Annotated in this window: 48 protein-coding genes and 1 tRNA gene; 44 read left to right on the top strand and 5 right to left on the bottom strand. The window is 27.4% G+C overall.

The annotated features are described in order from the left end of the window. Window positions 1-199: 199 nt before the first annotated feature. Complete coding sequence (locus Q1J78_RS04405) at window positions 200-1,273, bottom strand: FAD:protein FMN transferase (protein WP_300278401.1); 1,074 nt, start codon at window positions 1,271-1,273, stop codon at window positions 200-202. Window positions 1,274-1,392: 119 nt separating this feature from the next. Between Q1J78_RS04405 and Q1J78_RS04400 the strand changes: the two genes are divergently transcribed. The 4 genes from Q1J78_RS04400 (at window position 1,393) to Q1J78_RS04385 (ending at window position 3,620) form a co-directional block, all read left to right on the top strand. Continuing rightward, window positions 1,393-1,764 (top strand): NusG domain II-containing protein, encoded by a 372-nt coding sequence (locus Q1J78_RS04400; protein WP_300278398.1) that lies wholly within the window; start codon window positions 1,393-1,395, stop codon window positions 1,762-1,764. An 80-nt stretch (window positions 1,765-1,844) separates the two neighbouring features. Further along, a complete protein-coding gene (locus tag Q1J78_RS04395; RefSeq protein WP_300278395.1) occupies window positions 1,845-2,588 on the top strand; it encodes a uracil-DNA glycosylase in 744 nt (247 codons plus the stop codon). 82 nt (window positions 2,589-2,670) lie between these two features. Beyond that, window positions 2,671-2,767 (top strand) — tRNA-Sec (locus tag Q1J78_RS04390). Between the two features lie 148 nt (window positions 2,768-2,915). After that, window positions 2,916-3,620 carry a tRNA threonylcarbamoyladenosine dehydratase gene (locus tag Q1J78_RS04385; protein WP_300278392.1) on the top strand — a complete coding sequence of 235 codons (705 nt, stop codon included), beginning with the start codon at window positions 2,916-2,918 and terminating at the stop codon, window positions 3,618-3,620. 125 nt (window positions 3,621-3,745) lie between these two features. On the opposite strand, the gene Q1J78_RS04380 is transcribed toward Q1J78_RS04385, so the two are convergent. Next, window positions 3,746-4,591 (bottom strand): ComEC/Rec2 family competence protein, encoded by an 846-nt coding sequence (locus Q1J78_RS04380; protein WP_300278389.1) that lies wholly within the window; start codon window positions 4,589-4,591, stop codon window positions 3,746-3,748. Window positions 4,592-4,785: 194 nt separating this feature from the next. Here Q1J78_RS04380 and Q1J78_RS04375 point away from each other — a divergent pair, with 194 nt between their 5' ends. Beyond that, a complete protein-coding gene (locus tag Q1J78_RS04375; RefSeq protein ID WP_300278407.1) occupies window positions 4,786-5,685 on the top strand; it encodes a DUF2156 domain-containing protein in 900 nt (299 codons plus the stop codon). 10 nt (window positions 5,686-5,695) lie between these two features. Next, a complete protein-coding gene (locus Q1J78_RS04370; protein ID WP_300278386.1) occupies window positions 5,696-6,868 on the top strand; it encodes a GNAT family N-acetyltransferase in 1,173 nt (390 codons plus the stop codon). A gap of 136 nt (window positions 6,869-7,004) precedes the next feature. Here Q1J78_RS04370 and Q1J78_RS04365 read toward each other — a convergent pair whose 3' ends face one another. Then, a complete protein-coding gene (locus tag Q1J78_RS04365; protein WP_300278383.1) occupies window positions 7,005-7,550 on the bottom strand; it encodes a biotin transporter BioY in 546 nt (181 codons plus the stop codon). Window positions 7,551-7,953: 403 nt separating this feature from the next. Between Q1J78_RS04365 and Q1J78_RS04360 the strand changes: the two genes are divergently transcribed. Continuing rightward, a complete protein-coding gene (locus tag Q1J78_RS04360) occupies window positions 7,954-9,108 on the top strand; it encodes a ComEC/Rec2 family competence protein (RefSeq protein ID WP_300281887.1) in 1,155 nt (384 codons plus the stop codon). Beyond that, window positions 9,068-10,099, top strand: coding sequence for a DNA polymerase III subunit delta (gene holA, locus Q1J78_RS04355; protein WP_301118250.1), 1,032 nt, complete (start codon window positions 9,068-9,070; stop codon window positions 10,097-10,099). The genes Q1J78_RS04360 and holA overlap by 41 nt, the downstream gene beginning before the upstream one ends. A gap of 330 nt (window positions 10,100-10,429) precedes the next feature. On the opposite strand, the gene rpsT is transcribed toward holA, so the two are convergent. Next, the gene (rpsT, locus tag Q1J78_RS04350) at window positions 10,430-10,696 is read right to left on the bottom strand and encodes a 30S ribosomal protein S20 (RefSeq protein ID WP_300278375.1); all 267 of its coding nucleotides are present in this window, start codon (window positions 10,694-10,696) and stop codon (window positions 10,430-10,432) included. Between the two features lie 389 nt (window positions 10,697-11,085). On the opposite strand from rpsT, the gene lepA reads away from it, so the two are divergent. The 13 genes from lepA (at window position 11,086) to Q1J78_RS04285 (ending at window position 25,895) form a co-directional block, all read left to right on the top strand. Then, complete coding sequence (gene lepA / locus Q1J78_RS04345; protein WP_300278372.1) at window positions 11,086-12,891, top strand: translation elongation factor 4; 1,806 nt, start codon at window positions 11,086-11,088, stop codon at window positions 12,889-12,891. A 140-nt stretch (window positions 12,892-13,031) separates the two neighbouring features. Then, on the top strand, window positions 13,032-14,330 hold the full coding sequence (locus Q1J78_RS04340) for a CCA tRNA nucleotidyltransferase (protein ID WP_300278369.1): 1,299 nt from the start codon (window positions 13,032-13,034) through the stop codon (window positions 14,328-14,330). Window positions 14,331-14,445: 115 nt separating this feature from the next. Beyond that, window positions 14,446-15,318 carry a nitroreductase family protein gene (locus Q1J78_RS04335; RefSeq protein ID WP_300278366.1) on the top strand — a complete coding sequence of 291 codons (873 nt, stop codon included), beginning with the start codon at window positions 14,446-14,448 and terminating at the stop codon, window positions 15,316-15,318. Window positions 15,319-15,406: 88 nt separating this feature from the next. Then, window positions 15,407-16,537, top strand: coding sequence for a radical SAM family heme chaperone HemW (hemW, locus tag Q1J78_RS04330; protein WP_300278363.1), 1,131 nt, complete (start codon window positions 15,407-15,409; stop codon window positions 16,535-16,537). Between the two features lie 239 nt (window positions 16,538-16,776). Further along, window positions 16,777-17,796 carry a heat-inducible transcriptional repressor HrcA gene (hrcA, locus tag Q1J78_RS04325; RefSeq protein WP_300278360.1) on the top strand — a complete coding sequence of 340 codons (1,020 nt, stop codon included), beginning with the start codon at window positions 16,777-16,779 and terminating at the stop codon, window positions 17,794-17,796. A 29-nt stretch (window positions 17,797-17,825) separates the two neighbouring features. Then, window positions 17,826-18,404, top strand: coding sequence for a nucleotide exchange factor GrpE (gene grpE / locus Q1J78_RS04320; RefSeq protein WP_442952115.1), 579 nt, complete (start codon window positions 17,826-17,828; stop codon window positions 18,402-18,404). 73 nt (window positions 18,405-18,477) lie between these two features. Continuing rightward, window positions 18,478-20,316 carry a molecular chaperone DnaK gene (gene dnaK, locus Q1J78_RS04315; protein WP_300278354.1) on the top strand — a complete coding sequence of 613 codons (1,839 nt, stop codon included), beginning with the start codon at window positions 18,478-18,480 and terminating at the stop codon, window positions 20,314-20,316. A 204-nt stretch (window positions 20,317-20,520) separates the two neighbouring features. After that, on the top strand, window positions 20,521-21,684 hold the full coding sequence (gene dnaJ, locus Q1J78_RS04310; RefSeq protein WP_300278351.1) for a molecular chaperone DnaJ: 1,164 nt from the start codon (window positions 20,521-20,523) through the stop codon (window positions 21,682-21,684). A 170-nt stretch (window positions 21,685-21,854) separates the two neighbouring features. Then, window positions 21,855-22,271, top strand: a complete 417-nt coding sequence (locus Q1J78_RS04305) for a hypothetical protein (RefSeq protein ID WP_300278348.1) — start codon at window positions 21,855-21,857, stop codon at window positions 22,269-22,271. A gap of 105 nt (window positions 22,272-22,376) precedes the next feature. Further along, on the top strand, window positions 22,377-23,324 hold the full coding sequence (gene prmA / locus Q1J78_RS04300; protein WP_300278345.1) for a 50S ribosomal protein L11 methyltransferase: 948 nt from the start codon (window positions 22,377-22,379) through the stop codon (window positions 23,322-23,324). A 48-nt stretch (window positions 23,325-23,372) separates the two neighbouring features. After that, window positions 23,373-24,125: a 16S rRNA (uracil(1498)-N(3))-methyltransferase gene (locus Q1J78_RS04295; RefSeq protein WP_300278404.1), complete on the top strand. Its 753-nt coding sequence runs from the start codon at window positions 23,373-23,375 to the stop codon at window positions 24,123-24,125. Next, window positions 24,126-25,424: a tRNA (N(6)-L-threonylcarbamoyladenosine(37)-C(2))-methylthiotransferase MtaB gene (gene mtaB, locus Q1J78_RS04290; RefSeq protein WP_300278342.1), complete on the top strand. Its 1,299-nt coding sequence runs from the start codon at window positions 24,126-24,128 to the stop codon at window positions 25,422-25,424. It begins immediately after the preceding gene. Window positions 25,425-25,550: 126 nt separating this feature from the next. After that, window positions 25,551-25,895: a histidine triad nucleotide-binding protein gene (locus Q1J78_RS04285; protein ID WP_300278339.1), complete on the top strand. Its 345-nt coding sequence runs from the start codon at window positions 25,551-25,553 to the stop codon at window positions 25,893-25,895. Window positions 25,896-25,944: 49 nt separating this feature from the next. On the opposite strand, the gene Q1J78_RS04280 is transcribed toward Q1J78_RS04285, so the two are convergent. After that, window positions 25,945-26,646, bottom strand: a complete 702-nt coding sequence (locus Q1J78_RS04280) for a TraX family protein (protein ID WP_300278336.1) — start codon at window positions 26,644-26,646, stop codon at window positions 25,945-25,947. Window positions 26,647-26,901: 255 nt separating this feature from the next. Here Q1J78_RS04280 and rpsU point away from each other — a divergent pair, with 255 nt between their 5' ends. The 23 genes from rpsU (at window position 26,902) to Q1J78_RS04165 (ending at window position 51,886) form a co-directional block, all read left to right on the top strand. Further along, window positions 26,902-27,081, top strand: coding sequence for a 30S ribosomal protein S21 (gene rpsU / locus Q1J78_RS04275; RefSeq protein ID WP_002844447.1), 180 nt, complete (start codon window positions 26,902-26,904; stop codon window positions 27,079-27,081). Between the two features lie 30 nt (window positions 27,082-27,111). Further along, window positions 27,112-27,555, top strand: coding sequence for a GatB/YqeY domain-containing protein (locus tag Q1J78_RS04270; protein WP_300278332.1), 444 nt, complete (start codon window positions 27,112-27,114; stop codon window positions 27,553-27,555). 274 nt (window positions 27,556-27,829) lie between these two features. After that, window positions 27,830-29,113: an MFS transporter gene (locus tag Q1J78_RS04265; protein WP_300278329.1), complete on the top strand. Its 1,284-nt coding sequence runs from the start codon at window positions 27,830-27,832 to the stop codon at window positions 29,111-29,113. Between the two features lie 78 nt (window positions 29,114-29,191). Beyond that, window positions 29,192-29,851, top strand: coding sequence for a TetR/AcrR family transcriptional regulator (locus tag Q1J78_RS04260; RefSeq protein ID WP_300278326.1), 660 nt, complete (start codon window positions 29,192-29,194; stop codon window positions 29,849-29,851). 27 nt (window positions 29,852-29,878) lie between these two features. After that, window positions 29,879-31,285: an APC family permease gene (locus Q1J78_RS04255; RefSeq protein ID WP_300278324.1), complete on the top strand. Its 1,407-nt coding sequence runs from the start codon at window positions 29,879-29,881 to the stop codon at window positions 31,283-31,285. Window positions 31,286-31,319: 34 nt separating this feature from the next. Beyond that, window positions 31,320-33,359 carry a CocE/NonD family hydrolase gene (locus Q1J78_RS04250; protein WP_300278321.1) on the top strand — a complete coding sequence of 680 codons (2,040 nt, stop codon included), beginning with the start codon at window positions 31,320-31,322 and terminating at the stop codon, window positions 33,357-33,359. A gap of 221 nt (window positions 33,360-33,580) precedes the next feature. Further along, window positions 33,581-34,129 carry a ribosome hibernation-promoting factor, HPF/YfiA family gene (hpf, locus tag Q1J78_RS04245; protein WP_300278318.1) on the top strand — a complete coding sequence of 183 codons (549 nt, stop codon included), beginning with the start codon at window positions 33,581-33,583 and terminating at the stop codon, window positions 34,127-34,129. A 99-nt stretch (window positions 34,130-34,228) separates the two neighbouring features. Next, a complete protein-coding gene (locus Q1J78_RS04240) occupies window positions 34,229-35,065 on the top strand; it encodes a flavin reductase (protein ID WP_300278315.1) in 837 nt (278 codons plus the stop codon). A 215-nt stretch (window positions 35,066-35,280) separates the two neighbouring features. Further along, a complete protein-coding gene (locus Q1J78_RS04235) occupies window positions 35,281-36,282 on the top strand; it encodes a PhoH family protein (protein ID WP_300278312.1) in 1,002 nt (333 codons plus the stop codon). A gap of 15 nt (window positions 36,283-36,297) precedes the next feature. Then, a complete protein-coding gene (gene ybeY, locus Q1J78_RS04230) occupies window positions 36,298-36,759 on the top strand; it encodes an rRNA maturation RNase YbeY (protein ID WP_300278310.1) in 462 nt (153 codons plus the stop codon). Window positions 36,760-36,784: 25 nt separating this feature from the next. Continuing rightward, complete coding sequence (locus Q1J78_RS04225; protein WP_300278307.1) at window positions 36,785-37,516, top strand: diacylglycerol kinase; 732 nt, start codon at window positions 36,785-36,787, stop codon at window positions 37,514-37,516. Window positions 37,517-37,537: 21 nt separating this feature from the next. Further along, complete coding sequence (gene era / locus Q1J78_RS04220) at window positions 37,538-38,434, top strand: GTPase Era (protein WP_300278305.1); 897 nt, start codon at window positions 37,538-37,540, stop codon at window positions 38,432-38,434. A gap of 40 nt (window positions 38,435-38,474) precedes the next feature. Beyond that, window positions 38,475-39,860, top strand: coding sequence for a magnesium transporter (mgtE, locus tag Q1J78_RS04215; protein ID WP_300278303.1), 1,386 nt, complete (start codon window positions 38,475-38,477; stop codon window positions 39,858-39,860). A gap of 170 nt (window positions 39,861-40,030) precedes the next feature. Continuing rightward, window positions 40,031-40,783: a DNA repair protein RecO gene (gene recO / locus Q1J78_RS04210; protein WP_300278300.1), complete on the top strand. Its 753-nt coding sequence runs from the start codon at window positions 40,031-40,033 to the stop codon at window positions 40,781-40,783. Window positions 40,784-40,799: 16 nt separating this feature from the next. Further along, window positions 40,800-41,426 carry a DUF4342 domain-containing protein gene (locus Q1J78_RS04205; RefSeq protein ID WP_300278297.1) on the top strand — a complete coding sequence of 209 codons (627 nt, stop codon included), beginning with the start codon at window positions 40,800-40,802 and terminating at the stop codon, window positions 41,424-41,426. 141 nt (window positions 41,427-41,567) lie between these two features. Continuing rightward, window positions 41,568-42,449 carry a glycine--tRNA ligase subunit alpha gene (gene glyQ / locus Q1J78_RS04200; protein WP_300278294.1) on the top strand — a complete coding sequence of 294 codons (882 nt, stop codon included), beginning with the start codon at window positions 41,568-41,570 and terminating at the stop codon, window positions 42,447-42,449. After that, window positions 42,449-44,518, top strand: coding sequence for a glycine--tRNA ligase subunit beta (gene glyS, locus Q1J78_RS04195; protein WP_300278291.1), 2,070 nt, complete (start codon window positions 42,449-42,451; stop codon window positions 44,516-44,518). Before glyQ ends, glyS begins: the two co-directional genes overlap by 1 nt. Before the next feature lie 383 nt (window positions 44,519-44,901). Then, a complete protein-coding gene (ccpN, locus tag Q1J78_RS04190) occupies window positions 44,902-45,540 on the top strand; it encodes a transcriptional regulator CcpN (RefSeq protein WP_300278288.1) in 639 nt (212 codons plus the stop codon). A gap of 5 nt (window positions 45,541-45,545) precedes the next feature. Continuing rightward, window positions 45,546-46,388, top strand: coding sequence for a pyruvate, water dikinase regulatory protein (locus tag Q1J78_RS04185; RefSeq protein WP_300278285.1), 843 nt, complete (start codon window positions 45,546-45,548; stop codon window positions 46,386-46,388). 113 nt (window positions 46,389-46,501) lie between these two features. Beyond that, the gene (gene ppdK, locus Q1J78_RS04180; RefSeq protein WP_300278282.1) at window positions 46,502-49,129 is read left to right on the top strand and encodes a pyruvate, phosphate dikinase; all 2,628 of its coding nucleotides are present in this window, start codon (window positions 46,502-46,504) and stop codon (window positions 49,127-49,129) included. A gap of 236 nt (window positions 49,130-49,365) precedes the next feature. After that, on the top strand, window positions 49,366-49,917 hold the full coding sequence (locus tag Q1J78_RS04175) for a hypothetical protein (RefSeq protein ID WP_300278279.1): 552 nt from the start codon (window positions 49,366-49,368) through the stop codon (window positions 49,915-49,917). Between the two features lie 130 nt (window positions 49,918-50,047). Further along, window positions 50,048-50,692 (top strand): vWA domain-containing protein, encoded by a 645-nt coding sequence (locus tag Q1J78_RS04170; RefSeq protein ID WP_300278276.1) that lies wholly within the window; start codon window positions 50,048-50,050, stop codon window positions 50,690-50,692. Between the two features lie 210 nt (window positions 50,693-50,902). Then, window positions 50,903-51,886 (top strand): diaminopimelate dehydrogenase, encoded by a 984-nt coding sequence (locus Q1J78_RS04165; protein ID WP_300278273.1) that lies wholly within the window; start codon window positions 50,903-50,905, stop codon window positions 51,884-51,886. Window positions 51,887-51,946 lie beyond the last annotated feature (60 nt).

Genomic DNA, 51,946 nt, shown 5'->3' with positions numbered 1-51,946 from the left:
TAAATAATGAACATAAAAAAGACTGCCATGAGGATGGCAGTCTTTTTATGTGTGATGATATTATTTAATTAAAGTTAAGTAAGCCTATTGGCAAACCGATAAAATATAACATAATCAGATTATATCTGATAATTGTAAAAACGTAAAGAGTAAAATTAAAAAGATTATGTAAAATTCTATAAAATATAAAATTCAGTAACTATTTAATCAAAGTAAAATCATTATTTAAAAGTTTAAAATTATTATCGAATCCTTTAGTCAAATAAATTTTTTTATCTTTAGTTACAAAAATTGCATCAACATCATCAATACTTTCTATAAGTTTTTTACCTTCTTCAAGTCCAAGTGCAAATGCAGAAGTTGAAAGTGCATCGCAATTTATAGATTTATTGGATACAATTGTAACGCTAAGAAGATTATTATCAAAAGGATATCCATTAGAAGGACTTAAAATATGATGATATTTTTTACCATCTTTTTCAACAAATCTTTCATAGACACCAGAGGTAACAATAGATTTATTGTTTACTTTTATACTAGCAAAAGAATCATTTGCATTTTCAAAAGGATTTTTTATACCAATTGTAAAATTTCCTATTGTTTTAATATTTCCACCTAAGTTAATAATAGCTCTATCAACATCTGAAAGTCTTAAATATGATGAAACAGTATCAGCAGCATATCCTTTAGCTATTGCACCTAAATCTATTTTCATATTTTTATTTTTTAAAAATACAGTATATTTTGTATCAGTAGATTCTTTTATTCCGTCATTATTTGTATCTGATTTTATTATTTCTTTTTTCATTTCTATATTTTTGTAATCTACAAGAGAAAGTAAATTATCTATTTCTGATTTTTCAGGAACTCTAGCATCTTTTTTTCCGATTGACCAGAGATTACTTATAGGTCCAATTGTCACATCAAAATTCCCACCAGAAAGTTTTGAATAGTATATAGCATCTTTTATAACTTCATATGTTTCTTCAGAAACTATAGTAGGTTTTATACCAGCATTTTTATTTATTTTAGAAACATCACTTCCTGGAATTTCTGTGCTCATCAAATTGTCTATATTTTGTACAACTTTATCGCATCCAGATAGAATTTTTTCTGCATCTTTTTGATTTTTACCATATATAGTAACAGTATTTACTGTACCGAGATAGTAATTAGTTTTTGAAAATTCTGAGTCCTTATTAGGTCTAAAAATAAGAAAACCTCCAACTAATAAAACAATTAATACGATTATATATGAAGTATATTTTTTCATTCCATATCTCCTTTATTTAAATTTATAGTAGTATATAAAAAATTATGATATGATTAATTATAGCATATATAAAAGCAAAATATTAATGTGAGTAAATATTTTTAAAGAAAGGAAGTAATATGAAAAAGAAAGATTTTATTTTGATAGCGATTGTTGTAATTGTTATTATAGGATTTTTAGGATATACAAAGTTTAAAGATATGAATCAAGAAGTTTCAGTTGTACAAGTTTATAAAGATAATAAATTATATAAAGAAGTCCCTCTTGATTCTGAAGAAGAGTTTACAATAAAAGATGGAAATCACATAAATAAAGTAAGGGTACATGATAGAGGTGTTGAAGTGATTGAAGCAAATTGTCCTGATAAAGTATGTGTTAAAACAGGATTTATAACAAAACCTAGTCAAAATATAGTTTGTATACCTAATAAAGTAAGTATAAAAATAGTTGATAAAAATACTGATGATAAAATAGACGCTATGGTTGAATAATATATAATAAAAAATTTAAAATATAGAAATAGTTAAAAATTTTATGTTTTGAATATTAAATAAAGATAAGGAGAAGTTTTATGAATATATATAATGAAGATAATTTTACAAAAGAATCTTGGAAAGATTTGATAAATACAGATTGGAAGGAGCTTTTATCAGATGAGTTTGATAAAACTTATTTTGTAAAGTTAAATGAATTTTTAAAAGAAGAATATAGAGAACATGAAGTTTTTCCAGAAAGAGAGAAGATATTTGAGGCTTTAAATCATACATCATTTAAAGATACGAAGATTCTTTTACTAGGCCAAGATCCATATCATAATGATGGTCAAGCACATGGACTTGCTTTTTCAGTAAAACCTGATATTAAAATACCACCTTCTTTAAAAAATATATATAAAGAATTAAATTCAGAATATGGATGTTTTATACCTGATAATGGATATCTTATAGATTGGGCAGATCAAGGTGTGCTACTTTTAAATACATCTTTAACAGTAAGAGCACATGAGGCGAATTCTCATAGTAAAAAAGGATGGGAAAAATTTACAGATAGGATAATAGAAATTTTGAATAATAGAGAAGACCCAGTGATATTTATACTGTGGGGAAATAATGCTAAAAAGAAAATAAAACTTATAGATACAGAAAAACATTATATATTAGAGGGAGTACATCCGAGTCCTCTTTCAGCTAGCAGAGGTTTCTTTGGATGCAATCACTTTAAAAAAGCAAATGATATTTTAGAAAATATAGGAAAAGCTAAGATAAACTGGCAAATAAAAAATTTAAAAAATGAAGAACAAATAGAGTTATTTTAAAATTTAAAAAATATAAATATTTTCTAAAAAGTACTTGCAAAATTTAGTTATACATGATATATTATTACTGTTGAAAAAACACGGGAGTGGATGGGTGCTGGTGTGCCCTCTAGTCTTCAAAACTAGTATGAGGGGTTAAGAGCCTCTTAGGTGGGTTCAATTCCCACGCACTCCCGCCAATACAGTATATAATGGAACCTAATTAAAGGTTCCTTTTTTTATACATTTAATAAATTTTTATATTTTATAAAATTTAAGTTAATTTGAGAGCTAAGAATTTGATAAAATAGCATAAATTGATTATATAAATAATTTAGGAGGGAAATTATGCAAGATTGGCAAAAAAGAACAGCTCTAATAGTTGGAGAAGATGGTATAGAAAAGTTAAAAAAATCAAGTGTTATAATATTTGGAGTTGGAGGAGTAGGAGGTTTTGCAGCTGAAGCTATAGCAAGAGCAGGAGTTGGAAATATCACAATAGTCGATTTTGATGATATAGATATAACTAATATAAATAGACAAGTTATAGCACTTCATTCAACTGTCGGAAAATTAAAAGTAGATGCATTTAAAGAAAGACTAAAAGATATAAATCCAGAGATAAATGTAACAGCTATTCCAAAAATGTACACAGTTGAAAATGGAGAGAGTTTACTTGAAGGAGATTATGATTATGTAGTAGATGCAATAGATATGATAACATCTAAAATACATATTATAGAAACTTGCAATAAAAAAGGAATAAATATCATAAGTTCAATGGGTATGGGAAATAAGTTAGATCCAACAAAAATAGAACTTACAGATATATATAAAACAAGTATGTGTCCATTAGCTAGAGTTATGAGAAGAGAACTTAAAAGTAGAGGGATAAAAAAATTAAAGGTTGTATATTCTACAGAAAAAGCTATTGAACCAAAAGAAAAAATAATGAATGGTAAAAAGGTTACAGCAGGTAGTATATCATTTGTTCCATCAGTTGGTGGACTTATAATTGCATCAGCTGTTATAAATGATATTTTAAATAAATAATAAAAATAGGGCTATCAATATTCTAAAATAAAGATAGCCCGTATTTATTATAAAAATATTATTTTTATATTTTTTTATAATAAGATAATATTCATATATTAACGTTACATTAAAATTATTGATGATTACTCTATTATATATTTTCTTTTAGTAAAAAGACCGTCCTTATCACAATAAAAAACTAAAGATCCATTTTTATCAGTTCTATATACTATACAATTATTTTCGCGAAATGTTTCTAAAACACTTCTATGAGGATGACCATAGTCATTATGATATCCACAAGATATTGCAACTGCATTAGGTTTTAATCTTTCAATAAATTCTTTTGTAGATGAGGAAGAACTACCATGATGTCCAGCTTTTAAAAAATCTATATTTGATATATCGTAAGAGGATAAAATATCAGCTTCATTCTCTTTTTCAGCATCACCTGTAAATAAAAAGGTATGTCCATCATAAGTCAATAGAAATACTATAGAATTTAAATTATTTTTATCAGCAACAATAGTAGCTGGTTGTAAAACATCTATTTTTGTATGAGAATCTATTTTCAAAGAATCACCTTTCGACAAAAATTCTATTTTAACATTATTATTTCTGCAACTGTCTATTAAATTATAATATGACTCAGAGTTAGCTTTACAATTAGGCATAAAAAAATTTACTATCTTAAATTTATCTACAATATAATCCATACCGCCAATATGATCTGTATCTGGATGTGTTGCTATTAAAATATCTATACGATGAACACCATTTCTTTTTAAATATGAATAAACAGTATGCTCAGCTTCTTCATCACCAGCATCAACTAATATATTTTTATTAGAAATAGTTTTTATAAGAATACTATCTCCTTGCCCAACATCAATTACATGTACAGAAAAAAGTTTTTCTTTTGAACAAGCAGATGTTGATAATAAGATTAGAATAATTATAAAAAATTTTTTTAGTATATTTTTTCTCATTTTAATCACCTCTGTTAAAATAACTGTTTCAAAATATAATTTTAGGGTAAAATAAAAACATAAAATAATCTTATATTTTAATAATTTACATTTTGATAAATTTGTAGACAAAATATAAAAATAAAATCTTTAAACTAAAAATAAATGTGATATAGATATAGATAAAAATACAGGGAGGATATGTTATGAGTAAGATAGAATTTAAAAATTTAGATATAGAATCATTAGAAAGGTTACAGCCATTTTTTGATATGACAGATTATGACGCTTGTGATTATTGTTTTGCAACAATGTTTATGTGGCGGGATACTTATAAAACGAAATATCATATAGAGGATGACTTCGCTATAGTATTTGGTGAATATGAGGGGGAAATATTCTCAGTACTACCATTAGCAGCAAAAGAAAATGTGAAAAAAGCTATAGATTTTGCTATGGATTATTTTGAAGAAATAGAAAGTAAAGTCTTTTTAAGAGGTATAAATAAAGATATAGTTGATTATGTTCATAATATCTATGGAGATAAATTTGAATATATAGAAGAAAGAGATTTATTTGATTATATATATGATGCAGAATCATTAAGAACATTAGCAGGTAGAAAAAATCAAAAGAAAAGAAATCATATAAATTATTTCTTAAAAGAATATGAAGGTAGATATGAAAGTAGATTATTAGATAGCGATGACTTTGACGATTGCATGAAATTAGTAAAAAAATGGGCTATAAAAAAAGAAGACTCTGATGTGGAAGTTGATGATGGTGAAACTATAGCTATAAAGAAAATATTTGATAACTATGATAAATTAAAAGATAGAGTGAAAGTATTTGGAATATACATAGACAATGAATTACAAGCTTTTAGTATAGGAGAAAGATTAAAACAGAATATGGCTCTTATACATATTGAAAAAGCAAATCCAGATATAAGAGGTCTTTATCCATATATAAATCAAAAATTTTTAGTTGAAGAATTTTCTGATGTAGAATTTGTAAATAGAGAAGAAGACTTAGGAATAGAAGGTCTTAGAAAAGCAAAACTTTCTTATCATCCTATTAAATTTGCTGAAAAATATACAGTTAGAGAAAAATAGGGAGGGTATTATGAATACAAGAATAGCAACAGATAAAGATTATAACCAAATTAGAAAAATTTGGACATATTGCTTTAATGAAGGAAAAGATATAGAAGATTGTTATTTTGAAAATAAATATAGTTATCTAAATACAATTGTATCTGAAATTGAAGGAGAAGTTGTTTCTTCTATTCATTTAAATCAGCATACTATAAAATTAAATGACAAAGAAGAAAAAGTATCATATGTTGTAGGAGTATCGACATTACCAGAAGCTAGAGGTAAAGGTATCATGAAGAATATGATGAGTTTTGCTCTTGAAGAAATGTATAATAGAAATCAAAATGTTGCTATTCTTATGCCCATTGACTTTAGATTATATAGAAAATTTGGGTTTGAAAATTGCTATGATATGATTGAACAAAAAATAAATATAAATGATTTATCTAATTTTAGATTAAATAGAAATTTTAAAAAAGCAAAAATTTCAGATATAGAAACACTTATAGATATATATAGTAAATCAAACAAGAGATTAAATGGTTATGCTTTAAGAGATGAAAAAAGATATAAAAATTTATTCAAAGAAGTAGAGGCAGATAATTCACAAATATATATTTCTTATGATGATAATATGGCTAATGATGGATATTTAGTATATTCAATAAGTGATAATAAAATTTTTGTTAGAGAAATTTACTTTACTAATACAGAGTCATTAAAATCAATGTTAGCTTTTTTATACAATCATAATACACAGTGTGAAAAAGTAATTATAATGGAAGATATAAGAAATATATTAAATTCTATTTTATCAAATCCAAAAACATCTGAGAGTGTATTAAAACCATTTATGATGGGAAGAATTATAAATATGTATAATTGTTTAAAAAATATAGATATTTATAATAAAGATTTTTCTGGTATTATTATATCGATAAAAGATGAGTATATAATCAATAATACAGGAAACTATCATTTAGAATTTAAATCAGGTAAATATGAATTAAATAAAAGTGAGTATGATCCTAAAAAGTCTGATATAGATCTTAATATAAATCAAATGTCTCAATTAATTTTTGGTTATAAAGATATAGAAGATATATTAGAAATAGAAAATAAAGAAATAAAAGAAACAGAACTATATACTTTAAAAAATCTATTTATAAAGAAAAAAAATCATATAAATGAATATGATTAATATCATAATAAGGTATAAATACTTATTGAAAAGTATGATAATACATTAATAATTAACAACTATACATAAAATTAAAAAAAATAAAATATAAAAAGATACTACTTATTTTAGTAGTATCTTTTTATATTTTAAGCTATTACTTGTTATCTATTTTTAAGGTTTTAGATACTTTTTCTCCAATAAAATAGGCAAAAAATATTTTTATAAGGTCTGGTATTACAAAAGGTATTACACACATTTTGAGTGCAGAAGTGAAATTTATAGAACCATTAGGTCCAATAAATACTTTAACAAACCAAAGAGTTCCAAAAATATAACATAGTATTAAGCCGAATATAGATAGTAGAAAGAAACCTAATTTATTTTTATAAAATAAATTTTCAAAAATCCATATCACTAAAGATGTCAAAATGAATCCGACAATATATCCACCTGTAGGTCCTGCTAATGCAGCAAATCCGCTCTTAAAACCAGCAAATACGGGTAGACCTAAAATACCAAGAAAAATATAAATAAGTATTGAAAGAGTTCCTAATTTACCACCTAAAATTTTTAAAGTTAGAAAGATTCCAAAAGTTTGTAATGTAAATGGTATTGCCATTGGAATAGATATCCAAGAACAAATAATAATTATTACAGAACAAAGAGAAACATAAATTAATTCTTTAGATTTAATATTCATAATTTTACCTCTTTTCTTTTAATATATTTTTAAGGATATATTAAAAATACATTAATGTCAACCTAAAAACAAAAATGTAAACTTAAATACCGATTTGAAATAACTTTTAGTGTATTGTAAAAAATATAAATATTAACTTAAGACTTAAGATAAGAGTTAGGAATATTTTAGAAAATATATGGATAATATAAATTTATATAAATATTTTATATGAAAGTTAAGAGGTGAGTTTATATTGCTTGAAATAAAAAAAAGAAATTTTATAGAGAAAGTTAACATATTTTTCTTGAGAAGGCCAACAATTTTTTTATTTTTAATTATAGCTACAATAAGTATTTTGTATACAAATAAAGGAATAAAAGATTGTTTTAAAGAAGAAAATATCAATATTACAGGAGTTGTAATGTATAAAAAGGAAAAGGATAGATATAATCAATATAGAGTAGGAAAAAGTATAGTCAACGATTATTCAAAAAATTCAAATATAAAGACAGGGGATATTATAAAAGTTGTTGGTAAAAATAAACCATTATCAAATATGAAATTTGAAGATTTTTATTATGGAAGATATTTAAAAAGTACAGGAATTGAAAATTACTGTAATATGTATAAATATAAAAAAATAGGGATAAATAAAAAATACGAATTAATAGGAAATATAAGAAGATATATAAGAGAGACAAATAGATACTTATATAAAGATAAATCAGATTTTTTAAATTCTATGCTAATAGGAGAAAAAGAGCTTATAAAAGATGAAGATAAAAGAATGTTTTCTAGGACAGGAATTAGTCATATAATAGCTATTTCAGGGTTGCATGTTAGTATTTTATGTGCATTTATAGGTTTTCTAGGAAGAAGGATAAATATAACATTTAATATGATTATTTTAAATTTAGTACTCTATCTATATATATACATTGCAGGAGGAAGTCCATCTATAATAAGAGCTGTTTTATCATCAGTATTTTCTAACATAGCGTTTTTTATAGACAGAAGAAAGGATGGAGTAACAACACTTATGATAATAGCTTCTGCAATGATTATTTACAATCCATTTATTTTATATAATATCAGTTTTCAACTGAGTTTTTTAGCTACATTTTCAATTGTATATTTTTATCCAATAATAAATAAAAAAATTAAATTATCAATAGTATCAATTACAATTGCTGCAAATATAATGACTATGCCAATAATAATATATAATTTTAAAGGAATATCACTTTTATCTTTAATAAGTAATATAATGGTTGTTCCATTCATCTCGCTTGTAATATACTTAGATATAATTAGTTTAGTTATATTTAATCTATTTCCATTTATATCAGTATTAATTTCTCTTTTTAATTCTAGTATTATATCGTATATACATTTTATATTAGAAAAAATTGATGAAATATGGTTTTCATATATAAGATTTACTCAATTAGACTTTAGTTTTCTTATAATTTATTATATAATAATTAGTCTAGGTATAATTTATTATGAAATAAAAGTCGTAGAGGAGCAACGAAATGAATTACAAGGATATTATCGGGGGAATGAAAGAAAATAATTTTGAAAGGGTATATCTTCTATATGGAAAAGAATACTATCTTTTAGAAAATTTAATAAGTACTTTAAAATCGGGTTTAAATGAGAGTATGCTAGATTTTAACTTTGATATTATAGATGGAAAAGAAGTACAATTAGATCAACTTCTTAGTTCTATTGAAACATTTCCTTTTATGGATGATAGAAAAGTTGTAATAGTTAAAGATTTTGAGATTTTAACAGGGAATAAGAAAAATTTTAGTGATACAGATGAGAAATATTTAATTGAAAAACTTGATAATATACCAGAATCTACTGTACTAGCATTTGTTGTTTATGGCGATGTAGATAAAAGAAAATCTATTTACAAAAAAATTAATAAAGTTGGAAAAGTATGTGAATGTAAAAAATTAGAAGGAATGGATTTATTTTCTTGGGTAAAAAGAGGTTTTCTAAAATTAAATGTTGAAATTGAAAATGCTACAATTGCTTATTTTATAGAACAATTAGGATATAAAGAAAAAAATAGTGAAATGACATTATCAGATGTTAAAAATGAAATATTTAAAATAGCATCATATACTGGAGAAAATAATCTTGTAACAAATGATATAATAGAAAGATTATCCCCAAGAAAAATAGAAAATAATGTTTTTAAAATGGTAGATAATATTGGAATGAAAAGAGCAGATATAGCGCTTAAGATATTCAAAGATATGATACTTGATGGAGAATCTCCATTAAAAATAATGGCGTTAATCGCTAGACAGTTTAGAATTATTTTGAAAGTGAAAGATATGCAAAATGAAAATATGAAATTTAAAGAAATTGCGTCATCTTTAGGACTACAAGAGTTTGTTGTGAAGAATGCATCAAGACAAGGAGCTAATTTTTCAGAAGATATTTTAACGGAAATTATAAACTATATATTAGAGAGTGAATTTAAAATAAAAAATGGGCTTATAGGAGATGAAATAGCAATAGAAGTTCTTATAAGTAAATATTGTAAATAAAAAGATTGTAGATGAAATTATAATAAAAATTTAATAAAACAATACAATAAAAGGTTTTTATAGATTTTCTATAAAAACCTTTTATTGTATTTAGAAAAAGTAGCATCATAGAACGTTTAAAAACGTTCGTGCGATAGAACCATTCCTTTTTATATTTAGAAAAATTAAAGCAAATTGAAGAATTTAAATCTAATATAAAAACAGAATTTAATTTACTTATTAAATAAATTAAAAAATATTAAAATAAATAAAATAAAAAGCCCTTTTATAAAATAAAAGGGCTTTTACTCCCTAGCGAACGGGAGTATATATATATAATTAAAGCGGCAATTAAGCGTTCATACCGTTTAATTTCTGAGCTAATTTAGCTACTTTTCTAGATGCAGCGTTTTTATGTAAAGTTCCTTTAGAAGCTACCTGATATATTCTTTTCTGTGCGTACTGGAATCTAGCTTTAGCTTCTTCAACGTTTCCTGCTGCAACTGCTTCATCAAATCTTCTTATAGCAGTTTTTATCTGAGATTTTCTAACTCTGTTTAAAGCAGTTTTCTTTTCTATAACACTTATTCTTTTTTTAGCTGATTTTATGTTTGCCATTCTTTTCACCTCCTACAATAACTTTATTAAATAATCACTCATCGTCAACATATTAGATTTTAACAGAATTATAATTAAAAATCAAGGATAATATTTATTTATTTTAATAATATTTTTTTGACTTGAAAATTAAATTATATTTATCTGCAAAATTATAGCTAGTTATAAATTATACTATCATAATATAAAAAAAGCAATTATTATTTTTGAGAAAAAGAATTAAATAAACGTATAATTATTCAAAGATACAATTAGTTTTTATTTACAGAAGTTAGTATATAAAGTAAAATAAAAGGTATGATATAAAAGTATAATTATGTCTTTTTGTACATACTTGAAGATATATTTACTTTTAAAATGGAGATTGCGAATAAAAAGGAGGAATTTAATTGTCAAGTAGACAGAGTAGAACAAGAAATTTTAGTATAATTGCACATATAGACCACGGAAAATCTACTTTAGCCGATAGATTAATACAGACTACAGGTCTTGTAAGTGAAAGAGATATGAAATCTCAACTTCTTGATAATATGGATCTTGAAAGAGAAAGAGGAATAACTATCAAGCTACAAAATGTTAGACTTAAATATATAGCAAAAGATGGAGAAGAATACTATTTAAATTTAATAGATACTCCAGGACATGTCGATTTTAACTATGAAGTATCTAGAAGTTTGGCAGCTTGTGAAGGTGCACTTTTAGTTGTAGATGCAGCACAAGGAGTTGAAGCACAGACTTTAGCAAATGTTTATTTAGCATTAGATCAGGATTTAGAAATACTTCCAGTAATTAATAAAATAGATTTACCTAGTGCTAGACCAGATGAAGTTAAAGCAGAGATAGAAGATTATATAGGTTTAGACGCATCTGATGCACCTCTTATATCTGCTAAAAATGGAATAAATATAGAAGATGTACTAGAAGGTATAGTAAATCATGTACCAGCACCTAAAGGAGATGCTGAAGCTCCATTAAAAGCACTTATATTTGACTCTTATTATGATGCATATAAAGGAGTAATAGCATATGTAAGAGTATTTGAAGGTACAGTTAAAAAAGGTATGACAATCGAAATGATGAATACTAAGAAGAAATTTGAAGTAACAGAAGTAGGAGTAATGGCTCCAAATCCAGCAGAATTACCAGAATTATCAGCAGGAGATGTTGGATATATTGCAGCGAGTATAAAAGATATAAGAAGTTGTCGTGTTGGGGATACTATAACAGATGCAAATAATATGACAGAAGAAGCTCTTCCAGGATATAAAAAAGCTACACCAATGGTTTATTGTGGAATATATCCAGGAGAAGGTGAAAAATATGAAAATGTAAGAGATGCTCTTGAAAAATTACAAGTAAATGATGCAGCATTAGAATTTGAAGCGGAAACATCAGCAGCTTTAGGATTTGGATTTAGATGTGGTTTCTTAGGTCTTTTACATATGGAGATAATGCAAGAAAGATTAGAAAGAGAGTTTGATCTTAACATAGTAACAACTGCACCATCTGTTATATATAGAGTTACAAAAACTGATGGAGAGGTTGTAATGATACAAAACCCAGCAAATCTTCCAGAACCTGCAGAAATTCAAATGATAGAAGAACCTATTGTAAAAGGTGATATAATAGTTCCAAAAGATTTTGTAGGAGCTGTTATGGAGCTTTGTCAAGAAAGAAGAGGAACTATGCACAATATGGAATATATTGATGATAGAAGGGTTATGCTTCATTATGATTTACCTCTAAATGAAGTTATATATGATTTCTTTGATGCTTTAAAATCTAGAACAAGAGGATATGGTTCTTTAGATTATGAAATGAAAGGATATGTACCTTCTAAGCTAGTTAAGCTTGATATTCTTATAAATAAAGAACAAGTTGATGCACTTAGTTTTATAATACATGAAACAAAAGCCTTTGTAAGAGGAAAAGCTATGTGTGAAAAATTAAAAAATGAAATACCAAGACATCAATTTGCAGTTCCAATACAGGCAGCAGTTGGAAATAAAGTAATAGCTAGAGAAACAATAAGTGCTCTTAGAAAAGACGTTCTTGCAAAATGCTACGGAGGAGATATTTCTCGTAAAAGAAAACTTCTTGAAAAACAAAAAGAAGGTAAAAAGAGAATGCGTCAAATTGGTAGTGTTGAAGTTCCACAAAAAGCATTTATGTCAGTTCTTAAACTTGATGACTAATGAAAATATAAAAGGTTGTTGTATTATAAAGGTACAGCAACCTTTTTTTGCAAAATTAAAAATAAATTTTAATATTAAGAAAGTTATTATCAGATATTATATTTATATATAATTTTATATAAAAATGAGGAAGTGATTATTTGATTAAATTACCTGAAGATGTTATATACATAATAAATGAAATAGAAAAAAATGGGTTTGAAGCATTTGCAGTAGGAGGATGTATAAGAGATAGTCTTTTGGGAAAAACTCCAAATGATTGGGATATAACAACATCAGCAAAACCTAAAGATATTATACATATGTTTGATAATACTATAGAGACAGGGATAGAACATGGAACTGTAACTGTTATAATAGATAAAAAACAATATGAAATAACTACATATAGGATTGATGGAGAGTATACTGATGGGAGACATCCTGATAATGTTGAATTTACTAATTGCATAAAAGATGATTTATCTAGAAGAGATTTCACAATAAATGCAATGGCATATAATAATACAAATGGACTTGTAGATGAATTTGAAGGAATTTTAGATTTGAAAAGAAGAATCATTAAATGTGTTGGAAATCCACAAAAAAGATTTCAAGAAGATGCACTTAGAATGATGAGGGCTATAAGGTTTTCTGCACAGTTAGATTTTTTAATAGAAAAAGAGACTTTTAATGCTATAGAAGATATGTCAGATACAATAGATGCAGTGTCTATGGAAAGAATAAATGTCGAATTTACCAAAACTCTTATGTCAGATTCTAGAAAAATATCATTATATGAAGAAAGTGGCATATTAAGAAAAATAATACCAGAAATTTATTCTAATCGAGAAATTGATTATTTAAAATTAATAAGACTTGGAATAGAATGTAGTAACCTATGTCAAAAAAAATTATACACTAGATTAGCTGCTTTTTTTGTTTATATAAACGAATATATAAATGTTGAAAATATAAAAAAAATATTAAAAAGAATGAAATATGATAATAAGAGTATAGAGAAAACATGTAAATTATTAGAATTTAGTAAAAAAAATATAACTGATAATAAAGAAGAAATAAAATACATACTTATGAAAATTGGTGATATTGAATTAGTAAAAAGTCTTGTAGATTTGAAAAGAGCTGAAGTAAAATCATATTTAATAGAAGATAAAAAAACTAATAAAGACAATGTAACAGATATATTAGAAGTATTTACAGAGGAATCTCTAGAAGTATTGGATAGAGTAGAAAAAATTTTAAAAGAAGTTGTAGATAAAAAAGAATGCTTTAGCTTAAAAGAATTAGAAATAAGTGGAAAAGATTTAATAAAAATGGGAATAAAACCAGGAAAAGATATAGGTAAAATATTAGATAAGATATTAATGGAAGTTATAAAAAACCCTGATATAAATAAAAAAGAAATATTGATAGAAATGGTTAAAAATATTAAATAATTTTTTGAAAAATTAGAAAAATTTGTTTATAAAATTTATAATATGGGTATATAATATATATAACAAAATTAAAAATCGACTTTTAAATATCTCGTCGATAGAAGGAGTGTATAATATGATGGACTATAAGAATTTAATAATAAACTCAAAATCAGTAAGAAGTTTCAAAGAAAAAGAAGTTGAACAAAGATATTTTGATGAAATAAAAAGATATATAGAAACATCAAAAGTTTTAGTTCCTGGAATAGAAACAGAACTTAATTTCTTTGATAAAGAAGAAGTATTTGATAAAATAGAAGGTTTAGCTGGGTATAATGGATTTCTTATAGATGCGCCTCATTATATGTTCTTACTTTCAGATAAAGATGATAATTATATAGAAAATGCTGGATATATAGCAGAAAATGCAAGATTAAAAGCAGGAGAATTTAAAATAGATTCATGCTGGATAACATTTAAAGATGGTAAAAAAATAATAGATAGTGTTGGAATAAATACAGATAAAGAATTAGTAGCTTTAGTAGCATTTGGATATGCTGAAGAAGCAAGTAAAAAAATGTTAAAAGCAACAAAAACTGGAGAAAATTATTCTCAATCAGAAATGGAAAAGGCATTATCAGAACCAGCATCAGATAGAAAAGCCATAGAAGAAATAGTATTTATGAATAAATGGGGTGAATCAGCTGATATAGAAGAATTAGAAACAAGAGCTCTTTTAGATGCATTTTCATATGCTAGATTAGCACCATCAGCACTTAATATACAACCATGGAGATTTATTGTTGATGGAGGTAAAGTAGTACTTGCAGTAGATAAAGACGCTTTAGAATCTGAATATGAAGGAAAAATAGCATCAGGAATAGTAATGCTATACTTCGGATTAATAGTTGATACAACACTAATGGACTCTAAATGGATATTTGATATTGATCAAAAAGAATATAATATACCAGAAGAATATAGAGTGGTTGGATATTGTAATATATAAAAAAATAGATTAATATATCTATATGAATAAATAATATAAAAGGACAGGATATCCTGTCCTTTTATATTTTAAGAATGGAGATAAAAATATGTTTGGAATCTATATACACATACCGTTTTGTGTAAAAAAATGTAAATACTGTGATTTTAATTCTTTTAATATGAATTTAAATGAAAAAAAAATATATTTAGAAGATTTAAAGAAAGAAATAGAAATGTATTCAAGTGATTATAAAAATAAAAAAATTGATACAATATTTTTTGGAGGTGGAACTCCAAGTATACTAACAAGTAAAGAAATAGAAGATTTAATGAGAATATTAAAAGAAAAATTTGATTTTTCTAAAGAAGTAGAAATAACAATGGAATGTAATCCAGGAACTATTGATAGAGAAAAATTACAAACTATGAAAATAAATGGAATAAATAGACTGAGTATAGGTCTTCAAGCAGTTCAAAATAGTCATTTAAAATATATTGGAAGAATACATACATATGAAGAGTTTGAAAAAAATTTTAAAGAAGCGAGAACTATAGGATTTGATAATATAAATATAGATTTAATGTTTGACTTGCCAAATCAGACAGAAGATGATTGGAAAGAAAGTTTGAAGAAAGTAGTTAAATTAAATCCAGAACATATTTCAGCATATTCACTTATATTAGAAGAAGGAACAGAACTTTTTGAAATGTATAATAGAGAAGAATTTTCTTTAATGGACGAAAATAAAGATATGGATATGTATGAATATACAATAAATTATTTAAGAGAAAATGGATATAATCAATATGAGATATCTAATTATGCAAAAAAAGATAAAGAGTGTAAGCATAATATAATATATTGGAAGTGTGAAAATTATATTGGATTAGGAGCAGGTGCTTCTGGATATTTGGGTAAAGAAAGATATACAAATGAAATGAATTTGTCTGATTATCACAAAAAAACATATAATAACCAAAAACCAATAATGAGTATAGAAATGCTTTCTGAAGAAGAAATGATAGAAGAAAAAGTATTTATGAATCTTAGAATGAACGAAGGAATAAATAGAAAAGAATTTAAAGAAAAATTTGGAATAGATTTTTATGAAAAATATAAAAATAAAATAGATACTTTAAAAGAAAGAAATTTATTAACTATAGATGATATTTCTATAAAATTAACTCAAAAAGGTAGAGAAATATCAAATAATGTATTTTTAGAAATTTTATCTTAAAAAATTAGCACTCTATACACTTGGTGGACAAAAATAAATATAAATAAAATAAAAACAAGTTATATTCTAAAAGAGGTTCGATTTCAGTGGAGATTGAACTTCTTTTTTTATTATAAAAAATACTTTTAAAAACTTTTATAAAATATGTTGACAAAATATATCAACGGTGATATAAAATAAGTATAAGCTTTTTAGCACTCTTAAAAGATGAGTGCTAATAAAGTAAGAAGGTGATTAATTTGGAATTGAATGAAAGAAAACTAAATATACTTAAAGCGATAGTTAAAGACTATATTGATACAGCAGAAGCTATAGGTTCTAGAACAATTTCAAAAAAACATGATTTTGGAGTAAGTGCAGCCACGATAAGAAATGAAATGGCGGATTTGGAAGAGTTAGGATATTTAATACAGCCCTATACATCTGCAGGAAGAGTACCTTCAGTAAAAGGGTATAGATTATATGTAGATTCTTTAATGAGTAAAGATGAATTAACTGACGAAGAAAAGTTATCTATAGAAAATTGTATGAAAGAAAATATAGATAATATAAGCACTTTGATCCATGAAACATCAAAAATGTTATCTAAATTAACAAATTATACTACGGTTGCTATTACAAAAAGTATAACTAATAATATAATAAAATATATACAATTAGTTAATTTAAATGAAAATGAGATTTTAATTATCGTAGTATTTGAAAAAGGAAATGTAAAAAAAGCAAATATAAGGCTAAATACAAATGTAGAACAAGCTAAATTAAATATTATTTCAGATAGCTTGACAAAGAGAATGGCTGGAAAAAGTCTTTCAGATTTAGATGAAAACTTTATATCATATGTAAAGTATCAAATAGGAGAGTTTTCAGTAGTTGTTGATGAGTTAATAAATATTTTAAATGGCAACTATTCTGATGATGACTATTCATTATCATTAAGTGGAGCTACAAATATTTTAAATTATCCAGAGTTTAATGACATTATAAAAGCTAGAGATTTTTTAAATCTAGTTGAAGAAAAAGATAGTGTTGCAGATTTAATTAAGCAAAAAGGTATACAAAAAGATAATTTAAATATTTTAATAGGAAATGATGAAGAAAATGGTCTTGGAAAAGATTGTAGTATTGTTACAGCTACATATAATGTAGATGACAATACATTAGGAAAAATAAGCTTTATAGGACCAACGAGAATGGATTATGCTAGAATATGTTCTATAATTAATTATATGAGCATTTTACTAAATAAAAAGAAATAATACAGCATATTTTGCTGGTTGACTGAGAGGTGTATGTCTTGGAAAAGAATAATTGTAAAAATGAAGAAACGAAAGAAACTAAATCAACAGAAGATGTCGAAGAAGTAAAAGTTTCTTGTGAAGAGACAGAAGGTGAAACTGAAAACGTAACAGATATAAACGATAAGATTGAAGAAAAAAAATTAAAAGATGAAATAGCTGATATGAATGATAAATATCAGAGACTTCAAGCAGAATATGCAAACTATAGAAGAAGAACAAATGAGGAAAAAGAAACAATTGGAATATTTGCAAATCAGAAAATAATGTCTGAACTTATTCCAGTTATAGATAATATGGAAAGAGCTCTTGATTCTAATAGTGATAAAGAAAGTCAAGTATATAAAGGTGTAGAATTAGTACATAAACAGCTTTTAGATGCATTAGCTAAATTTGGTTTAAGTGAAATAGAAGCTGAAGGATGTGATTTTGATCCGAATGTACATCAAGCTGTAATGCAAGAAAACATAGAAGGTGTAGAACCAAACAAAGTTGTTATGGTATTACAAAAAGGATATAAATTAAACGACAAAGTTGTAAGAGCAACTATGGTAAAAGTTTCTTGTTAATTAAAGATATCAAAATAAATTAAGATAAATGAAAATAGAATATGATTTGTAAATCATAAAGGGGGAAATTAAAATGGCAAAAGTAATAGGTATAGACTTAGGTACAACAAATTCATGTGTAGCAGTATTAGAAGGTGGAGAACCACAGATAATACCAAATTCAGAAGGTATGAGAACTACTCCATCAGTAGTAGCATTTACTAAAGATGGTGAAAGAATGGTTGGAGAACCTGCTAAAAGACAGGCAGTAACAAATGCAGATAGAACTATAAGTTCAATAAAAACTCACATGGGTACAGATTACAAAGTAAATATAGATGGAAAAGATTATTCTCCACAGGAAATATCAGCTATAATACTTCAGAAATTAAAAGCTGATGCAGAAGCTTACTTAGGAGAAAAAGTATCAGAAGCTGTTATAACAGTTCCAGCATACTTTACAGATGCTCAGAGACAAGCTACTAAAGATGCAGGTAGAATAGCTGGTCTTGAAGTTAAAAGAATAATAAATGAACCAACAGCAGCATCATTAGCTTATGGTATGGATAAATTAGATCAAGATAAAAAAATATTAGTATTTGACTTAGGTGGAGGAACATTTGACGTTTCATTACTTGAAATAGGAGATGGAACATTCGAAGTTTTAGCTACAGCTGGTAACAACAGATTAGGTGGAGATGATTTTGATAAAGTTGTAATAGATTACTTAGCAGAAGAATTCAAAAAATCTGAAGGTGTAGATTTAAGAAATGATAATATGGCTCTTCAAAGATTAAAAGAAGCTGCTGAAAAAGCTAAAAAAGAATTATCTTCTACAATGAGTACTAATATAAATCTTCCATTCATAACAGCTACAGCAGAAGGACCAAAACATTTAAATGTAGATTTATCAAGAGCTAAATTTGAAGAATTAACAGCAGGATTAGTTGAAAAAACTATGGAACCAATGAAAAGAGCTATATCAGATGCAGGAATATCAGTTTCTGAAATAGATGATGTATTATTAGTTGGTGGTTCTACAAGAATACCAGCAGTTCAAGAAGCTGTTAAAAAATTCATAGGAAAAGATCCTCATAAAGGTATAAATCCAGATGAATGTGTTGCAGCAGGTGCTTCTATACAGGCAGGTGTATTAACAGGAGAAGTTAATGATTTATTATTACTAGATGTAACTCCATTATCATTAGGTATAGAAACATTAGGAAATGTATTTACTAAAATAATAGAAAGAAATACAACAATACCAACTAAAAAATCACAGGTATTCTCAACTGCAGCAGATAACCAAACAGCTGTTGATATACATGTACTTCAGGGTGAAAGAAGTATGGCATATGACAATACTACATTAGGTAGATTCCAGTTAACTGATATACCACCAGCAATGAGAGGAATCCCTCAGATAGAAGTTACTTTTGATATAGATGCTAATGGTATAGTACATGTTACAGCTAAAGATTTAGGAACAGGAAAAGAACAGAAAATAACTATAACTTCTAATACTAACTTATCAGAAGAAGAAATAGAAAGAAAAGTTAAAGAAGCTGAAATGAATGCAGAAGCAGATAAAGCTAAAAAAGATAAAATAGAAGCAGTTAACCAAGCTGAATCAACAGTATATCAGACAGAAAAAACTTTAAAAGAAGTAGAAGATAAAATAAGTGCTGATGATAAAGCTGAAATAGAAAAAGCTATAGCTGATGTAAAAGCAGCTAAAGATAAAGAAGATGCAACAGCTGAAGAAATAAAATCATCTATAGATAACTTAATGCAGAAATTCCAAAAAGTATCTGAAGTAATGTATCAGCAGGCACAGCAACAAGCAAACGCTGAACAGGCTAACGAAGGATCAACTTCAAATGATGACAATGTATTTGATGCAGACTTCAAAGAAGTAGATGAAGATAAATAATATCTAACTTTTAATATTAAAAATAAACTAAATGTGATTATTCCAGGAAAAACAACTATATGACTTGTAATTGACCTGTGAATAAAGTAAGATATTAAAGTAGAATTAATAAAGTAGAGATAATAGCTTGTAGTTTTTAATATTCTACAAGCTATTATTTTATTAAAAGATATATTTTAGTAATGGAAAAGGCGGTGTCACAGGTTGAGTACTAAAAGAGACTATTATGAACTGCTGGGTGTTGAAAAGACAGCAACAGCTCAAGAAATAAAAAAAGCATATAGAAAATTAGCTATGAAATATCATCCGGATAGAAATCCTGGTGATAAAGAAGCAGAAGAAAAATTTAAAGAAATAAATGAAGCATATGAAGTTCTTTCAGATGAAGAAAAGAGAAAAATGTATGACCAATTTGGACATGATGGAGTAAATGGTCAAGGTGGCTTTGGAGGTCAAGGCGGTTTTGGTGGCTTTAACCAAGGTGATTTTGGCGGTTTTGGTGGCTTTGAAGATATATTTGGAGATATATTTGGCTTTGGAGGTGGTTCTAGTTCAAGAAGAAGAGGGCCAGTTAGAGGAGCAGATATAAGACAAAGAGTAAGAGTAACATTTGAAGAAGCTGCAAAAGGTGTTAAAAAAGAAATAAAAGTAACTAGAAGAGAAGAATGTAGTGACTGTAATGGTAGTGGTGCAAAACCTGGAACATCTAAAAAAACTTGTCCAAACTGTAATGGTACAGGAACAGTTAGAAGCGTACAAAGAACACCATTTGGTAATATAGCTAGTACTAAAACTTGTCCAAATTGTAATGGTAGTGGAGAAATAATAGAAACACCTTGTTCTAAATGTAAAGGAACTGGTAGTGTAAGAAAAACTAAGACTATAGAAATAGATATACCAGCTGGTATAGATGATGGTCAGATGATAAAATTATCAGGTCAGGGAGAATTTGGAGAAAAAGGAGCACCTAGAGGTGATTTATATATAATAGTAGAAGTAATGCCTCATGAAATATTTACAAGAGATGGATATGATATATACATAGATATGCCAATAACATTTGTACAAGCAGCTCTTGGTGATGAAATAGAAGTTCCTACTCTTGATGGTAAAGTTAAATATAGTATTCCTGAAGGAACTCAAACTGGATCGGTATTTAGACTTAGAGATAGAGGAATAAAACGTATTAGAGGAAATTCTAGAGGTGATCAGTACGTAAAAGTTACAGTAGAAGTTCCTAGAAAATTATCTGAAAAACAAAAAGAATTATTAAGAGAATTTGCTGGAGAATGTGGGTCGGGCGAACACGAGAAAAAAGAAACATTCGGCGAAAAAATAGATAAATTATTTGGTAAAAAGAAAAAATAATAATAATATTTTATAAATTAGTATTATTATGTATTGTAATAAATAGCATAGTGAGAATAACTTTTAAAAATTACTCTTACTATGCTTTTATTTTATTGTAAATTACTTGAATTATTAATATAATAATGTTATTTTTTAATATGGAAATTATCATTAGAAGAGGAGAAAAAATGGATAAAAAAATAAAAATTAATTGGAATGAAGTCAGTAAATTTATTATTACAACATTAATTATATTCACTTTGAAATATTTCTTAGTTAATGTTGTAAATATTGAATTTAGAGAAAATGAAACTTTAAGTATGGGTGGAGTTATAATAGGAATAGTTTTTGTATCTATGCTACTTGAATATTTAAAAGGATTTACAATAATAGGTAAGGGTGATGGAAAAGGAAATAGTATAATATTAGGAATAGGTGTAGGTATATTTGCAGACTCTTTTATTAAGTTAGCTGTATCTATTTTGATTGTATCAATTCTATTTGCACTACTTAATTATGTTTTAGAAGAAAAAAGAGAAAAAGAAAGAGCAAAAAAAGAAGAAAGAAAAAAATTAAATAAAAAAAAGAAAAAGAAAAAAAGATAATATAAATATTTATTAATTAAAATTTGACTTATAAATAATATGATATAATAGAAAGTAATAAAAATTATAATTGATTTGATGCGGAACAAATTAGGAGGAGAAAATATGGGAAATTGGATAGAAATAACAATTAGAACAACAACAGAAGCAGTTGAAGCAATAACAAATATACTATATGAAAATGGTGCTGCTGGAGCTATGATAGAAGATCCAAAAGATTTTAATTTCCAGAAAAAAAATGAATATGATTGGGATTATGTTGAAGAAGAAGTTTTTAATAAAAGTGGAGAAGATTGTGTAAAAATAAAAACTTATGTATCTGAAGAAAAAAATGTTATAGAATTTGTAGAAAATATAAAACATAGGATATCAACACTTAAAGATTTTGGAATAGATCCAGGAGAAGGAAGTGTATCTATGGATACTGTAAATGAGGCAGATTGGGCTAATAACTGGAAAAAATATTATAAACCAACTAAAGTAGGAGAAAAAATAGTTATAAAACCATCTTGGGAAGATTATAAAGCAAATGAAGATGAGATAGTGATAGAATTAGATCCTGGTATGGCTTTTGGAACAGGAACACACGAAACTACAAGTATGTGTATATGCCAATTAGAAAAATATGTATCACCTGATTCAAAAGTATTCGATATAGGCTGTGGAAGTGGAATATTAGCAATAGCAGCAGCTAAATTAGGTGCTAAAGATGTTACAGCTGTAGATTTAGATGAGGTAGCAGTTGAAGTAGCAAAAGAAAATGTAAAAGAAAGTAATGTAGAAGAAAATGTTACTGTTCTTCATGGAAATTTAACAGATGTAATACATGATAAAGCCGATGTAGTGGTAGCAAATATAATTGCAGATATTATAAAAATACTTGCAAAAGATGTTCAACAATTTATGAAAGATGATGCTATATTTATATCTTCAGGAATAATACTTGCAAAAATAGATGAAGTTGTAGAAAGTCTTGAAGAAAATGGATTTGAAATTGTAGAAGTGATTAGAAAAGGAGAATGGTCAGCAATAGTATCTAAAATAAGAAAATAAATTAAAATTTGTTTGATGAGGGATATTATTATGGATTGGACATGGACTATGGATAGATTTTTTGTAAATAAAAATAATATAGACTTAGAAAAAAATACATGCATAATAGATGGTGAAGATGTAAAGCATATAACAAAAGTTCTTAGATATAGAGAAGGTGAAAAAATAGAAATTTGTGATGGCGAAGATAATGAATATATCGGTGAAATAATATCTATGTCTAAAGAAGAAGTGAATTTAAATATAATAGATAAAAGAAATATAAAAAGAGAATCAAACTTAAAAGTGAGAATATATCAAGGAATGCCAAAAGGTCCTAAAATGGAATATATTCTTCAAAAACTTACAGAAGTAGGTACTGATGAAATTATATTAGTCGATACTAAAAGAAGTGTTGCTAAAATAGATAATAAAAAAGAAGATAAAAAATTTGAAAGATGGGAAAGAATTATCTATGAAGCTGCAAAACAATCTAAAAGAGGAAAGATACCTAAACTAAAAGGAATACTAAGTTTTAAAGAAGCCTTAGAAGATATGCAAAGAAATGAATACAATATATGCCCTTATGAAGATGAAAAAAATACGCCTTTAGTAAAAGAAATAAGAGGTTTAAATATAGAAAGTATAGGTATATTTATAGGACCTGAAGGAGGAATTGCAGAAGAAGAAATAGATGCTCTTAAAGAAAATGGTTCAAAAATAGTTACACTTGGACCTAGAATACTTAGAACAGAGACAGCATCTACAATAGCTTCAGCACTTGTACAGTATGAATTAGGAGATTTAGGAGGAGAAATATAAGTGAAAAAAGTTGCTTTTTATACACTTGGTTGCAAAGTTAATCAGTATGAAACAGAAGCTATGATAGAGCTATTTGAAAATAATGGATATGAACATGTACCAAGTGAAGAATATGCAGATGTTTATGTTATAAACACTTGCACAGTAACTCATATGAGTGATAGAAAATCAAGACAATATATAAGAAGAGTAAAAAAGAAAAATCCCAATGCAGTAATTGTGGTAGTAGGATGTTATTCTCAAGTAGCCCCAGAAGAAATATTAGATATAGAAGAAGTAAATTTGGTTATGGGGACAAATGATAGAAGACATATAGTTGAAAAGGTAGAATCTGTTAGTTGTAATGATAAAATATCTACAGTAGATGATATAATGAAAGTAAAAGAGTTTGAAGAAATTGAAATAACTCAAACAAATGGAAGAACAAGAGCATTTATGAAAATACAAGATGGATGTGATAGATTCTGTACTTATTGCATAATACCATATGCTAGAGGAAGAGTTAGAAGTAGAGATTTAGATAATATAGTAGAGGAAGTTAGAGTATTAGCTAAAAAAGGATACAAAGAAGTTGTTCTTACAGGAATACATGTTGCTTCTTATGGTAAAGATATAAAAGATAAAGAAGTGAAGTTATTAGATGTTATAAAAGCTGTAAATGAGATTGAAGGAATAGAAAGAATAAGAACAAGTTCTGTTGAACCAATATTATTTACTGATGAATTTGTAAGTGAAATTTCTAAAATGGAAAAAGTTTGTCCTCATTTCCATCTTTCTCTTCAAAGTGGATGCGATTCTACATTAAAAAGAATGAATAGAAGATATACAACTAAAGAATACAAAGAAATAGTAGATAGATTAAGAGAAGCTATGCCAGGGGTTGCAATAACTACAGATGTTATAGTAGGTTTCCCAGGAGAAACAAATGAAGAATTTAAACAAACATATGAATTCTTAAAAGAAATAGAACTATCTCAGATGCATATATTCAAATATTCACCTAGAAAAGGTACTCCAGCAGCTACTATGGATAATCAAATAGACCCACAAATAAAACATATGAGAAGTGAGAAGTTAATATCTCTTTCAAAAGAAAATTTCGATAAATTTGCTCAAAAATTTATAGGTCAAGAATTAGATGTATTATTTGAAGAGAAAACAAAATCTGGTAATTATGAAGGTCTTACAGTTAATTATATGAGAGTTGAAGCATATAGTAATGAAGATATATCAGGACAGATTAGAAGAGTAAAAATAACAGGAATAAAAGAAGATTATGTTGAAGGTACATTAATATAATATAGGTTATATATTAATGTAGATAAATTTATTTATATAAGTATTAATAAGAGGATTTTAAATTTTTTTATAGAAATATTAATTTATAGAAATATTAGAATAATATTTATAAAATGGAGGTAAAAAATGGATTGTATATTTTGTAAAATAGCAAATGGTGAAATACCATCAACAAAAGTATATGAAGATGAAAAAGTTTTAGCTTTTAATGATCTTAATCCCTTAGCACCACATCATATACTAGTAATACCAAAATCTCATTATGAAAGTATAATAGATGTTCCAGAAAATGAAATGGAAATTATAGCTCATATTCATAATGTAATAAATAAAATAGCCAAAGAAAAAGGTTTTGATAAAACTGGATTTAGAATAATAAATAACTGTGGAGAAGATGGTGGACAGGAAGTTAAGCATATTCATTACCATGTATTAGCAGGTAAAAAACTTCCAAACTATGAAGCAGAATAACAAAAAAGACTAGACTTATGTCTAGTCTTTTTATATTGATTTAAATATATTATATAAATAAGTGTATAAGATAAATAACAAATAAATGTGCTGGATAATAAATATAGAAAAACCATTTTGAGATTTTTAATTCTGTATTAGTATGTAAATAAATAAAAGGCAACGCAAATAATGCAAATATTTCAAAACCTATAGCATGACCAAATAATTTTAATGCTAGAGGATCAGACATTGTAGTATTTAAAAATGCAGGTAAATAAGATAGAATGTATAAAATAGCTCCTAATGATGGTTTATTTCTGCATAAGTAGAAAATCAACATTAAAATAAGGCCAGTCATAGAATAATCAAAATTAACTATACTTAATAAAAGGAGTCCTGATATAAATAACCACCATTTTTTTTCTTTAAATCCCCAAGTAGCTAAAAGACTTATAACAAGTGTAAAAAATATATTGAAATTAAAAATATTTCCTACTATATCATTTGAATTAAAGGCAAGAATCCAAAATGGTTGTGAAATAAATGCAAAGGCTAAAAGTCTTAATAAGTATTTTTTTATATCATGAGTATATAGCATTCCTACAGTTAAACAATAACAGAAAAGAGGAAAAGCCAATCTTCCTACCCAACGAAAAATAGGATATTCTGGAAAAAAAGCACCTCCGAAATGATCAATAGTCATTGAAATAATAGCTATCAATTTTATAAAATTTGTATCAAGGTTTGTTTTCAATTTTTGTTCTTGCATATAAAGAATCTCCTTTTAAATTTTAGATAGATATAATTATAGCATACATAATTATGCAAAAAAATATATTAATTACTTTTATATAGAAAATAATTTATATTAACATAAAAAATCATAAAAAAATTGTACGATTAATAATAAAAATACTTGATAAAAATAAAGAATTAGTTTATACTAGATTAAGTGTTAGGTTTGTAATCCTTAACAGTTGTTACAGTCCCAGCATAATTGCGCTATCGGAGGGAGGGAAAAAGAATGTCAGAAGTTAGAGTAAGAGAAAATGAATCATTAGACAGTGCTTTAAGAAGATTTAAACGTCAGTGTGCAATGTCTGGCATAATGTCTGAAGTTAGAAAAAGAGAACACTACGATAAACCAAGTGTAAAACGTAAGAAAAAAGCTGAAGCAGCTAGAAGAAAAAACGCTAAAAGATAGTAGCAAATAAAAGCAAAGAGGTGAGGGGAAATGTCCCTTAAACAAAAATTACAAGAAGATCTAAAAACTTCAATGAAAAACAAAGATACATTGAGAAAATCAGTTATAACTTTAATAAGATCTTCAATAAAGCAAATAGAAGTTGATAAACGCATCGAATTGAATGATGAAGATATTATTGATATAATATCTAAACAGCTAAAACAGCGCAATGACAGTTTAGAACAATTTCTAGAGGCTGGAAGGGAAGATTTAGTTGAAGAGACTAGATCAGAAATACAAGTTTTAAAAGAGTACCTACCTCAACAATTGAGCGAACAAGAGCTAAATGAGATTGTAAAACAAACTATATCTGAAGTAGGAGCAACTTCTATGAAAGATATGGGAAAAATAATGTCAGTTATAAGACCTAAAACAAAAGGTAGAGCTGATGGAAAACTAATTAATAAATTAGTTAAGGAAAACTTACAATAAATATGTATATATGGCCTAGATATTAATATCTAGGCTTTTAATCTATAAAAAGAACCAATCTATAATAAGGTTGGTTCTTTTTTTTGTAAAAAAATTGATAATAATAAAAAATACTAAATTATATTGATGTATATAAATAATAATTATAAAAATATATGTGATTAGTTAATTAGATATTGATAAAAAATAATTGCGATTAAATAAAAAACATGCTTGTAAAATAATCATGATTATGTTATGATTATAACATAACAAGGCGGAGGTGCGAAATAATATGAATGAAGGTAAATTAAAGAAAAATATGCCTACATTAGTAATATTATCTATATCAGGTGCATTAATATATGCATTACCTTATTTTAGAAATTATTACTATGATACTTTTTTAGAGGCATTTAAGTTAACAAATACACAGATGGGGACGTTAGGAAGTGCTTATGGAGTTTGTTGTTTGATATCATATGTTTTTGGTGGATACTGTGCTGATAGATGGAAAACAAAAAATCTTTTAATGATTTCATTAATTACAACAGGAATATTGGGATTCTCTTTATTAACATACCCTCCATATCCAGTATTATTAGGAATACATGCAGCGTGGGGTATTACTTCAATTCTTACTTTCTGGAGTGCTTTAGTAAAAGCTGTTAGATCATTAGCAAGTGAAAATGAACAAGGAAAAGCATTTGGTTTCTTTGAAGGTGGAAGAGGTATAACTAATATAGTTCAATCAATATTTGTTTTAGCAATATTTGCATTTTTCTCAAAAAGAATGAGTGAAAAAATGGCATTATCAGCAGTTATAATAGTTTATTCAGTAATATGTTTAATACTTGCAGTTGCAATAATGTTATTATATAAAGAAGTAGAAGAAGAAAATAAAGAAGAAGGTAAAACTTCATTTGATTGGAATGCACTTAAAAAGATATTAAAAATGAAAACAACATGGGTTGCAGCATTAATAATATTCCCTTCTTATGCAATGATAGTAAGTTATTATTATATAACACCATATGCATCATTAGCATTTGGAACAACAGCTGTAATATCAGCGGCAATTGGTTATTTATCACAGTATTGTAGACCTATAGGTTGTATGGGTGCTGGAGTTATAGGTGATAAAATAGGTGTATCAAATATGGTTATAATTTCTTATATATTAATGATTTTAGGTATAGGAGCATTAATATTAGTACCTGGAAAACCTTCAATGATATTTATGTTATTAATATCAATAGCATTAATATATACAACAATGTATGCATTACAAGCATTACACTTTGCTATTTTATCAGAAGCAGATTATCCAGTAGAGGTAACAGGTGCTGTAACAATGCCTCTTATGATGTTAGGATACAGTCCTGAAATTATAATGCCAATAATAGCAGGTAAGTGTATAGATAAATTCCAAGGTATATTAGGTTATAAAGTATTCTTTGGTATTTTACTAGGATTAGCAATAGCAGGGGTTGTATTTGTCCTTATATGGAAGAAAATCACTAAAGAATATAGAATGAGTATAAAAGTAAAAGAAGAAAAAACAACATTAGAAGCATAATAGATAATAAAATCCTTATGTCAATCAATAATATGTTATATTATTTATACAAATTAATTGAAATGAGGAGGGATTAATATGGAAATATCGAATATAAAAGAAAGAAATAAAGAAATACAGAGAAGAAGAAAAATGATGTATTTCATTGAAGCTACTCAAGAAATAATGGAAAATGAAGGTGTTGATAAAGTAACCATAAGAAAGGTAGCTGATTTAGCTGGTTATAATAGTGCAACAATATATAATTATTTTAAGAGTTTAGATCATATGATTGCTTTTGCATCAATACAATATTTAGAAGAATATAATAAAGAATTTATTGAAGGTATAAAAAGTGAAACTAATGAACTTAAAAAATTTATACTAGAATGGAAAATATTTTTAAAAAATGCATTTAATCATCCTAAAGCATTTGAATATGTATTTTTTAGTGGAGATGAAAGCATAGAAGATATGATGAAAGAATATTACGAAATTTTTCCAGTTGAAAGTGAGTTAGAAGAAAATTATAGAATTTTGAAACTAGGAAGTTTGGAAAATAGAAATAAAACATGCCTTCAAGAAATTTCTAAAGTTGGATATATAAATGATGAAGACATAAATATAATAAATGAAATAACTATTTGTGTAGCTCATGAATATATAACAATAGCAGCAAGAAAAAATGAAAAATTTGATTCTCAAAAATATATAGAAAAATTTATTTCATGTATAAATTATCTTATGAATAAAGCATAGTAAATAAATTTGAAAAGAGGTGTTCAAATGGCGAAAAAAATTAAATTGTTTGACCTTATTCTAATGAGTATATCAACTTTATATGGAATAAGATGGATAGCAAAATCAACAGCGTCATCTTTTGGATTAGGATTAGCAGCAATACCTTCGTGGTTAGTGTTTGCAATACTATTTTTTATACCACAAGCACTTATATGTGCAGAATTAGCAAATAGATTCTCGGATAAAAGTGATGGTGGATTATATGTATGGGTTAAGGAAGCACTTGGGGAAAAATACGGATTTATGGCAGCTTGGCTAAATTGGACATCAAAGATTTTCTGGTATGCATCGTTTATGACATTCTTTGTTATAAATATAAGTTATTTTATAGGCAAACCAGAAATGGCAAATAATAAGATTATAGTGATGGTATTATCAGTAGTTATATTCTGGTTACTATCAATGATGAGTATGAAGGGTATGGGAGGATCTAAGATATTTACAAGTTTTGGAGCGTTTGGATCATTTATACCATCAGTAATATTAATAACATTTGCATTTATAGCAATAGTTATATTAAAAAAACAACCTTCAGCATCTGTTTATAGTTTGGCTACGATGACTCCTAAATTGACTCCAGATTCACTAGTTGCAGTTTCTGGGATTATATTTGGATTCACAGGAGCTGAAGTAATAGCAAACTTTATAACAGAAATAGATAATCCTAAAAAGACATATCCAAAAGCTATACTAATATCAGCAATATTGGTTGCAGGTCTTTATATACTAGGATCTATAGCAATAACAATGATACTTCCTCCAGAAGAAATACAAGCATCTACAGGAATACTTGATTCTATTGGAAAAGTTTCAGCTATGTTAGGTATAGGAAATTGGATTGTTAGAATTATAGCTGGTGGAGTAGCATTTTCAATGTTAGGAGCAACTATAATATATATAGCATCTCCAATAAAAATGCTATTTGGATCTGTACCAAAAGGAATGTTCCCAGAAAAATTTACAAAAGTTAATTCTGTTGGGATTCCAGAAAAAGCAGTAATACTACAAACAGTAATTGTATCATTATTGTTAATAGCAACAGCAGTTATGCCTGGGGTTGATATTATATATAATATTCTAGTAACTATGACAGCACTTACGGCATTATTGCCATATGTATTACTTTTAATATCATATATAAAAATAAGAAAAGCAAGTAAAAATGATAATTATAATGGATATGAAATGTCAAAAAGTAATAAAGTTTGTATAGGAATAGGATATGAAACATTAGTTTTATGTGTCATGGGAATATTATTCTCATGTGCTCCTGTAATGGGAACATTTAGAGATAATATAATATATGAAATAGAAATGATAGGTGGCGGATTAATAGTAATAATATCTGGTTTAATAATTTGGAACAGATATATAAAAAAAATAAACAAATAGGGTAGCTGCCTAAATAATAAGGAGGAAATATAAAATGGGTGTTGAATGCAAAGAAAGAATAATATTAAATGAACAGCCTTATAAATTTAATGCTGTTGAAAATGAATGGATTACATTAAAAGATGGAACAAAACTATCTTCAAGAATATGGTTCCCAGAAACTGATGAACCATTACCAGCAATACTAGAATATATTCCTTATAGAAAAACAGATGGAACAAGAATGAGAGACGAACCAATGCATGGTTATTTTGCAGGCCATGGATATGTTGTAGTTCGTGTTGACATGAGAGGTACAGGAGAATCAGATGGTTTATTAAGAGATGAATATATAAAACAAGAACAAGATGATGCTCTTGAAGTTATAGATTGGATAAGTAAACAGCCTTGGTGTGATGGAAATGTAGGTATGATGGGGAAATCTTGGGGAGGATTCAACTCTTTACAAGTAGCTGCAAGACAACCAGAAGCATTAAGAGCAGTAATAACAGTAGGATTTACAGATGATAGATTCAACCAAGATATACATTATAAAGGTGGTTGTTTATTAAATGATAACTTCTGGTGGGGAGCAATAATGCTTGCATATCAGTCAAGACCATTAGATCCACATATAGTAGGCGATGCATGGAAAGATGCATGGATAAATAGATTAGATGAAATGCCATTATGGATGGCTAATTGGTTAGAACATCAAACAAGAGATGAATATTGGAAACATGGATCTGTTTGTGAAGATTATTCTGCTATAAAAGTTCCAGTAATGGCTATAGATGGATGGGCAGATTCATATACAAATACAGTTATGACTTTAATGAATGGACTAAGTGTTCCAAGAAAAGGAATCATAGGACCTTGGGCTCATGTTTATGCTCATGATGGTGTACCAGGACCAGCTATGGGATTCTTACAAGAAGCTACAAAATGGTGGGATAAATGGTTAAAGAAAATAGATAATGATGCATTAGATTGTCCACAGATACAAGCATGGTTAGAAGATAGCATGTTACCAGAAGCAGTTCATCCAGTAAGTGAAGGTAGATGGGTTGGTCTAGAATCATGGCCAAGTAAAGATGTAAATGATAAAGTAATGTCATTTACTCATGGTAAATTAATGGAAGAAGAAAATAATAATAAAGAAGAAGTTGTTTTACAGACTCCACAAAATCATGGTCTATTAGCAGGAGAATGGATGGGTGCTGGAGTACTTGGAGAAAGTCCATCAGACCAAAGAGTTGATGATGGTATGGCTATGGTATTTGAAACAGATGTATTAACAGAAGAAATAGAAATATTAGGATATCCAAGATTTGAAGTTGAATTAACAAGTGATAAACCAAAAGCAATGTTATTTGCTCAGTTATCAGATGTAGCACCAAATGGAGCAGTTACTAGAGTTTCTTATGGAGTAATGAATTTAACTCATTTAGAAGGCCATGACAAAGTTGTTGAATTAGTTCCAGGACAGAAAACAAAAGCATTTGTAAACTTAGATTGCTGTGGACATAATTTCCCAGTAGGACATAGAATAAGAGTATCACTTGCAACTACATTCTGGCCTATGTTCTGGCCTATGCCTGAAGATGCTGCACTTACTCTATCATTAGATACAGCTAAATTTAAATTACCAGTATTTACAGGAAAAGATTGTGAAGGTCCTAATATGCAGCCAGAATCTGCACCATTAACACCAGCTACTTTCTTAACAGAAGGAAGAGTTGATAGATCAGTATCATATGATATACTAACAGACACTTGGACTTGTATAACAGATGGTGTTGGAGGAGTATTCGGAGAAGGTATATACAGATTTGATGATGTTGATGTTACAGTTGAACATAACTTAAAAAGAGAACTTAATTTATCTAACAAAGATCCACTAACAGCTGAATACACTATAACTCAGAATATGAGATTAGGAAGAGAAGGTTGGTGGACAAATGCTGATATAGTTGTTACACAGACAGCAGATAAAGAATACTTCTATCTAAAAGGAAGAATGGATGTAACATTAAATGAAGAGAAAGCATTTGATAAAGTTTGGGATCAAAAAATAAAACGTTTCGGATTATAATATAAAAATAAAAAAAATCGCCTATTTATAGGCGATTTTTTTATATTTATAAATAATTTATTTTTATCGAAAATGACACTCAGTTATTTTTATAATAACATAAAAAAAATATAAAGAAAAGTCTGTAAATTCAAAAAGAAAAGCGTTATCATTAATACAAGCTAAAGAAATACATATCATATCAAGCAATAAAATATGTATTGGCGAAGGGAGAGGTTTTTATGAAAGTTATAGTAACTGGAAAACATGTTAAATTAACAGATGGTATAAAAGGATATACTGAAGACAAACTAAGAAAATTAGAAAAATATCTTGATCCAGATACAGAAGTGAAAGTAACTGTTAGTGCTACAAAAAACAGACAAAAAGTGGAAGTTATGATACCGAATGTAAATGGTCATACAATAAGAGTTGAAGAAGAACAAGATAATTTATATCCAGCGATTGATTTAGTTTGTGACAAATTAAGTAGACAAATTATTAAATATAAAGATAAATTTAAAAATAGAGTACCAGGAAACTTCTCTATAAGATATGAAGGCATAGAAGAATTAGCAGAAGAACTAGATTATGAACCAGAAGAACCAGAAATAATAATAGAAAGAAGAAAAAAATTCAGTTTAAAACCTATGAGTGTAGACGAAGCTATACTACAGATGGATTTAATAGGACATGATTTCTATATGTTCAAGAATCAAGATAACTTTGAAATTTGTCTAGTTTACAAAAGAAAAGATGGAGGATATGGACTTATAGAACAAGAAATATAAAGTTAATTAAAGGGCTATCAAATTGATAGTCCTTTTTGTTTGAATAATATTAAAAAGGGTATATAAAAAATATAAGATAAAAAATAGGAGGAAGCAAAGATGGATAGTAGAGTTTTACAAAAATTATCATATGGACTTTATACAGTAGGAACTTTAAAATATGGAAGAAAAGTTGGCTGTGTAGTAAATACAGTATTTCAAGTAACAGCAGAACCAGAAATGATATGTGTTTGTTTAAATAAAAATAATTTTACACATGATTGTATAAGAGAAGAAGGAAAATTTAGCATATCGATACTATCTGAAGATACTAATCCAGAAGTTATTAGATCATTTGGTTTCCGTTCATCTGAAGAAATGGATAAATATGAAGGTTTTAAATATGAATATGTAGATAAATTACCAGTAATAGTTGAAAATATAAGTGGTTATTTAATTTGTGAAGTTGTATCATTTACAGATATAGGTACACATTCTTTAATAGTAGCAAAAGTTGTAGATGCAGATTTTGTAGGAGAACATAAACCTATGACTTATGATTACTATCATAAAGTTATAAAAGGAAAAGCTCCAAAGAATGCACCAACTTATGTAAAACCGGAAATAGATAATAATTATAAAGAAGAAAAAAAAGATAAAAAAGAAGAAAAAGTAAGTTATCGTTGTGATGTATGTGGCTATGTATATGAAGGAGATATAACAAAAGAATCAGATGATTATGTATGTCCGATATGCGGAGTAGATAAATCACACTTTGAAAAAATAGAAGATAATATTGAAAGTAAAAAAGAAATAAGTGAAGAAAAAAAAGATGATAAAGTAAGTTACTATTGTGATGTATGTGGCTATGTATATGAAGGAGATATAACAAAAGAATCAGATGATTATGTATGTCCAATATGCGGAGTAGATAAATCACATTTTGTAAAAGAGTAAGTATAAAAAAGTTTTAATGAATTTATAAAATACAGATTAAGTTTATTTATAGTTAAATAAATTTTAATCTGTATTTTTATTTTTAAATAAAAATTTAAAGCAATTAAAATAATTATGAAATAATTAATAAAAATGGTATAATATAGAATGTAGAATTATAAATAATTAATTAAAATTAAAAATGATAGATATTTTGGCTAGGAGGAAATAGTGAATTGATAGTACAAAAGAAATTTCTTATATCAGAACCAAATTTTGAAAGAGAATTATTTGGAAATTTTGATGAAAATATTAAGCTTATAGAAAAAGCACTTAATATAGATACAACTCTTAGAGAAGGCAATTTAATAATAATAGGTGAAGAAAAAAATGTAGAAGCTGCAAATAGTTTATTAAATGAATTACACACTACAGTATCAAAAGGAAAATCATTAGATAAACAATCAATACTATATTCTATATCTTTACTTAATGATGGTGATGAAAATAGAATACAAGAACTAGAAGGAACAATAGTTCTTACTAAAAAAGGAACTCCAGTACAACCTAAAACATTAGGCCAAAAAGAGTATGTAAAATTAATAGAAAATAATGATATTACATTTGGGGTAGGTCCAGCAGGTACAGGAAAAACGTATTTAGCAGTTGCTATGGCAGTACAAGCATTTAAAAGAGATGAAGTAAATAGGATAGTATTAACTAGACCTGCAGTTGAAGCTGGTGAGAGTTTAGGTTATTTACCTGGAGATTTACAAGAAAAAATAGATCCATATTTAAGACCACTCTATGATGCTTTGTTTGATATGCTAGGTGGAGATAAAGTTAATAAATATATAGAAAGAGGTATTATAGAAGTTGCTCCTCTTGCATTTATGAGGGGAAGAACATTAGATAATGCATTTATAATTTTAGATGAAGCACAAAATACTACATCAGAACAAATGAAGATGTTTTTGACTAGATTAGGTTTTGGTTCTAAAGCAGTTGTTACAGGAGATATAACTCAAACAGATTTACCATCTAATAAAAAAAGTGGATTAGTACAAGCTACATATATATTAAAAGATGTAAAAGGAATAGGAATTAAAGAATTAACTGATAGAGATGTAGTTAGACATGAGTTAGTACAAAGAATAATAAAAGCATATGATAAATATGATAGAAAAGAAGCTTATAAAAAAGAAAAAATAGAAGAAAAAAAGAGAAAAAACAAATAAAAAGTAGGAGATATTATGAGATATATATTTGATGATAGACAAGAAAAAATAGACCTTAGTGATGAAATTTATGAAAAAATAGAAGATATAGTAGAAGAAGTATTAGATTATGAAGGATATAGTGATGATTATGATATAAGTATATCTTTTGTAGATAATAAAGAAATTCATGAACTTAACAAACAATTTAGAGGAGTTGATAGAGCAACAGATGTATTATCATTCCCTATGCTATCAGATGAATTTGAAGATGTAGAATATGAAGAACAATCTTTAGGTGATATAGTTATATCTCTTGAAAGAGCATTAGAACAAAGTGTAGAATATGGACATAGCTTTGAAAGAGAAGTATGTTTTTTAGTATGTCATAGTATGTTCCATCTTTTAGGATATGACCATGATACAGAAGAAAATACTAAAGAAATGAGAGAAAAAGAAGAAGCAGTACTTACTAAATTAAATATAACTAGAAATTAGTTTTTAGTAAAAGGAGTATATTGCTATGGAAGAAAATGGTAAGAAAAAAAAGAAAAGAAAGCAAAATATAATAAAATCTTTTAACGCTGCAATAGAAGGGATAATATATACTTTTAAATCAGAAAGAAATATGAAAATCCATTATTTAATAGCAGTTATGGTTTTAGTTATTAGTTTGTTTTTTAAATTATCAAAGTTAGAATTTATAATGCTTTTAATAGCTATAACACTTGTAATTGTTGCAGAAATGTTTAATACTGCAGTAGAAAAAACTGTCGATTTAGTTACGTCAGAGTATCACGAATTGGCAAAAATTGCTAAAGATGTAGCAGCAGGAGCAGTTTTAGTAGTTTCGCTAAATGCAGTTGCTGTAGGATATATTATTTTTTATGATAAACTAACAGAACTTTCAGGGTATCTTATATATTCAATAAGAGAATCTGAAATGCACATAACACTTATATGCATTTTGTTGGTATTGCTTTCTGTTGTTGTAGCAAAAGCAATAACAAATACAGGAACTCCATTAAAAGGAGGAATGCCAAGTGGACATGCAGCATTATCTTTTGCAATAGCAACAGCAATAACTCTTATGACAGAAAGAGTGGAGGCGTCAACACTTGCATATTTAATGGCAGTTTTAGTTGCACAAAGTAGAATAGAAGGGAAAATACATACGTTTTGGGAGACGGTAGCAGGAGGTGTATTAGGTACATTAATAGCTATATTAGTATTCCAATTAGGTATTTTTTATTAATAAAAGATAGGAGAAAATTATATGTTTAAATCAGGATTTGTCAGTATAGTAGGTAGACCAAATGTAGGAAAATCTACTTTAATGAATAATGTTGTAGGCGAAAAAATAGCTATAATGAGTAATAAGCCTCAAACAACTAGAAATACAATTCAAGCAGTATATACAGATGAAGAATCTCAAGTAGTATTTTTAGATACACCAGGAATACATAAACCTAAAAATAAACTTGGAGAAATAATGGTAAAGGCAGCTACAGATGCATTTAGCAATGTAGATTTAATATTATTTGTTGTAGATGATTCAAGAAAAATAGGACCTGGAGATAGAAGAATAATAGAAGATTTAAGGGGATCAAAAACTCCAATAGTTTTAGTGATAAACAAAATAGATCAAATAGCAGATAAAGATGAATTATTTGATTTAATAAAAATGTATGATGATGAAAAAATATTTAAAGAAATCGTACCAATATCAGCATTAAAAGGCAAAAATGTAAATACTCTTATAGATGTTATAAAAGGAGATTTAGAAGAAGGACCTAAATATTTCCCTGATTATATGGTAACAGATCAACCAGAAAGAGTGCTTATAGCAGAACTTATAAGAGAAAAAGTGCTTCATTATGTTGATGATGAAGTGCCACATGGAGTAGCAGTTGAAATTGAAAGAATGAAAAAAAGACAAAATAAAGATATAATAGATATATCTGCAGTTATATACTGTGAAAGAGATTCTCATAAAGGTATAATAATTGGAAAAGGTGGAAGAAAACTAAAAGGAATAGGTAAATCTGCAAGACAAGATATAGAATTACTTTTAGGTTCTCAAATAAATCTTCAGTTATGGGTAAAAGTAAAAGAAAACTGGAGAAATTTACAAAATTATATAAATAATTTTGGGCTCAATGATAATAATTAATTGTATTTAAAATACAAAATATAATAAAAAGGTGGATAAAATGGACAGGATGCAAGAAACATCACAAGATTTGGTGGACGAGGTCAAATCGTTAATTGAAAATCATAGATATTTTGAACTTAGAGAATTACTTGAAGAATATCATATAATAGATATATATGATGTTATGGAAAATTTGGAAGATGAAGAAATGCAAGTAAAATTATTTGAGATTCTTCCAAGTGATATGGCAGCTTCTATATTAGAAGAAAGTGGAGTAGCATTTTTTAGTAAAATGCTTTCTAAATTAGAAATAGAACATGCAAAAAACATATTAGAATGTATGTCTTTAGGTGATATGGCAGATATTTTAAATGAACTTGAAGAAGATGAAAGATTAAAAATTATAGATTATCTAAATCCAGAGGATGCTGAAGGAGTAAAAGAACTTTTATTCTATGAAGACGATACAGCTGGTGGAACAATGACAAAAGGTTATATATCTATAAATAAAGATATGACTGCACTTCAAGCAATTGAAAAAATGAGAGAAGAAGCAGAGGATGCTGAGACTATTTATTATATATATGTAGTAGATGATGAAGAAAAATTAGTTGGAGTTTTATCACTTCGAGAACTTATAGTAGCTAGAGATGATGCTATAGTTGAAGATTTAATGATTGAAAATTTAATATCAGTTTATGATTATGAAGATAGAGAAGAAGCTGTAAGGTTAGTATCTAAATACAATTTGGTTGCAATTCCAGTTGTCGACAAAGAGGGAAAACTTAGAGGAATAATAAAAGTTGACGATATAATAGATGTTATGGAAGAAGAAGCTAATGAAGATATGTATAAGTTAGCGGGAAGTTCTGAACATGAAAGAGATGCAGCTGAAGATGAAAATTCAACTTTATCACAACAAATTTTTTCTTCAATAAGAGGGAGATTACCTTGGCTTTTACTGACATTATTGGGTGGTCTTATAGCGGCTTCTTTAATGTCCAATTTTGATAGTTTAATAGATACAAGATTTGTGCAACTTTTATTCTTTGTACCATTAGTTATAGGAATGGGTGGTAATGTAGGTTGCCAAACATCTTCAGTTACAATAATAACTCTATCCAATAGGGATATGACAGTTAAAGATATTGCTAAAGAATGGATAGTTGGTATAATTACAGGATTAGTAAGTAGTATTATTGCAGCAATAGCAATATATTTAGTAGGAAAGAACTTTAATATGGCTTTAGTCATATCAATATCGCTATTTGTAAATATGGTTATTGGGGCTATAATAGGAGTTTTAGCACCAGTGATGTTTACAAAAATGGACTTAGATCCAACTACTATATCAGCTCCTGTTATATCAACTCTTTTGGATATAATAGGAATAGGAGCATATTACTTAACATCAGTTACAATACTTTCTCAAATAATGGGATAATATATTAAAGATAATAGCAATATAAATATATAAATATTAACAAAAATATAGTATAATTAAAATAATAAATATATTTTTTAACTAATAATAAGATAATTCTTATTTTGAAATTAAAATTTTAGATATTAAAAATTTTAGACTAGACTTTTATTATGGAGGGATTGATAGATTTGGTTATATTAAATACACAAGGTATAGTCCTTAGAACTTCTAGATATTCAGAAAATGATGTAATATTGACATTATTTACAAGAAATCTTGGAAAAGTATCAGCAATAGCCAAAGGTGCTAAAAGAAATAAATCAGCACTACTTCCTTCATCACAACTTTTTGCATATAGTAATTTTACATTAAAAAAGCAGAGAGGAATGTATAGAGTATCTCAAAGTGAAATTATAAAAAGTTTTTATGATATTTCATATGATATAGATGCATTTTCTTATGCTTCATATATATCTAGATTAGTAGAAAATTCTCTTTTAGAAAATCAAACAAATCATAAACTATTTTCTTTATTAGTGAAAACTATGTATCTTTTGACTCAAAAAGATGTGGATAAAGAATTTATAACAGCTGCTTTTGAACTTAAATTTTCAGATTGTATGGGATTTAGGCCAATAACAGATAAGTGTTGTGTTTGTGGAGATATATCAGATCAAAGAGCAATATTTAATATAGAAGAAGGTGGTATGCTTTGTAAAAATTGTGCAGATAAATTCATAGGAAATATTAGATTAGATATAACAACTAGAAGACTTATGACTTATATATTATCAAATGAAATTGAAGATGTAAGTAGGGCGAAAGTCAATAAAATACTGACTAAAGAGTTATCTAAACTTATGAAAAATTATCTTACAGCATATATAAGCAATTTAAATATGAAATCTTTGAATATATTAAATGATTTACATAAATTTTAAAAAGGAGCTGATAGATATGAGCAATATAACAATTGAAATGGTAGATAAAGTGATGGAAAGAGTTCCATCAGCTAGTTATAAAGAAATTAAAGAAGCACTTATTCATTCAGAAGGAGATATACTTGATGCTATAATCTATCTAGAAGAAACTTCTGGAGCAATTAAAGCAAAGAAAAAAGTAGAAGACTTTTTTGAAAAGAGTAAAATTGATGTCGAAGAAGCAAAAAAGAGTACAGAAGAAAAAATAGGAAAAGATATAGATGAATTAAAAATACAATTAAAAGAGTTACTTGATAAGAGTAATAAAGTAAGAGTAATTGTAGAAAAAGATGGAAAAATTATGATGAATATACCATTTACTATAGGGGTTTTAGGAGCAGCCATAATGCCTCTTATGACAGTTCTTGGTATGTCTGCCGCTGTTTTATCAAAATATAGAATTAAGATACAAAATGAATCAGATGGAGAATCAGTTGATTTGGGCCAATTAAATGAAGAAAAGGCAATTGTATTAAAAGATATGTTTTTAAATACGGCGAAAGATTTAAAAGATGTAGTGTCTAAAAAGAAAGATAATAAAGATGATAAAGATATAACAGATGATTTAATAAATGAATGTGAAAAAGACGAAAATGCTGAATAGCAGATTAATAAAAATTAATTTTACTGATTTAAAGTTATTTAATATTAATTAATAAAAATTAATTGATATTTAAAGATATAAAGTATTGCAAAGTAGCCTTTCGTGTATGCGGAAGGCTATATATATTTAGGAGGGATTTTTATGAATTTTCAGGAGATGATTCTTGCTTTACAGAAATATTGGTCTAAGCAAGGATGTATCATTACACAACCTTATGATGTTGAAAAAGGTGCAGGAACAATGAATCCAAATACTTTTTTAAGATCACTTGGTCCAGAACCATGGAAAGTGTGTTATGTTGAACCATCAAGAAGACCAGCAGATGGTAGATATGGAGAAAATCCAAACAGATTATATCAACATCACCAATTCCAAGTTATATTAAAACCATCACCAGATGATATACAGGACTTATATTTAGATAGTTTAAAAGAAATAGGTATAAACCCATTAGAACATGATATAAGATTTGTAGAAGATAACTGGGAAGGTGCAACAGTAGGTGCATGGGGCCTAGGTTGGGAAGTTTGGCTTGATGGAATGGAAATCACTCAGTTTACTTACTTCCAGCAAGTAGGAAATCAAGAATGTGAGTTAGAAACAGGAGAAATAACTTATGGACTTGAGAGAATAGCTATGTACATACAGGATGTAGATAGTGTATATGATTTAAAATGGAATGATGAATTAACTTATGGAGATGTATTCCAAAAACAAGAATACGAAAACTCAGTATACTCATTTGATGAATGTAATGCAGAGTTATTATTCCATTTATTTGATGAATATGAAAAAGAAGCATTAAAATTAATGGATAAAGGACTTGTTATACCTTCTTATGATTATGTTTTAAAATGTTCTCATACATTCAATACTCTTGATGCTAGAGGAGCAATTGGTGTAAGTCAAAGAGCTGCATTTATAGGTAGAGTAAGAAATATGGCAAAAGTAATAGCTGAAACATATATAAAACAGAGAGAAGAAATGGGATTCCCTCTATTAAAGAAGGATGGTGACAAATAATGAATAACTACCTTTTATTTGAAGTAGGCGTTGAAGAAATGCCATCAAGATTTGTTGCAAGTACTTTAAAACAGATAAAAGAAAGTACTGAAAAAATGCTTGAAGAAAAAAGAGTAAAATTTGATGAAATAAAAACATATGCAACACCTAGAAGATTAACTTTTATTATAGAAGGATTATCTAATAAACAAGAAGATTTAGAAGAAGAAGTAAAAGGACCTTCTAAAAAAATATCATTAGACGCTGATGGAAACTTTACAAAACCTGCACAAGGTTTTATGAGAAGTAAAGGATTAAATCCTGAAGACATATATTTTAAACAAGTAGGGAAAGATGAATATCTATTTGCTACAATAAAAGAAAGTGGAGCTGAAACATCAGAGGTATTAAAAGAAATACTTCCACTTGCTGTAAAATCAGTTGTATTTCCAAAAGCAATGCACTGGGCAGGAAAAGATATAAGATTTGTTAGACCTATAAGATGGTTAGTAGCACTTCTTAATGATGAAGTATTACCAGTAGATTTAGAAGGAATAATAGCATCTAATGTAACAAAAGGGCATAGATTCTTAGGTTCTAAAGAAATAATAGTAAATTCAGTAGAAGATTACAAAGATAAATTAAAAGAAAACTTTGTAATACTTGATCAAGAAGAAAGAAAAGCTATAATAGTTGAACAAGCTAACAAGGTAGCAGAGTCATTAGGTGGAAAAGTCGTAATGGATGAAGATTTACTTGATGAAGTAACTTGTATAGTTGAATATCCAACTGCATTTTATGGAGAATTTGATAAAGAATATTTAAAACTTCCAAAGAGAGTAGTAATAACACCTATGCAAGATCATCAAAGATATTTCCCAGTAGAAGATAAAAATGGTGATTTATTACCGTATTTTATAGCTGTTAGAAATGGTGATAGCTATGGAATTGAAAATGTAAAAGCAGGTAATGAAAAAGTTCTTGAAGCAAGACTTGCAGATGCATTATTCTTCTATAAAGAAGATACAAAAAGAAATTTAGCGTTCTTTAAAGATAGACTAAAAACAGTTGTATTCCAAGAAAAACTTGGAACAATATATGATAAATCTGAAAGAATAACAAAACTTTCAGCAAAAATAGTAGATGCATTAGGATGCACAGATAAAAAATCTAATGTAGTAAGAGCAGCAGAACTTTGTAAAGCAGACCTTGTTACAAATATGGTATTTGAATTTGATGAACTTCAGGGATATATGGGAATGGAATATTCTAAATTAGAAGGTGAAAATCCTGAAGTTTCTTTAGCGATATACGAACACTATATGCCAATAGCAGCTGGTGCAGAATTACCTACATCTTTAGAAGGTTCTATAGTATCAATAGCTGATAAACTTGATTCAATAGCTGGTTTCTTTGCAATAGGTATACAGCCAACAGGTTCTCAAGACCCATTTGCATTAAGAAGACAAGCACTAGGAATACTAAATATATTAATGTCTAATAAATTAACTATAGATATAAAAGAAATATCTGAAGCAGCTCTTGATAATTATTCTGATTTAGAATTTAATAAAGAAGAAGTTGTTGGACAGATGATGGACTTCTGTGCAGAAAGAATTAAAAATATGTTTAGAGATATGGGTATAAGATATGATGTTGTTGAAGCTATATTAAACGCAGATATAAATGATATATCAGACATGCATCAAAGAGCATTAGAACTTAATGAATGGATAAATAAAGATGAATTAGTTGAAATGCTTACAGCATTTAATAGAGTTTCTACTTTAGCTGAAAAAGCTGAAGGTATAACTGTAGAAGAATCTTTATTAGTTGAATCTCCAGAAAAAGAATTATATGAATCATTTAAATCAGTTAAAGAAGAAGTAAAAGACTATCTAGAAGCTAAAGAATATGGAAAAGCACTAGATTCATTTGCTACTTTAAAACCAGCAGTAGATAATATGTTTGATAATGTTATGGTAATGGATAAAGATGATAATATAAGAAATAACAGATTAAATATGCTAAAAAATATATCAGATACAATGCTTTCTATATGTGACTTAAATAAGATAGAATATAAATAGAGTATTATATAATAAAAAAAAGACTGACACAATTTATGTCAGTCTTTTTTTATCTTTAAATTAAGTTTTTATGAGGGAAAATAATAAAAAAATTAAATTTAAATAATAAATACTTATTTTTATTAATAAAAATAAAAAATCAAACTTTTTGCAATTTTCTATTTAATATAACATAAATATAAGTTATAATTAAATAAAGGGAAGTCAGTGTGATGTAAATAAAAATTAAAACCTATTAATATGACATAAATATGTTATTATTGCTAAATAATATGTAATATTTCTAATAAAAATGTAAATTTTCTATTTACAGAACACTATATTAAGTTATATAATATACAATATAAGAGTGCTAAAGAAAAAGTATAGCACAATGAGGGAAGGTGATTAAAATTCAACTTAATGATAGGCAGTTAAAGATAATAGATATAGTAAAAGAGCATGAACCTATAACAAGTGAAAGAATTGCCGCAAGTTTAAATGTCACACGTGCTACACTTAGATCAGATCTTGCCATATTAACTATGACAGGAATACTTGATGCAAGACCAAAAGTAGGATATTTTTATTCAGGAGTAAATGAAGTAAATCTTATAGGGAATAATATTAAAGAAAGAAAAGTTGAAAGTGTTATGAGTATCCCAGTACTTGTAAAAAAAGATACAAGCATATACGATACAATTGTAAATATGTTTTTATCTGATGTAGGAAGTATAGTAATAATAGACAATGAAGACTATCTTTGTGGAGTTGTTTCAAGAAAAGATCTTTTAAAGGCAACAATAGGTGGAGCAGATATAAATAAAATGCCCATCGGTATGATAATGACAAGAATGCCTAACATAGTCACGCTAAATAAGGAAGATACAGTAACTACAGCTGCAAAAAAAATAATAGAACATGAAGTTGATTCAGTTCCTGTTATAGAAAGAGATAAAGAAGATCAATCAAAAATGAGAGTTGTAGGAAGAATATCTAAAACAAATATAACTAAATTATTTTTAGAAATGGTAGATAGTTAGGAGGAATGTCAGTGGATAAATTGATGATATATGCAATATCTGATTCAATAGGAGAAACCGCTAGAAATATGATAAAAGCAGCTATGTCTCAGTTTTATGGACGCGATCCATATGAAATAAAAAGATTTCCTTTTGTAACAGAAAAAGGAATGCTTTTAGATATATTACAAAGTGCAAAAAAGGATAATGCAATAGTTGTATACACATTAGTTGAAGACGATATGTGTGATTTTGTCAGAGAATTTTCTGAAAAAGAAAACATAAGTTCAATAGATCTTATGTCAGATATGCTTGGTAAGATAAGTAATAGACTTGATAAAAAACCAAAAAGAGAACCAGGTATAATAAGAAAACTAGATGAATCGTACTTTAAAAGAATAGATGCAATAGAATTTGCAGTTAAATATGATGATGGTAAAGATCCAAGAGGAGTATTAAAAGCAGATCTTGTTTTAGTAGGAATATCTAGAACATCTAAAACTCCACTTAGTATGTATCTTGCCAATAAACATATAAAAGTTGCTAATGTTCCATTAGTGCCAGAAGTTCCAATTCCAAAAGAATTATCAGAAGTAAGTTCTAAAAAAATAATAGGTCTTACTAATTCACCGGAAAAATTAAATGAAATAAGAACAGAAAGGCTAAAAGCATTAGGACTTTCAAGTAAAGCAAATTACGCAAATTATGAAAGAATATTAGATGAACTTGATTATTCAGAAAACGTATTCAAAAGATTAGGTTGCCCAGTAATAAATGTAGCAAACAAAGCTATAGAAGAAACTGCTGGAATAATCTTAGATATAATGAAAGAAAATGGATTAAATATATTTAAAGACGGTGAAATCTAATAAATATTATAAAGGTATAAAAGTTAAATAGTGATTAATAATCACTTTAAATAAATATAATAAGGTAAAAGTATAAGGTTATAAATTTAAATTTATAAAATGGGGGTTAAAAAATGGAAACTAAGTATGTTTATAGTTTTAGCGAAGGTAGTAAAGAAATGAAATCTTTACTAGGAGGTAAAGGAGCAAATTTAGCAGAAATGACTAAAATAGGACTACCTGTTCCTCAAGGATTTACAATCACAACAGATGCTTGTAATGACTATTATGATAATGAAAAAACTATAAGAGCAGAAATTGTATCAGAAATAGAAAAACATTTAGTAGAATTAGAAGAATTACAGGGTAAAAAATTAGGATGTACAAAAAATCCTTTATTAGTATCAGTTCGTTCAGGTGCAGTATTTTCAATGCCAGGTATGATGGATACTATATTAAACCTTGGTCTTAATGATGATAGTGTTCTAGGATTAGCAGATGCAACTCAAAATGAAAGATTTGCTTATGATAGTTATAGAAGATTCATTCAAATGTTCTCAGATGTTGCTATGGAAGTTCCAAAATATAAATTTGAAAACGTTCTTGATAGAGTTAAAGAAGAAAAAGGATATAAATTTGATACAGATTTAACTACTGAAGATTTAAAAGAAATAGTTGAAGAATTCAAAGCTATATACAAAAAAGAAGTAAAAAGTGACTTCCCACAAGATCCAAAAGAACAATTAATGTTAGCAATAGAAGCTGTTTTCAGATCTTGGAACAATCCAAGAGCCATAGTATATCGTAAATTAAATGATATATCAAATAAACTTGGTACAGCTGTAAACATACAGTCAATGGTATTCGGTAATATGGGTGAAACAAGTGGTACAGGTGTTGCATTTACAAGAAATCCAGCTACTGGAGAAAATAAACTATTTGGTGAATATTTAATAAATGCACAAGGTGAAGATGTTGTTGCAGGTATAAGAACTCCTCAAGATATATCTACACTAAAAGAAGTAATGCCAGAAATATATGACCAATTTGTAAAAGTAACTCAAATACTTGAAAATCATTATAAAGATATGCAGGATATAGAGTTTACTATAGAAAATCAGAAATTATTTATACTTCAAACTAGAAATGGTAAAAGAACAGCTAAAGCTGCTATAAATGTAGCTGTTGATTTAGTTGAAGCAGGAATAATAGATAAAAAAGAAGCTATAATGAGAATAGAACCTAACCAGTTAGATCAGTTATTACATCCAACATTTGAAGATAAAGCTTTAAAAGAAGCTAAAATAATAGCTAAAGGATTACCAGCTTCTCCTGGAGCAGCTTGTGGTAAAGTATATTTCAATGCTGATGATGTTGTTGAGGCAGTTAATAATGGAGAAAAAGCATTATTAGTAAGACAAGAAACTTCACCAGAAGATATAGAAGGTATGGTAAAAGCAGAAGGTATATTAACAGCTAGAGGTGGTATGACATCTCATGCAGCAGTTGTTGCTAGAGGTATGGGTAAATGCTGTGTAGCTGGTTGTGGAGAAATAAAAGTTGATGAAGCAGCTAAAGAAATAAGATCAGAAGAACTTACTATAAAAGAAGGAGAATATCTATCAATAGATGGTTCAACTGGTAAAGTATATTTAGGAGAAGTAAAACAATCTCCAGTAGAAGTTACAGGAAACTTTGAAAAATTAATGTCTTGGGTTGATGAAACAAAACAAATGATGGTAAGAACAAATGCTGATAATCCAAGAGATGCAAAAGCAGCAGTAGAATTCGGTGCTGAAGGTATAGGTCTATGCAGAACTGAGCATATGTTCTTTGAAGAAGATAGAATACCTGCAGTTAGAGAAATGATACTTTCTAGAGATGTAGAACAAAGAGAAAAAGCTCTAGCTAAAATACTTCCAATGCAGAGACAGGACTTCTTAGAAATATTTGAAGTTATGGAAGGAAAACCGGTAAATATAAGACTTCTTGACCCACCTCTACACGAATTCTTACCACAGGATGATGAAACAATAAAAGAACTTGCTGAAAGTATGGGTATAGCAGAATCAGAAATAAGAAAAAGAATAGTTGACCTTGAAGAATTTAACCCAATGCTAGGTCACAGAGGTTGTAGACTTGCTGTTACTTATCCAGAAATATGTGTAATGCAAGCAAGAGCAATAATAGAAGGTGCAATAGAAGCTAAAGAAAAAGGAATAGAAGTTCATCCAGAAATAATGGTTCCACTAGTAGGTGAAGTAAACGAATTAAAACTTATAAGAGGAATGATAGAAGAAACAGCAGCAAATGTTATGGAAGAAAAAGGTGTTAAAGTTGACTACACTGTAGGTACAATGATAGAAATACCAAGAGCTTGTTTAACAGCTGATGAAATAGCAGAAGTTGCAGACTTCTTCAGTTTTGGTACTAATGACCTTACTCAGATGGGATTTGGATATTCAAGAGATGATGCAGGTAAATTCTTAGGTGAATATGTAGATAAAGAAATATTAGAAAAAGATCCATTCCAAGTTTTAGACCAAAAAGGTATAGGAAAACTTGTTCAGATGGGTGCTAAACTAGGAAGAAGTGTTAAACCAGAATTAAAATTAGGAATATGTGGTGAACATGGTGGAGAACCATCATCAGTTGAATTCTGCTACAATACAGGACTTAACTATGTATCTTGCTCACCATATAGAGTGCCAATAGCAAGACTTGCAGCTGCACAGGCTTCTATAAAGAATCCTAGATACTAAAATTTCAATATAAATAATGAGGGACTGTTGCATAAATTGCAATAGTCCCTTTTAAAATTTGTTATAGAGATTTTATTATAGAGTTTTCATTCTTTCAAATATAATTCCATTTGGATTTTAAAGTAGTATGATTTACTTTTTCTGAAGTATTGGGAACTAAAATTAAACTCCTTGAAATTCAATACCAAGTAGTCAGAAGAAGAATTTTAAGGGTGTTTTTAAAAGGAGAAAAATTTATGGTAAATAAGATAGATAAAGAGCTTTTTAATGAAATTAATAAATACATAAAAGATAGATATATAGATCAAGAAATGTTATTTTTTAACGACGATAGTATATGTGCTTTACCACTAGAGGAGAAGTGCTTACAAGTTAAGGAAAATTCTGATATTCATAAATTTTTGAAAAAGAGAAGAAGAATATCGGAGAAAGATTTGGAGCAAAAATTAGAAAATTCTTTTTCTAAGGAACTTCTTTCTATTATAGAAAAAAGAAATCTTAAATCAGTGGATGTATATAGAAAAGCGAATATAGATAGAAAGCATTTTTCAAAAATAAAGAATAATCCAAATTATAAGCCTAGCAAAATAACTGCAATTGCATTTGCACTAGCATTTGAACTAGATATAGATGAAACAGATGATTTTATTGGTAAAGCTGGATATAAGTTGACTCATAGTAGTAGATTTGATATTATAATTGAGTATTGCATAGAAAATAAAATATATAATGTGATTGAAGTAAATGATATTTTATATGATTTTGGAGAAAATTTAATAGGGTGTTAGTTTAGGTAATAGGTTATTAGATTTGTAATAGATAACTTAATTTTTAATTGTCACCTATCGTGCGACCATTTATATTTTGGAATATTTTATACTTTAAATATAAAGAAGAATATAAATGGGAGATGGTAGTATGAAAAAATTTACAGAACTAGTATTCATAATCGATAAATCGGGTTCTATGAGTGGGCTAGAGAGTGATACAATAGGTGGATTTAATTCACTTATTAACAAACAGAAAAGAGAAGAAGGGGATGCATTTGTATCTGTTGTATTTTTCAATGACAAGAGTGATGTTTTATTAGATAGAGTGAATATAAAAGATGTTAAAGAACTTACAGAAGACGATTATGTTTGTATAAGTTGTACAGCTCTTTTGGATGCAGTTGGAGATTCTATAAAACATATAAAAAATATTCATAAATATGCAAGAAAAGAAGACATTCCAGAAAAGACAGTATTTGTAATTATAACAGATGGACTTGAAAATGCCAGTAAAAAATACAGATATTATGATGTAAAAAAATTGATTGAAAGAGTTAAAGAGGAAAGTAAATGGGAATTTCTTTTCTTAGGAGCAAATATAGATGCGATTGGGGAGGCTAAAAACCTTGGAATAGAAGAAGACTATGCGGTAGAATTCTGTTGTGATGAGAGAGGAATAGAATTAAATTATGAGTCAGTTTCCAATGCTGTTAAAATAATGAGATGCTGCGATAAAAAAATTGGAAGTGGATGGAAAAAAGATATAGAAGAAGATTTAAAAAAAAGAAAATAAAATATATAAAATAAATTTAAAAGACAACTGATGAAAAATATTAGTTGTTTTTTTATATGTTTGAAAAATAGATTAAAGGGTATTAAATATCTGCATAAAAAATGAAAAATTTACTCATAAGAGTTTCAAAATTTTTAAAAAAAATATATACAAACAAAAAGAATTAATGATATTATTATACTATATTTAAAGACAATGGAGGTTTTGACAATGATAAGAGTTGGAATAGTTGGGTATGGAAACCTTGGAAGAGGTGTAGAATCAGCCCTAAGTAAAACAAAAGATATGGAACTTGTTGGTATATTTTCAAGAAGAGATCCAAGTAGCATACATCCACATAGTGCGAATGTTCCTGTATATAAAATAGAAGATGCAATAAATATGAAAGATGATATAGATGTTATGGTATTATGCGGAGGAAGTGCAAAAGATTTACCAGAACAGACTAAAGAATTTGCTAAATATTTCAATGTAGTTGATAGTTTTGATACTCATGCAAGAATACCAGAACATTTTGAAAATGTTGATGAAGAATGTAAAAAATCAAATAAACTAGCAGTTATATCTACTGGATGGGATCCAGGAATGTTCTCATTAAATAGAGTTTATGCTAGTGCAATCTTACCAGAAGGAGAAGCTTATACATTTTGGGGAAAAGGTGTTAGCCAAGGACACAGTGATGCAGTAAGACGTGTTGAAGGTGTAAAAGATGCTAGACAGTATACAATACCAGTTCCAGAAGCATTAGATGCAGTTAGAAGTGGATCTAATCCAACATTAACTACTCGTGAAAAACATACAAGAGAAGTTTTTGTTGTAGCAGAAGAAGGTGCAGACTTAGATAGAATAAAAGAAGAAATAGTTACAATGCCTAACTATTTTGATGAATATGATACAACAGTTCATTTTATAGATGAAGAAACTCTTCAGAGAGACCATAGTGGAATACCTCATGGTGGTTTTGTAATATACAGTGGTGCAACTGGATGGGAAAATGAAAATAAACATGTTATAGAATATAGCTTACAACTTGATTCAAATCCAGAATTTACTTCAAGTGTGCTAGTTGCTTATGCTAGAGCAGCATACCGTATGAATCAAGAAGGTATGAAAGGTTGTAAAACTGTATTTGATGTAGCTCCAAGTTATTTACATCCATTATCAAATGAAGAGTTAAGAGCAAAAATGTTATAATTAAGGGATTTATAGTGTGTAGTCGATTTTTGATTACACACTTTTTTTGTGAAAAATTAA

This window comes from Peptacetobacter sp., assembly GCF_029264495.1.
Lineage (GTDB): Bacteria > Bacillota > Clostridia > Peptostreptococcales > Peptostreptococcaceae > Peptacetobacter.
Note: the sequence above shows the minus strand (reverse complement) of the source record. Positions and strands in the feature narration are given on the sequence as shown.

What these genes read in the sequence shown, in the direction of transcription:
- Q1J78_RS04405 (WP_300278401.1), bottom strand. Translation starts at nt 1,273, where the DNA reads ATGAAAAAATATACTTCATATATAATCGTATTAATTGTTTTATTAGTT.
- Q1J78_RS04400 (WP_300278398.1), top strand. Translation starts at nt 1,393, where the DNA reads ATGAAAAAGAAAGATTTTATTTTGATAGCGATTGTTGTAATTGTTATT.
- Q1J78_RS04395 (WP_300278395.1), top strand. Translation starts at nt 1,845, where the DNA reads ATGAATATATATAATGAAGATAATTTTACAAAAGAATCTTGGAAAGAT.
- Q1J78_RS04385 (WP_300278392.1), top strand. Translation starts at nt 2,916, where the DNA reads ATGCAAGATTGGCAAAAAAGAACAGCTCTAATAGTTGGAGAAGATGGT.
- Q1J78_RS04380 (WP_300278389.1), bottom strand. Translation starts at nt 4,591, where the DNA reads ATGAGAAAAAATATACTAAAAAAATTTTTTATAATTATTCTAATCTTA.
- Q1J78_RS04370 (WP_300278386.1), top strand. Translation starts at nt 5,696, where the DNA reads ATGAATACAAGAATAGCAACAGATAAAGATTATAACCAAATTAGAAAA.
- Q1J78_RS04365 (WP_300278383.1), bottom strand. Translation starts at nt 7,550, where the DNA reads ATGAATATTAAATCTAAAGAATTAATTTATGTTTCTCTTTGTTCTGTA.
- Q1J78_RS04360 (WP_300281887.1), top strand. Translation starts at nt 7,954, where the DNA reads ATGTATAAAAAGGAAAAGGATAGATATAATCAATATAGAGTAGGAAAA.
- holA (WP_301118250.1), top strand. Translation starts at nt 9,068, where the DNA reads ATGAATTACAAGGATATTATCGGGGGAATGAAAGAAAATAATTTTGAA.
- rpsT (WP_300278375.1), bottom strand. Translation starts at nt 10,696, where the DNA reads ATGGCAAACATAAAATCAGCTAAAAAAAGAATAAGTGTTATAGAAAAG.
- Q1J78_RS04335 (WP_300278366.1), top strand. Translation starts at nt 14,446, where the DNA reads ATGATGGACTATAAGAATTTAATAATAAACTCAAAATCAGTAAGAAGT.
- hemW (WP_300278363.1), top strand. Translation starts at nt 15,407, where the DNA reads ATGTTTGGAATCTATATACACATACCGTTTTGTGTAAAAAAATGTAAA.
- dnaK (WP_300278354.1), top strand. Translation starts at nt 18,478, where the DNA reads ATGGCAAAAGTAATAGGTATAGACTTAGGTACAACAAATTCATGTGTA.
- Q1J78_RS04305 (WP_300278348.1), top strand. Translation starts at nt 21,855, where the DNA reads ATGGATAAAAAAATAAAAATTAATTGGAATGAAGTCAGTAAATTTATT.
- prmA (WP_300278345.1), top strand. Translation starts at nt 22,377, where the DNA reads ATGGGAAATTGGATAGAAATAACAATTAGAACAACAACAGAAGCAGTT.
- Q1J78_RS04295 (WP_300278404.1), top strand. Translation starts at nt 23,373, where the DNA reads ATGGATAGATTTTTTGTAAATAAAAATAATATAGACTTAGAAAAAAAT.
- Q1J78_RS04285 (WP_300278339.1), top strand. Translation starts at nt 25,551, where the DNA reads ATGGATTGTATATTTTGTAAAATAGCAAATGGTGAAATACCATCAACA.
- Q1J78_RS04280 (WP_300278336.1), bottom strand. Translation starts at nt 26,646, where the DNA reads ATGCAAGAACAAAAATTGAAAACAAACCTTGATACAAATTTTATAAAA.
- rpsU (WP_002844447.1), top strand. Translation starts at nt 26,902, where the DNA reads ATGTCAGAAGTTAGAGTAAGAGAAAATGAATCATTAGACAGTGCTTTA.
- Q1J78_RS04270 (WP_300278332.1), top strand. Translation starts at nt 27,112, where the DNA reads ATGTCCCTTAAACAAAAATTACAAGAAGATCTAAAAACTTCAATGAAA.
- Q1J78_RS04265 (WP_300278329.1), top strand. Translation starts at nt 27,830, where the DNA reads ATGAATGAAGGTAAATTAAAGAAAAATATGCCTACATTAGTAATATTA.
- Q1J78_RS04260 (WP_300278326.1), top strand. Translation starts at nt 29,192, where the DNA reads ATGGAAATATCGAATATAAAAGAAAGAAATAAAGAAATACAGAGAAGA.
- Q1J78_RS04255 (WP_300278324.1), top strand. Translation starts at nt 29,879, where the DNA reads ATGGCGAAAAAAATTAAATTGTTTGACCTTATTCTAATGAGTATATCA.
- Q1J78_RS04250 (WP_300278321.1), top strand. Translation starts at nt 31,320, where the DNA reads ATGGGTGTTGAATGCAAAGAAAGAATAATATTAAATGAACAGCCTTAT.
- hpf (WP_300278318.1), top strand. Translation starts at nt 33,581, where the DNA reads ATGAAAGTTATAGTAACTGGAAAACATGTTAAATTAACAGATGGTATA.
- Q1J78_RS04240 (WP_300278315.1), top strand. Translation starts at nt 34,229, where the DNA reads ATGGATAGTAGAGTTTTACAAAAATTATCATATGGACTTTATACAGTA.
- ybeY (WP_300278310.1), top strand. Translation starts at nt 36,298, where the DNA reads ATGAGATATATATTTGATGATAGACAAGAAAAAATAGACCTTAGTGAT.
- Q1J78_RS04225 (WP_300278307.1), top strand. Translation starts at nt 36,785, where the DNA reads ATGGAAGAAAATGGTAAGAAAAAAAAGAAAAGAAAGCAAAATATAATA.
- era (WP_300278305.1), top strand. Translation starts at nt 37,538, where the DNA reads ATGTTTAAATCAGGATTTGTCAGTATAGTAGGTAGACCAAATGTAGGA.
- mgtE (WP_300278303.1), top strand. Translation starts at nt 38,475, where the DNA reads ATGGACAGGATGCAAGAAACATCACAAGATTTGGTGGACGAGGTCAAA.
- Q1J78_RS04205 (WP_300278297.1), top strand. Translation starts at nt 40,800, where the DNA reads ATGAGCAATATAACAATTGAAATGGTAGATAAAGTGATGGAAAGAGTT.
- glyQ (WP_300278294.1), top strand. Translation starts at nt 41,568, where the DNA reads ATGAATTTTCAGGAGATGATTCTTGCTTTACAGAAATATTGGTCTAAG.
- glyS (WP_300278291.1), top strand. Translation starts at nt 42,449, where the DNA reads ATGAATAACTACCTTTTATTTGAAGTAGGCGTTGAAGAAATGCCATCA.
- Q1J78_RS04185 (WP_300278285.1), top strand. Translation starts at nt 45,546, where the DNA reads ATGTCAGTGGATAAATTGATGATATATGCAATATCTGATTCAATAGGA.
- ppdK (WP_300278282.1), top strand. Translation starts at nt 46,502, where the DNA reads ATGGAAACTAAGTATGTTTATAGTTTTAGCGAAGGTAGTAAAGAAATG.
- Q1J78_RS04175 (WP_300278279.1), top strand. Translation starts at nt 49,366, where the DNA reads ATGGTAAATAAGATAGATAAAGAGCTTTTTAATGAAATTAATAAATAC.
- Q1J78_RS04170 (WP_300278276.1), top strand. Translation starts at nt 50,048, where the DNA reads ATGAAAAAATTTACAGAACTAGTATTCATAATCGATAAATCGGGTTCT.
- Q1J78_RS04165 (WP_300278273.1), top strand. Translation starts at nt 50,903, where the DNA reads ATGATAAGAGTTGGAATAGTTGGGTATGGAAACCTTGGAAGAGGTGTA.